49 protein-coding genes (1 of these 49 only partly in view) are annotated in these 56,426 nt (G+C 61.5%); 26 read left to right on the top strand and 23 right to left on the bottom strand.

Annotated features, from left to right (window positions below):
* Positions 1-363: 363 nt before the first annotated feature.
* From ERD78_RS09780 to ERD78_RS09755, 6 genes are read right to left on the bottom strand one after another with little or no spacing between them, the layout of a single operon-like run.
* Positions 364-1,746 (bottom strand): M20 family metallopeptidase, encoded by a 1,383-nt coding sequence (locus ERD78_RS09780; RefSeq protein WP_129969054.1) that lies wholly within the window; start codon positions 1,744-1,746, stop codon positions 364-366.
* Complete coding sequence (locus tag ERD78_RS09775; protein ID WP_129969053.1) at positions 1,743-2,720, bottom strand: ABC transporter ATP-binding protein; 978 nt, start codon at positions 2,718-2,720, stop codon at positions 1,743-1,745. The genes ERD78_RS09780 and ERD78_RS09775 overlap by 4 nt, the downstream gene beginning before the upstream one ends.
* A complete protein-coding gene (locus ERD78_RS09770) occupies positions 2,717-3,706 on the bottom strand; it encodes an ABC transporter ATP-binding protein (RefSeq protein WP_129969052.1) in 990 nt (329 codons plus the stop codon). The genes ERD78_RS09775 and ERD78_RS09770 overlap by 4 nt, the downstream gene beginning before the upstream one ends.
* 2 nt (positions 3,707-3,708) lie before the next feature.
* Positions 3,709-4,623, bottom strand: coding sequence for an ABC transporter permease (locus ERD78_RS09765; protein ID WP_129969139.1), 915 nt, complete (start codon positions 4,621-4,623; stop codon positions 3,709-3,711).
* Positions 4,624-4,628: 5 nt separating this feature from the next.
* On the bottom strand, positions 4,629-5,546 hold the full coding sequence (locus ERD78_RS09760; RefSeq protein ID WP_129969051.1) for an ABC transporter permease: 918 nt from the start codon (positions 5,544-5,546) through the stop codon (positions 4,629-4,631).
* 29 nt (positions 5,547-5,575) lie between these two features.
* The gene (locus tag ERD78_RS09755; protein WP_245152400.1) at positions 5,576-7,135 is read right to left on the bottom strand and encodes an ABC transporter substrate-binding protein; all 1,560 of its coding nucleotides are present in this window, start codon (positions 7,133-7,135) and stop codon (positions 5,576-5,578) included.
* 176 nt (positions 7,136-7,311) lie between these two features.
* Here ERD78_RS09755 and ERD78_RS09750 point away from each other — a divergent pair, with 176 nt between their 5' ends.
* The gene (locus ERD78_RS09750; RefSeq protein ID WP_129969050.1) at positions 7,312-8,358 is read left to right on the top strand and encodes a serine hydrolase domain-containing protein; all 1,047 of its coding nucleotides are present in this window, start codon (positions 7,312-7,314) and stop codon (positions 8,356-8,358) included.
* Between the two features lie 91 nt (positions 8,359-8,449).
* Here the strand turns inward: ERD78_RS09750 and ERD78_RS09745 are convergent, their stop codons facing one another.
* Positions 8,450-11,515, bottom strand: a complete 3,066-nt coding sequence (locus ERD78_RS09745) for an FAD-binding and (Fe-S)-binding domain-containing protein (protein WP_129969049.1) — start codon at positions 11,513-11,515, stop codon at positions 8,450-8,452.
* Positions 11,516-11,545: 30 nt separating this feature from the next.
* Positions 11,546-12,286 carry a GntR family transcriptional regulator gene (locus ERD78_RS09740; RefSeq protein ID WP_129969048.1) on the bottom strand — a complete coding sequence of 247 codons (741 nt, stop codon included), beginning with the start codon at positions 12,284-12,286 and terminating at the stop codon, positions 11,546-11,548.
* A 210-nt stretch (positions 12,287-12,496) separates the two neighbouring features.
* On the opposite strand from ERD78_RS09740, the gene ERD78_RS09735 reads away from it, so the two are divergent.
* From ERD78_RS09735 to sodC, 14 genes are all read left to right on the top strand, one after another.
* The gene (locus ERD78_RS09735; RefSeq protein ID WP_129969047.1) at positions 12,497-13,729 is read left to right on the top strand and encodes a pyridoxal-phosphate-dependent aminotransferase family protein; all 1,233 of its coding nucleotides are present in this window, start codon (positions 12,497-12,499) and stop codon (positions 13,727-13,729) included.
* Positions 13,730-13,843: 114 nt separating this feature from the next.
* The gene (locus ERD78_RS09730) at positions 13,844-14,860 is read left to right on the top strand and encodes a Bug family tripartite tricarboxylate transporter substrate binding protein (RefSeq protein WP_129969046.1); all 1,017 of its coding nucleotides are present in this window, start codon (positions 13,844-13,846) and stop codon (positions 14,858-14,860) included.
* An 18-nt stretch (positions 14,861-14,878) separates the two neighbouring features.
* Complete coding sequence (locus ERD78_RS09725) at positions 14,879-15,382, top strand: tripartite tricarboxylate transporter TctB family protein (protein WP_129969045.1); 504 nt, start codon at positions 14,879-14,881, stop codon at positions 15,380-15,382.
* Positions 15,383-15,403: 21 nt separating this feature from the next.
* Positions 15,404-16,954, top strand: a complete 1,551-nt coding sequence (locus ERD78_RS09720; protein ID WP_129969044.1) for a tripartite tricarboxylate transporter permease — start codon at positions 15,404-15,406, stop codon at positions 16,952-16,954.
* Complete coding sequence (locus ERD78_RS09715) at positions 16,951-17,730, top strand: enoyl-CoA hydratase/isomerase family protein (RefSeq protein ID WP_129969043.1); 780 nt, start codon at positions 16,951-16,953, stop codon at positions 17,728-17,730. The genes ERD78_RS09720 and ERD78_RS09715 overlap by 4 nt, the downstream gene beginning before the upstream one ends.
* Positions 17,731-17,858: 128 nt before the next feature.
* A complete protein-coding gene (locus ERD78_RS09710; RefSeq protein WP_129969137.1) occupies positions 17,859-19,058 on the top strand; it encodes a CaiB/BaiF CoA transferase family protein in 1,200 nt (399 codons plus the stop codon).
* 132 nt (positions 19,059-19,190) lie between these two features.
* A complete protein-coding gene (locus ERD78_RS09705) occupies positions 19,191-20,393 on the top strand; it encodes an ABC transporter substrate-binding protein (RefSeq protein WP_129969042.1) in 1,203 nt (400 codons plus the stop codon).
* 27 nt (positions 20,394-20,420) lie between these two features.
* Positions 20,421-21,281, top strand: coding sequence for a branched-chain amino acid ABC transporter permease (locus ERD78_RS09700; RefSeq protein WP_129969041.1), 861 nt, complete (start codon positions 20,421-20,423; stop codon positions 21,279-21,281).
* Positions 21,278-22,270: a branched-chain amino acid ABC transporter permease gene (locus tag ERD78_RS09695; protein WP_129969040.1), complete on the top strand. Its 993-nt coding sequence runs from the start codon at positions 21,278-21,280 to the stop codon at positions 22,268-22,270. The genes ERD78_RS09700 and ERD78_RS09695 overlap by 4 nt, the downstream gene beginning before the upstream one ends.
* Positions 22,267-23,094, top strand: a complete 828-nt coding sequence (locus tag ERD78_RS09690) for an ABC transporter ATP-binding protein (RefSeq protein WP_245152399.1) — start codon at positions 22,267-22,269, stop codon at positions 23,092-23,094. The genes ERD78_RS09695 and ERD78_RS09690 overlap by 4 nt, the downstream gene beginning before the upstream one ends.
* Positions 23,095-23,097: 3 nt before the next feature.
* The gene (locus ERD78_RS09685) at positions 23,098-23,808 is read left to right on the top strand and encodes an ABC transporter ATP-binding protein (protein WP_129969039.1); all 711 of its coding nucleotides are present in this window, start codon (positions 23,098-23,100) and stop codon (positions 23,806-23,808) included.
* Between the two features lie 19 nt (positions 23,809-23,827).
* Complete coding sequence (locus ERD78_RS09680; protein WP_129969038.1) at positions 23,828-25,102, top strand: Zn-dependent hydrolase; 1,275 nt, start codon at positions 23,828-23,830, stop codon at positions 25,100-25,102.
* Positions 25,103-25,107: 5 nt separating this feature from the next.
* Entirely contained in the window at positions 25,108-26,616 is a 1,509-nt protein-coding gene (locus tag ERD78_RS09675) for a M81 family metallopeptidase (RefSeq protein WP_129969037.1), read from the top strand.
* A 217-nt stretch (positions 26,617-26,833) separates the two neighbouring features.
* Positions 26,834-27,352: a superoxide dismutase family protein gene (gene sodC, locus ERD78_RS09670; RefSeq protein ID WP_129969135.1), complete on the top strand. Its 519-nt coding sequence runs from the start codon at positions 26,834-26,836 to the stop codon at positions 27,350-27,352.
* Between the two features lie 77 nt (positions 27,353-27,429).
* Here the strand turns inward: sodC and ERD78_RS09665 are convergent, their stop codons facing one another.
* Positions 27,430-28,788, bottom strand: a complete 1,359-nt coding sequence (locus ERD78_RS09665; protein WP_129969036.1) for an FAD-dependent oxidoreductase — start codon at positions 28,786-28,788, stop codon at positions 27,430-27,432.
* A gap of 113 nt (positions 28,789-28,901) precedes the next feature.
* Positions 28,902-29,882 carry a Bug family tripartite tricarboxylate transporter substrate binding protein gene (locus tag ERD78_RS09660; protein WP_245152398.1) on the bottom strand — a complete coding sequence of 327 codons (981 nt, stop codon included), beginning with the start codon at positions 29,880-29,882 and terminating at the stop codon, positions 28,902-28,904.
* A gap of 283 nt (positions 29,883-30,165) precedes the next feature.
* Here ERD78_RS09660 and ERD78_RS09655 point away from each other — a divergent pair, with 283 nt between their 5' ends.
* Genes ERD78_RS09655 through dapA form a run of 5 tightly spaced genes read left to right on the top strand, consistent with a single transcriptional unit; the run spans position 30,166 to position 36,560 of the window.
* Positions 30,166-31,584 (top strand): FAD-binding oxidoreductase, encoded by a 1,419-nt coding sequence (locus ERD78_RS09655; RefSeq protein ID WP_371734579.1) that lies wholly within the window; start codon positions 30,166-30,168, stop codon positions 31,582-31,584.
* 33 nt (positions 31,585-31,617) lie between these two features.
* Positions 31,618-32,703 (top strand): ABC transporter substrate-binding protein, encoded by a 1,086-nt coding sequence (locus ERD78_RS09650; RefSeq protein ID WP_129969034.1) that lies wholly within the window; start codon positions 31,618-31,620, stop codon positions 32,701-32,703.
* 41 nt (positions 32,704-32,744) lie between these two features.
* Complete coding sequence (locus ERD78_RS09645) at positions 32,745-33,845, top strand: ABC transporter ATP-binding protein (RefSeq protein ID WP_129969033.1); 1,101 nt, start codon at positions 32,745-32,747, stop codon at positions 33,843-33,845.
* 60 nt (positions 33,846-33,905) lie between these two features.
* On the top strand, positions 33,906-35,618 hold the full coding sequence (locus ERD78_RS09640) for an ABC transporter permease subunit (RefSeq protein WP_129969032.1): 1,713 nt from the start codon (positions 33,906-33,908) through the stop codon (positions 35,616-35,618).
* A 30-nt stretch (positions 35,619-35,648) separates the two neighbouring features.
* Entirely contained in the window at positions 35,649-36,560 is a 912-nt protein-coding gene (gene dapA / locus ERD78_RS09635; protein WP_129969031.1) for a 4-hydroxy-tetrahydrodipicolinate synthase, read from the top strand.
* 16 nt (positions 36,561-36,576) lie between these two features.
* On the opposite strand, the gene ERD78_RS09630 is transcribed toward dapA, so the two are convergent.
* The 9 genes from ERD78_RS09630 to ERD78_RS09590 all read right to left on the bottom strand — a co-directional run bounded on the left by ERD78_RS09630 (position 36,577) and on the right by ERD78_RS09590 (position 44,134).
* Positions 36,577-37,368, bottom strand: a complete 792-nt coding sequence (locus tag ERD78_RS09630; protein WP_218940833.1) for an IclR family transcriptional regulator — start codon at positions 37,366-37,368, stop codon at positions 36,577-36,579.
* 180 nt (positions 37,369-37,548) lie between these two features.
* Entirely contained in the window at positions 37,549-38,139 is a 591-nt protein-coding gene (locus ERD78_RS09625; protein ID WP_129969030.1) for a Maf family protein, read from the bottom strand.
* Between the two features lie 22 nt (positions 38,140-38,161).
* Complete coding sequence (gene pyk, locus ERD78_RS09620) at positions 38,162-39,601, bottom strand: pyruvate kinase (protein WP_129969029.1); 1,440 nt, start codon at positions 39,599-39,601, stop codon at positions 38,162-38,164.
* 30 nt (positions 39,602-39,631) lie between these two features.
* Positions 39,632-40,102, bottom strand: a complete 471-nt coding sequence (gene rlmH, locus ERD78_RS09615; RefSeq protein ID WP_129969028.1) for a 23S rRNA (pseudouridine(1915)-N(3))-methyltransferase RlmH — start codon at positions 40,100-40,102, stop codon at positions 39,632-39,634.
* A gap of 14 nt (positions 40,103-40,116) precedes the next feature.
* Positions 40,117-40,509, bottom strand: coding sequence for a ribosome silencing factor (gene rsfS, locus ERD78_RS09610; protein WP_129969027.1), 393 nt, complete (start codon positions 40,507-40,509; stop codon positions 40,117-40,119).
* Positions 40,510-40,537: 28 nt separating this feature from the next.
* Positions 40,538-41,134 carry a nicotinate (nicotinamide) nucleotide adenylyltransferase gene (gene nadD / locus ERD78_RS09605; protein ID WP_129969132.1) on the bottom strand — a complete coding sequence of 199 codons (597 nt, stop codon included), beginning with the start codon at positions 41,132-41,134 and terminating at the stop codon, positions 40,538-40,540.
* A complete protein-coding gene (hemF, locus tag ERD78_RS09600; protein WP_129969026.1) occupies positions 41,125-42,033 on the bottom strand; it encodes an oxygen-dependent coproporphyrinogen oxidase in 909 nt (302 codons plus the stop codon). The genes nadD and hemF overlap by 10 nt, the downstream gene beginning before the upstream one ends.
* A 34-nt stretch (positions 42,034-42,067) precedes the next feature.
* Positions 42,068-43,363 (bottom strand): phosphoribosylamine--glycine ligase, encoded by a 1,296-nt coding sequence (gene purD / locus ERD78_RS09595; protein ID WP_129969025.1) that lies wholly within the window; start codon positions 43,361-43,363, stop codon positions 42,068-42,070.
* Positions 43,364-43,402: 39 nt separating this feature from the next.
* A complete protein-coding gene (locus ERD78_RS09590) occupies positions 43,403-44,134 on the bottom strand; it encodes a YebC/PmpR family DNA-binding transcriptional regulator (protein WP_129969024.1) in 732 nt (243 codons plus the stop codon).
* A 111-nt stretch (positions 44,135-44,245) separates the two neighbouring features.
* On the opposite strand from ERD78_RS09590, the gene ERD78_RS09585 reads away from it, so the two are divergent.
* Both ERD78_RS09585 and ERD78_RS09580 read left to right on the top strand, forming a co-directional pair.
* Complete coding sequence (locus ERD78_RS09585) at positions 44,246-45,784, top strand: helicase HerA-like domain-containing protein (RefSeq protein WP_129969023.1); 1,539 nt, start codon at positions 44,246-44,248, stop codon at positions 45,782-45,784.
* A gap of 66 nt (positions 45,785-45,850) precedes the next feature.
* Positions 45,851-46,918, top strand: coding sequence for a tartrate dehydrogenase (locus tag ERD78_RS09580; protein WP_129969022.1), 1,068 nt, complete (start codon positions 45,851-45,853; stop codon positions 46,916-46,918).
* A 97-nt stretch (positions 46,919-47,015) separates the two neighbouring features.
* Here the strand turns inward: ERD78_RS09580 and ERD78_RS09575 are convergent, their stop codons facing one another.
* Entirely contained in the window at positions 47,016-47,885 is an 870-nt protein-coding gene (locus ERD78_RS09575) for a DMT family transporter (RefSeq protein ID WP_129969021.1), read from the bottom strand.
* A 127-nt stretch (positions 47,886-48,012) separates the two neighbouring features.
* Between ERD78_RS09575 and ERD78_RS09570 the strand changes: the two genes are divergently transcribed.
* Positions 48,013-48,972, top strand: a complete 960-nt coding sequence (locus tag ERD78_RS09570; protein WP_129969131.1) for a quinone oxidoreductase family protein — start codon at positions 48,013-48,015, stop codon at positions 48,970-48,972.
* A 129-nt stretch (positions 48,973-49,101) separates the two neighbouring features.
* Here ERD78_RS09570 and ERD78_RS09565 read toward each other — a convergent pair whose 3' ends face one another.
* Together ERD78_RS09565 and pepN are read right to left on the bottom strand one after the other, a co-directional pair.
* Positions 49,102-50,112: a class 1 fructose-bisphosphatase gene (locus ERD78_RS09565; protein WP_129969020.1), complete on the bottom strand. Its 1,011-nt coding sequence runs from the start codon at positions 50,110-50,112 to the stop codon at positions 49,102-49,104.
* Between the two features lie 14 nt (positions 50,113-50,126).
* Entirely contained in the window at positions 50,127-52,808 is a 2,682-nt protein-coding gene (gene pepN / locus ERD78_RS09560) for an aminopeptidase N (RefSeq protein ID WP_129969019.1), read from the bottom strand.
* Positions 52,809-52,980: 172 nt separating this feature from the next.
* Between pepN and ERD78_RS09555 the strand changes: the two genes are divergently transcribed.
* Positions 52,981-53,625 carry a DUF4136 domain-containing protein gene (locus ERD78_RS09555; protein ID WP_129969018.1) on the top strand — a complete coding sequence of 215 codons (645 nt, stop codon included), beginning with the start codon at positions 52,981-52,983 and terminating at the stop codon, positions 53,623-53,625.
* Between the two features lie 134 nt (positions 53,626-53,759).
* On the opposite strand, the gene ERD78_RS09550 is transcribed toward ERD78_RS09555, so the two are convergent.
* Positions 53,760-54,113, bottom strand: coding sequence for an H-NS histone family protein (locus tag ERD78_RS09550; RefSeq protein ID WP_129969017.1), 354 nt, complete (start codon positions 54,111-54,113; stop codon positions 53,760-53,762).
* A 172-nt stretch (positions 54,114-54,285) separates the two neighbouring features.
* Between ERD78_RS09550 and ERD78_RS09545 the strand changes: the two genes are divergently transcribed.
* Positions 54,286-55,101, top strand: coding sequence for a carbon-nitrogen hydrolase family protein (locus ERD78_RS09545; protein ID WP_129969016.1), 816 nt, complete (start codon positions 54,286-54,288; stop codon positions 55,099-55,101).
* Positions 55,102-55,265: 164 nt separating this feature from the next.
* Positions 55,266-56,426, top strand: partial view of a metalloprotease TldD gene (gene tldD, locus ERD78_RS09540; RefSeq protein ID WP_129969015.1) — the 5' portion only. 297 nt of this gene lie beyond the right edge of the window; 1,161 of the gene's 1,458 nt are visible here — the first part of the coding sequence; it begins with the start codon at positions 55,266-55,268; its stop codon lies beyond the right edge, outside the window.

Below are 56,426 nucleotides of genomic sequence, written 5' to 3'. Positions count from 1 at the left end.
CAGGACCGTGAAACGCCTTAGCGCCGATGATAGTGGACAGCTCGTCTGTGAAAGTAGGACATCGTCAGGCTCTTATTGCCAAAACCCCCGTGCCCAACCGGCTCGGGGGTTTTTTATTGCCCCCCGCCCGCTGCGGCGCCCCCGCGCCTGGCCGACTGCGACGGTGAGGTGCAGGCGCGCTCCTCCCCCAGGCGCTGGCATCCCTGATCTACGGCATTTTGGCTGAAGTGGCGTTCTAGATTGCGGGTAATGAGGATGGCGACAGCAGATTGATCCAGGCAACAGCGGCGCTGGATTTGTTCTTGCGGGGGCTGCTGGTCAAAACCCGAACCTGAGCCCGCCATAGAGCCAGGGCTTATGCGCCTAGGCAGGCCCGCCTTCGCCCAGATCCCAGTAGACGCCGGTCATGCCCAGCAACCCCTCTCGCAGTACGCCAGGCGGCAGATGCTCGTTTGGCGCATGCTGCGAGCAGCCGGGGTAGGAATGTGGCACCCAGACGGTGCGCAGGCCCAAGACATCGGTGAAGATATCATTGGGCAGCGACCCACCCAGGTTGGGCAGGATGGCGGGTTTTTTACCTGTGGTGCGCGCAAGCGATGCAACCGTCCATTGCACCCATGGATCGTCCGGGTCTATCCGGGTGGCCTGGAATCTTGTTTCGCCTGTTGATTCGATGCGCACCATGGGAAAGCCCTGCCGGTCCAGATGACGGCGCAGGGCGGGAACGATCTGATCGGGATCTATGCCGACCACGAAGCGCAACTGGCAGCGCGCCCAGGCACGCGGTGGAATCGCATTGACCGGGGTGGCCGGGTTGCCTGTCTTGAATGCCAGCACTTCAAACGAACACCAGCCGAATACGCGTTCCGCGGGCGTGAGGCCCGGTTCGCCCCATTCCGGCTCGATGACCGGGCCGCTGGTGCCGCCATCCACTTCGCAATCGGCCAGCGCCCGACGCACCGAATCGGGCAGGGAGTCAGGCACCCATTCAGGGATACGGATTTGCCCGTTGGCCGAGACGATACTGGCCAAGGCGTGGGCCAACTGTATGCCAGGGTTGGAAATCAGTCCTCCCCAGTTGCCCGAGTGGTGCCCACCTTCGCGGGCATCGATTACCAAATCGATGTTGAGACTGCCTCGCGAGCCAAGAAAAACTGTGGGTCGTTCGGCGTTCAACCGCGGGCCGTCCGATGCCAGCAGCATGTCAGCCTGCAGCATCTCGCGGTGCGCGTCACAAACGTCCCGCAGGCCCGGAGATCCGGTTTCTTCACCCATTTCAATCAGGTACTTGGCATTGAAATTCAGGCGGCCGCGCGTGTCCAGCACAGCACGCATGGCCTCCATGTTGACGGTATGCTGACCCTTGTTGTCCGCGATGCCGCGGCCATACCACATACCGTCTGATTCCGTCAGCGCCCATGGGCCGACACCTGCCTTCCACTCGGCATCCAGGCCGCGTATAACGTCGCCGTGGCCATAGCCGAGGACGGTGGGCAAGTTCTGGCCTTCCAGCCTTTCCGCGTATAAAAACGGTGCCTTGGCGTCGGGATGCGTCAGTGTCCTGCATGTAAAACCCATGGATTCGAAGGCGGGGCGCATTTCCGCGTCCAGGTACTCGGCGAGGACCTGTCCACGCTCGGGGTTCTGGCTTTCGGTGGGCATTGCAATACGGCGGGCCAGTGTTGCCTTGAATGTGCCGGAATCAAAACAGTCGGCGGTCTGCGAAAGCGCGCGTTCGCGTGTCACGATACAAGTCCTTGTTCAAGTGTTTGCGAATATAGATGGCAGGAAACCAGCGCCTCCCCATCCTGTGTGACGGCAGGGGCCTGCTGGTCGCAGCATGCCATGCGCTGGGCGCAGCGCGGATGGAAAGTACAGCCAGGCGGTGGATTGATCGGATCAGGGAAGGAGAGGCCCAGACCTATGTCGGGTATGCCCAGGCCGGTTTCAGGCGTCAGGACGGATGCCAGCAGCGCCTGTGTATAGGGATGGCGCGGCTGACCAAAAAGCGTGTGAGTGCGGTTGTATTCCACGACGCGCCCAAGATACATGACAGCCACATGGGTGGCGATATGTTCCACTACAGCCAGATTGTGGCTGATGAACACATAGGTCAGATTGAATTGCTCGCGCAGATCGAGCAAGAGGTTGAGAATCTGTGCTTGCACCGACACATCCAGGGCAGATGTGGGCTCATCGCACACGACGATGTCCGGGCGCATGACAAGGGCGCGTGCAATGGCCACGCGCTGGCGTTGTCCTCCAGACAGCTGGCCTGGTGTACTGTTGGCGTGGCGGGTACTGAGGCCGACGCGTTCCAGCATGTCCATGACCTGCCTGCGTCGTTCGGCCTGCGTGCCCAAGCCATGCACGTCCAGCGGGAACGCGACGATGTCTGCTACCATGCGGCGTGGATTGAGCGAGGAATAAGGATCCTGGAAAACAGGCTGGACGCGGCGCGACACCGATCGCCTGTCCATGGTGCGTATGTCCTGGCCGTCCAGCAGGATGGTGCCTCTGGTGGGCGGTGTGAGGCCCAGCAGCATGCGTGCGAGCGTGGACTTGCCGCATCCGGATTCACCGACGATGCCCAGCACGTCCCCGCGCTGAACGGCGAGATCGACGCCATTGACGGCATGCAGGGTCTGGCGAGGCCTGAACATCCCGGCATCCACGGAGAACTCGCGCACGAGATCCTGCGCCGCAAGCATTGCGCTCATGCTGAAACCTCCAGCGTTTCATGTATGCAGCGCCACCGCTGCCCATCCGGATTGCCTTGCACGGGGATTGCCTCGCTGCAACAGGGCTGGGCATAGGCACAGCGGTCCCGAAAGGCGCAGCCCTGCTGCGGCCCTATCAGGGAGGGCACCATCCCTGGAATCGTGCCCAGCTTGCCGCCCGGTTCGGTCCGTCCTGGTATGGGAATGCATCGCATGAGGCCAAGCGTATAGGGATGATGTGGTTCGCCGAATATGCTTGCCGCCTCGCCTTCTTCGACAATCTCTCCCGCGTACATAATGGCCACCCGGTCGGCGATGCGGGCCACGATACCCAGGTCGTGCGTGATGAGTATCATGGCGATGCCCAGTTCCGCCTGCAGATCCGCAAGCAGGCGCAGGATCTGTGCCTGAATGGTGACATCCAGCGCGGTGCTGGGCTCGTCGGCAATCAGCAGCTCAGGTCCGCACATCAAGGCCATGGCGATCATGACACGCTGGCGCAGTCCGCCTGAAAGCTGGTGGGGATACTGGCCCAGGCGGCGGCCGGCCGAGGCGATGCCGACTTTTTCCAGCAGCTCGATGGCGCGCTCGCGGGCCTGGGCCTGCGATGCCTGCCTATGCAGCATGTAATGCTCCATCAGTTGGTCGCCGATGGTGTAGGCCGGGTTGAGGGCGGTCATGGGCTCCTGGAAGATCATGGCCATCTTGTTTCCTCGCAAGGCATTGATCTGGCGCTTGCCTGCGGTTCGCATGTCCTGGCCCTGAAATGTAAAGCGGGTCACCGTGCGCTGGGCCTGACGGGGCAGCAGGCCCATCAGGGCGAGCGATGTCATCGATTTTCCGCAGCCCGATTCGCCCACCAGGCAAAGGGTCTGGCCACGCTTCACATCGAACGAGATGCCGCGCACCGCATGTAATACGCCGGCCGCGGTGTGGATATCCACCTGCAGGCCTTCTATGCTCAGAACAGTTTCTTCATCCTGCATGGTCAGGCGCGCTCCTCGGGAGTCAGGAAGTGGTGCAGGCCGTCGCCGGCAAGATTGATCGCGAAAATAAGCACGGCGAGCGCCGTACCCGGAATGGCGATCAGCCAGAAGGAAAAGAACATATAGGCCTTGGCCTCCGAGATCATCAGCCCCCACGAAGGCAGCGGCGGCTGCACGCCCAGGCCCAGAAAGGACAGGGCCGCCTCAAGCAGAATGGCGCTGGCGGCCTCCAATGTGGCGATCACAATAAGATGAGGAATGACATTGGGCAGGACTTCACTGAGTATGATGCGCAGCGTGGAGGCGCCGGCGGCCTGCGCCGCGGCCACATATTCCTGGGTGCGCACCTGTTGCGTCGCACCACGCATCACGACCGCGAAACGGTCCCATTTCAGCAGGCCCAGTACCCATATCACCACCCCCAGGGAGCCGCCCACGATGGCAACCGTGGCCAGCGCCACCAGTATCACCGGCATGGCCAGGCGTGTGGTGACCAGAAAGGAAACGAACATGTCGGTGCGGCCGCCGAAATAGCCCGCAAGCAGGCCCATGGTGGTGCCGATCGTGCCCGAAATGAGTGCCACGCTTGCCCCGATGATGAGCGATATGCGTGCGCCATACAGGAGCCGGGACAGATAGTCGCGGCCGAGCTGATCCGTGCCGAGCGGATGCAGCCAGGTGCCCTTGTCGTACCAGAAGGGCGGGGCATTGCGATAGGCAAGATCCTGAACATACGGGTCGTGGGGAGCCAGCCATGGCGCCAGCAAGGCGATCAGTACAATCAAAATGAGCAGGCCGCCGCCGACGGTGAGTGCGCGGTTGGCAAGCACCCGACGCCATAGCGGCTTGCGGCCATTGGTGGCGGGCGCGGGCGGCGAGCCTGCGGCGATGGTTGCGACGGGAGGGATGCCTGCCATATTTTTCACGATACCCGTATGCGAGGATCAAGCCAGGCATTGGCCAGATCCGCTGCCAATGTCAGCAGCACGTAGATGACGGACAGCAGCAACACGATGGACTGCATGACCGGATAGTCCTTGAAAGTAATGCTTTGGTAGGCCAGATAGCCTAGCCCGTCCAGTGCGAAAATGGTTTCTATGACAACCGAGCCGCCCAGCAGGTAGCCCAATTGCACTGCCGCCAACGCCACAACGGGAACGATGGCGTTGCGCAGCGCATGCTTGAATACCACACGCGACGCGGGCAGACCCTTGGCACGCGCCGTACGGATGTAGTCGGCGCTCAGTACCTCTATCATGCCTGCGCGTATCAAGCGCATGAAGGCGGGCGCCACGTAGTAGCCCAGCGCAATGGCGGGCATGACGAAGTGCTTCCAGGTATTGCTGCCCGACACGGGCAACACATGCCAGGTAATGGCCAACAGCATGATGAGAAGCAGAGCAAAGAAGAAGTTGGGCAGCGCCTGACCAAGCACGGCAATGGTCAGGCACAGGCGGTCTATCCACGAGTTCTTATAGATCGCCGCCAGCACGCCCAAGGGTATGGATATGAACAGGGAAAAAGCCAGGGCGCACAAGCCCAGCTTGACGGTGGTTGCCAGCTTTTCCAGGATCAGCGGCCCCACCGCCGTCTTGAAGTACACCGATGTGCCGAAGTCTCCGCGAACGATATGCCAGAGCCAGTCCGCGTACTGGACGACTACGGGCCGGTCCAGGCCGTAAGCTTTGCGTATCATCTCGATGTCGGATTGACGCGCGCCTTCGCCGGCCAGGGCAATGGCGGGATCGCCCGAAAGATGTAGCAGCAGGTAGGCAATGACGGACACCGTCAATGCCACCAGCACCGACAAGCCCAGCCGTTTCAGCATGTATATCGGCATGTGTTGGCCCTATTTTCCCGATTACCTTCTTATTTCCAGCTCATGTCCCAGAAGCGTACAAGCTCGTCGGGATAGGCCTTGAAGTTCACCTCCTTGTTGGCCACGTAATACACGGGCAAAGACCAGAGCGGAATGGCATAGGCATGGTCGGCGATCAGCGTGAGCGCCTTCTTGTACAGTCCGTTGCGCTTGTCCTCGTCTATGGTGGTATTGCCTTCGGCCAGCAGCTTCTGCACCTCCTTGTCGCCCGTGACGTCATCCGAGCCGCCGCCAAAATACACGGGGGTCGAGGCCGAAACGTCGTTCACCAGATTGGAGCCCCACGTCTGGTGCGTAAGCGATGCCTTGCCCGACCGTATCATGTCGCGCATGGCGGCATACTGAAGAAAATTGAGCTTGGCGTCGATGCCGACGGCGCGCAGATAGCTGATGATCGCTTCAGTCTGGTTGCGTTCGCGGTAGGCAACAATGCTGGTCTGGAAGCCGTTGGGATAGCCTGCCTCGGCCAGCAGTTTCTTGGACAGTTCGGGGTTGTAATCGTAGATGGGCGCCCCTTCGTGCGTGCACCCCGTCTGCGAGGGTGTGCAGATGGTTTCGAGCAGTTCGGCTCCTTCACCCACAATATTCTTGACGATGGCTTTGCGGTCGATAGCATGTGCTATCGCCTTGCGCACTCGCTCATCCTTGAGCTGCGGGGTGGGCGTATCGTCGCGGATGTTGATTTGCATGAAGACGATACGCATGGTATTGCCGCTCTTGACCTGCAGATTGGGCATGGACTTGAGCTGCTCGGCCTGGTCCTTGGGCACATGCATGATGAAGTCTTCTCCGCCCGATATGACTTCAGCCATTTGCGTCTGGCGGTCGGGAATGAAACGGATGACGACCTTGCCTATCGTGGGCTGGCGCTTCGGCGATTCCTTGAAGTAGTCGGGGTTGCGTTCCAGGGTGATGGATTTGCCGGGATCATAGTCGGTCACTTTGTAGGGCCCGGTGCCTACCGGCTTGGCGCTCATGCCCTTGGGGCCGACCTCTTTGTAATACTTGGCGGGGTGTATCGCCACTGTGGTCGAGAGAAACTCCTTGGCCGCGGGGAAGGGCTCCTTGCTAATCACGCGGACCGTGTAGTCGTCGATTTTTTCCGCATGATCGATCCAACTGACGTTCTGTTGCGTGGTGGCCTTGCTGGCGGGGTCCGATACGAAATTCAGGGTATAGACAACCGAATCGGCATTAAATGGTTCACCATTATGGAACTTGATGCCGTGGCGCAACTTGAATTCCAGCGTGCGGTCATCGATTTGCTTCCAGCTTTCCGCCAGTTGTCCCTTGTATTCGTTGGTGAGCGGATCGCGGTACAGCAGCGTATCCCAGACATTGGCCGCAATGATGACGCCGATACGCACGTTGTTGAAATAGGGGTCTATGCTTTCCGGCGCCTGGTCGTAGGCCATGCGCAGCGTATCGTCAGCCTTGTTGGCCAATGCCGGCGCACCGGCGCCCAACAGGCCGGCGGCAATGAGGCTGGCGGCCAGGCCGCGCAGGACGCAACGCCGGCTTGTTGTCATGGCATGCAGCAGTGATTTCATGTCTCTTCCTCCCTATGGCCTGACTGGCCTTGTATACAATCTGGCGCTTTATTGCGCCATGAACTAGTGAAGTATCGCAGCCCCGTCTTGCCTAATTGGACATGCTATGCATATTATGGGTACACAAAATAATTTTGTATACCACTAATCGACGACTAGGCAAGATCAGGAAAACGATGATGAAACTCGACGAAGCCATCGCCTTTGCACAGGCGCATGAGTCCACATGGGATCGCGATGCCAAAGGAAAATTCGGGGTGCACCTGAATGATCCGCCGCCATGGAACAGGCTGTACGGACCCATCCATTCGCGCGGCCCCGCGTCGGGTGTCGTGTTGCGCGAAGGCAGGGAGCTGGCCGCCTGGGGGGAGGCTGATCGGGCCGATCTGACATTCAGCGTGGCGAAGATGTACCTGGCGCTACTGGCCGGCGTGGCGCATGACCGCGGCCTGTTGCCCGATGTGGATGCGCGCATCGGCGAGCGTCTGCCGGGCATTGGCTTTGACGAAGGCAACAATGCCCACATCACATGGAAGCACATGCTGCAGCAGACCAGTGAATGGGAGGGTACGCTTTGGGATATCCCCGACCAGGCCGACCGCTATCGCGCGGTAACCTTCGGCACCCCGCCCGATGGCCGCAAGGGCGATCCGCGCCCATTGCAGGCGGCGGGTACCTACTGGGAATACAACGATGTGCGTATCAACCAGCTGGCACTGGCCCTGCTTCATCTATTCCAGCAACCGCTGCCGGAGGTGTTCCGCGAGGCGATCATGCGTCCGGTTGGCGCAACCGAGGACTGGCAATGGGTGGGGTACGACAATGCCTGGGTGCAGATCAACGGACGGCGCGTGCAATCGGTGACGGGCGGCACGCACTGGGGCGGCGGCATGTCCATCAGTGCGCGCAACCAGGCCAAGGTGGGGCAGATGCTGCTTGACGAGGGTATGTCGCAAGGCAAGCGCGTACTGTCCGCCGAATGGATACAGCAAATGCGCCAGCCCTGCGATATCGCTCCGTATTATGGCTATCTGATCTGGCTCAACCATGAGCGCAAGATTTTCCCCAGCCTGCCGGCGTCGAGCTTTTTCGGTATCGGTGCGGGCAGTTCTTTTACCTGGGTCGAGCCGGAGAGCGGGCTGGTGGTCATTGTGCGCTGGTTGGAGGCGAGCCACGCCAATGATCTATTCGCGCAAATATTGCAGGCCGTTGACAAGGCCTGAACCGAGGGGAGGCCCGCCGGCCGCAGTACGCGATACATGACGGTTGTGGCTGGCCGCCGCATCCCGTCATGCGTAGCGGATGCGGCGGGCGTCAGGGCAGTGGATCGGTGGCCAGGGCGCGCGCCAGTACGCGCGCAACGTGCAAGGCCTGCATGCCGCCGTGTTCTCCAGTGCCATCGGCTATCTGGTGTCGGCAGCTGGTGCCGTCGGCAACCAGCAAGGTGTCGGGCCCCGCTTTGCGCACGGCCGGAAGCAGCGACAGCTCGGCCATCTGCATGGACACATCGTAGTGCGATGCGTCGTAGCCAAAGCTGCCGGCCATGCCGCAACAGCTTGAGTCGATCAGCTCCACCTCCAAGCCCGGTATCAGCGCCAGGATGCGCTGGATCGGCTTGATCGCATCGAACGCCTTCTGGTGGCAGTGGCCATGCAGCAGGGCGCGCTTCTGGGGCAAGGCGGCCAATTTCAAATCCAGGCGCCCGGCGTCGAGCTCGCGGGCCAGGAATTCCTCGAACAGCAGCGCGTTTCGGGATAGTGCGTCAGCCTGCTCGCCCAGTCCCATGACCAGGAATTCGTCGCGCAGGCTGAGCAGACAGGAAGGTTCCAGACCCACCACGGGCACGCCCAGCTCCACATAGGGCTGCAATGCATCCACAACACGGCGGGCCTCCTCGCGCGCCTGATCGACCAGGCCACTGGCCAAGTAGGTGCGTCCACAACACAGCGGCCTGTTCGCATGCGCATCGCCGGATGCGGGGCGCGCCACATGAACGCGATAGCCCGCCGCCTGCAGAACATGCAGCGCCGCCAGCGCATTCTCCGATTCGAAATAGTTGTTGAAGGTGTCGGCAAACAGCACCACGTCCGCATGGCCCGGAGGCTGCGCCGCATCGCGGCTTGCACAGGCGGCGCGCGCCTGCGGCGAAGCAAGAAAAGTGTCGCGCCGCCAGGTCGGAAGGCTGCGCCGCGCGGAAAAGCCCAATAGTTTTTCCGTCAAGGATGCCGCGCCGGGCACGGTGTTGCGCAGATTGAACAGCCATGGCAGGCTGGCTGCCCAAGGCGCCCAATGCGGCAGGCTGGCGATCAGTCGGTCCTTGAGTTTCAGGCCATATTTTTTATTGCGCTGATTGAGCACTTCAATCTTCATGCGCGCCATATCCACGCCGGTGGGGCAGTCGCGCTTGCAGCCTTTGCAGCTGACGCACAAATCCAGCGCCTGATGTACCTGGGGAGATGTGAGTGCGTCCGGCCCCAAGAGCCCGGAGAGCGCCAGTCGCAACGTGTTGGCCCTGCCGCGCGTGAGATGCTGCTCGTCCCGCGTGACGCGATAGCTTGGGCACATGGTGCCCGCGTCGAACTTGCGGCAATGGCCATTGTTGTTGCACATTTCCACGGCCTTGGCGAAACCGCCGGTATTGTCACTGCCTGTACCCGGCGCGCTCACGATGTTGGCGGCCGGGTCGCTGCGCACATTCCAGGCAGACCAGTCCAGCGCGGGCTTGAATCCGATGGTGCGATAATCGGGAGGAAAGCGATAGAGCGCCGTGTCATCCATGCGCGTGCTGCGCACAATCTTGCCCGGATTCATCAAGCCATCGGGATCGAAGACATCCTTGATGTCCTCGAACGCCTGCAGCAGCCGCGGGCCGAACTGCCAGGCCACCCATTCGCTGCGTACCAGGCCATCGCCATGCTCGCCCGAGAATGCGCCCTTGTACTCGCGCACCATGGCGGCGGCTTCCTGTGCGATGGCCCGCATCTTTTGTGCGCCATCGCGGCGCATGTCCAGAATGGGCCTGACATGCAGCGTGCCCACAGAGGCATGCGCATACCATGTCCCGCGTGTGCCGTGTCGGGCGAACACCTCCGTCAGCCGGCGCGTATATTCGGCCAGGTGAGTGAGCGGCACCGCGCAGTCTTCAATGAAGGAAACCGGCTTGCCGTCCCCGCGCATGCTCATCATGATGTTCAGACCCGCCTTGCGCACCGACCACAGGGCCTGTTGGGCTGGCGCATCGGGCATTTCCACGACAGATCCGGGCAGCCCGAGGTCGGCCATGAGCGTGACCAGATCGGCGAGCTTGCGCAGATCGTGCTCGTGATCGTCGCTGGCAAACTCCACCAGGAGAATGGCCTGCGGCTCGCCGTTCAGGGCCTTGTCGATAACGGGCCGGAAAGCGGGGTTGTCCCGCGCCAGATCTATCATTGTGCGGTCCACCAGCTCGACCGCGCACGGCCCCAGTGCGACGATGTGGCGCGTCAGGTCCATGGCCTGATAGAAGGTGGGGAAGTTGACCACGCCCAGCACCTTGCTGCCGGGCAGTGGCGCAAGCTTCAGCGTGATCTGGCGCGTGTAGGCCAACGTGCCCTCGCTGCCGACCAGCAAATGGGCCAGGTTCAGTGTGCCCGGTGGGCCGTAGGGGCGCGGGCTCTGCGGATTATAGATATCCAGGTTGTAGCCGCCGACGCGCCGCAGCACGGCGGGTACCCGTTGCGCGATCTCGTCGCGCTCGCGCTCGGCAATGGCCTGCACGCGCTGCATGATTTCGCGCACCCGCCGCGGGGCGTCCGTCATGTCGTCGGCCTGCGTGAAATGCGCCGCGGTGCCGTCCATCAGTGTGACGTCCATGGCCAGCACGTTGTGCACCATATTGCCGTAGGCTATGGAGCGGGAGCCGCAGGAATTATTGCCAGCCATGCCGCCCAGCGTGCATTGGGCGGCCGTGCTCACATCCACGGGAAACCATAGTCCATGCGGTTTCAGCCAGGCATTCAAGTGGTCCAGGACGATGCCCGGCTGTACCGTCACCGTGCGTGCCTGTGCATCGAAGTCCACGATCTGATTCAGATACTTGCTGTTGTCGATGACCAGCGCGGCGCCAACAGTCTGTCCGCATTGCGATGTACCCGCCCCCCGGGCCAGCACGGGCACCTCCAGTTCACGGCACAATGCCAGCGCGGCCGCGATATCGTCAACATTGCGAGGCACCAGCACGCCGACCGGCTCGATCTGGTAGATGGATGCGTCGGTAGCATAACGGCCGCGGGATGCCGGATCGAAGAGAACCTCGCCGGCCACCGCTCGCCGCAGGCGCCCGGAGAGTTCTGCCTGGCGGCCATGTTCGGATGTGGCAAATCGGGGGTGCGGCGCGTTCATGTGATTCCTGGCGTAGCGGGAGCAGGCCGATCAGCCTGCGGGGTTTGGGGGGCGGGTCTCCTGTCTCAAGCCTTCGAGCACGGCTTCGCCCTTGCGCTTCATGTGTTCGCGCATGATCCCGGACAAGCGCGCGCCGTCGCGGGCTTCAAGCGCATCGACCATGTCCAGATGCTCACGCATGGCGCGGTCCCATTTATCGTGATTGAGGTTTGAGCGAAAACGCAGATTCTGCAGCCGCAGGTTGATGCTGCGGTAGACCTCGGACAACAAGGGGTTGTGGCTGGCGGCATTGATCCTGTCGTGAATCTCGCGATTGACGTGATAGTAGGAGGACAGGTCTCCACGCGCGTGGCAGGCCTGCATCTCGAAGGTGAGCGCGCGTATCTCGATAATTTCGCGGTCGCTGATGTGCAGGCATGCCAACTCACCCGACAGCGCCTCGAGCGCACCCATGACCTCGAAGCTCTGGCGGATATCGTCTTCGGACAGGGCAATGACCTGCGCGCCGCGGTTGGGCTGCATGCGCACCAGGCCATCCGCGCATAGCAAGCGGAACGCCTCGCGCAGCGGTGTCCGGGACACCTGCAGGCGTTCGCACAGCGCGCGCTCGTTCAGCCGCGTGCCTGCGGCCAGCTCGCCCTCGATGATCATATCGCGCAGGCGCTCGGCCACTGCGGTCGGCAGGGTGCGCCTGTCTATGGCCACGGGGGCGGTTTCGGTTTCTCCTTCTGCTGCCGATGCGAGCGTATCGTGAGCGTCATTTATTTTCATTTTGTATACCAAAATGTTGTGTGTCAAAGCGCCATGCGGGGATCAATGTCCGCCCGGTTGGGCGGAGATACCATGGCGTAGCCTGGATAAGGCTGTATTCGGAAATAAAAAGCCGGTAAGCAAAAAAATTTTACTTGCTTTCGATGGCACACGGTGATTATTATTCCTCACAGTTGGCATTTTGTATACCAAAAATATCAGGAGTGCTGCATGATTCCTCTCCAGTCGCATCCATCCGGCCGCCATTTTCTTCAGATCCCGGGGCCAAGCAATGTGCCCGACCGCATTCTGCGCGCGATCGACAATGTCACCATCGATCATCGCGGCCCCGAGTTCGGCGAACTGGGCAAGGCGGTGCTGGCTGGCATGAAGAAAATATTCAAGACGGAAAGCCACGTGGTGATCTATCCGGCTTCGGGCACGGGGGCGTGGGAGGCCGCGCTGGTGAACACATTGTCCCCGGGCGACCATGTGCTGATGGCGGAAACCGGCCATTTCGCCACGCTCTGGAAGCGCATGGCCGAGCGGCTCGGGCTGCATGTGCAATTCATGGAGGGGGACTGGCGCCACGGCGTGGATCCGGCCGCCGTCACGGCCGTCCTGCGGGCCGACACCGGGCATCGCTTCAAGGCTTTGTGTGTCGTGCACAACGAGACCGCAACCGGTGTTGTGACCGATGTGCACGCTGTGCGCAAGGCCATCGATGCCTGCGGGCATCCCGCGCTACTCATGGTCGATACGATTTCCTCGCTGGGCTCGGTCGATTACCGTCATGATGAATGGGGCGTGGACGTGACGGTATCGGGCTCCCAGAAGGGATTGATGCTGCCGCCGGGCCTGTCTTTCAATGCGATCAGCGCAAAAGCGCTTCAGGCGTCTGAAACAGCGACCCTGCGCCGCGCCTATTGGGACTGGCATGACATGCTGGCAATCAACCCGCGCGGCTATTTCCCCTATACCCCCGCCACCAATCTGCTCTACGGCCTGCATGAGGCGCTGGAGATGCTGTTCGAAGAAGGGCTGGACAATGTCTTTGCCCGCCACAAGCGTCTCGCGGCGGCCACGCGGGCTGCCGTCCAGGCATGGGGACTGGACATTCTCTGCAGTGATCCCGCGCAATACAGTCCTGTGCTGACGGCGGTGGTCATGCCGCAGGGGCACGGGGCGGATGCATTCCGCGCCACAGTGCTGCAGCACTTCAATATGTCGCTTGGTCAAGGCCTGAGCAAGCTTTCCGACCGCGTGTTCCGCATCGGCCATCTGGGCTATTTCAACGAACTGTCGCTTTGCGGGACGCTGGCCGGTATAGAGATGGGCTTGTCGCTCGCGGGCGTTCCGCATCGCCAGGGCGGCGTGCAGGCTGCGATGACAATGCTGGCCGACACGGCCCATTCATCGCAAGAGGGGCAGTCCGGCAGCGACGACGTCAAGCGGCGCGCCTGATCAGATCTGTTTTCATTTTCCTCAGGAGGCAGTACCCGCAGCATCACTTCGACTCAAACATCCACGGGTCCCGCAAGACGGGGCGCATACGCAGCACGATATGGAGGAGACACCATGAAGCACGCTACCCGCAGTACATCGAAGACATTCTGGCGCCTGGCGCCACTGGCCCTCATGCTGGGCGCGACCTGCGCTCCCGCGCACGCCTGGGAACCCACGCGCCCGGTGGAAATCATTGTGCCGGCCGGAGCCGGCGGCGCATCGGATCAGATGGCGCGCACCATCCAAAGCATCATTCTCAAGCACAAGTTCATGGATCAGTCCATTCTTGTGCTGAACAAGGGCGGGGCGAGCGGTGCGGAAGGCATCATGGATACCAAGGCATCCGCCGGCAATCCGAACAAGCTCATGGTGGCTTTCTCAGCCATCTATACCTTGCCCATCGCCGTCAAGCTGCCGTTCAATTGGCGTGACCTGAATCCGGTGGCCATGATTGCCAAGGACGAGTTCCTGCTGTGGACGAACGCTGAAGCCAACTACAAGACGGCAAAGGACTATCTGGACGCCGTCAAGGCCAAGCCTGCCGGGACATTCAAGATGGGAGGCACTGGCGCCAAGCGCGAAGACCAGATCATCACGGTGGCGCTGGAAAAGGCCGCGGGCGTCAAGTTCACCTACGTGCCCTACAAGAGCGGCGGCGAGGCGGCAACCCAGTTGGTGGGCAAGCACACCGACTCCAACGTCAATAATCCGAGCGAGAACATTGCGCAGTGGCGGGCGGGGCAGCTGGATGCGCTGTGCGTTTTTTCCGATGAACGCATGCCCTACACGGACAAGGTCACCAAGACGCAGTCGTGGTCGGACATTCCCACTTGCAAGGAAGCGGGCTATGACGTGCAGTACCAGATGCTGCGCGGCTTTTTCCTTCCACCCAAGACCACTGCCGAACAGGCGAAATACTACGCCGATGTCCTCAAGAAAGTGAGTGAAACGCCGGAATGGAAAGCCTATCTGAACAAGCAGGCGCTGAATGGCCAGTATCTGACCGGGGATGACTATGTGAAATTCCTGGAGAAGGACGAGAAATACCATCAAACATTGATGCAGGAAGCCGGCCTGGCGGCCAAGTAGGCACCCGGGAGCCGGACCATGGACAAAGAGCAGACACGAAGCCGCATCTTCACATACAGCGGCGTGGACGCCATGACCGCGGTTGTTGTGGTCATCATCGGTGCCGTGATGATGGTGGACAATCATCGCATTGGCGTGGCGTGGGGGTCAGGCGGCCCGGAACCAGGCTACTTTCCGTATCACATCGGCATGATTCTGTGCTTCGCCGGCGTGGCGGTTTTCCTGAAATCGGTATTCGGCAAGCATCGCAACAATGAAGTTTTCGTGACTTGGCCTTGCTTCCGGCTTGTGTTGATGGTGCTGCTGCCGACGGCGGTCTACGTGCTGTTCATCCAGTTTCTTGGCATCTACGTGGCCTCCACGCTTTTCATTGGCGGCTTCATGCGCGTGCTGGGCAAGACCGGATGGCTCAAGACCGTGCTGATCAGTGTCGGCGTGAGCGTGCTGCTGTTCTGGATGTTCGAGATTCAGTTCATGGTACCGCTGCCCAAGGGACCCCTGGAATTGTGGCTGGGCTACTGAGGATCGAACAGGAGATCGAACGTGGATGAACTGGGTTTTCTTTTTCACGGTTTCGCGACAGTTCTGAGTTGGTACAACCTGGGCATGATGCTGGTGGGCCTGGTACTGGGTGTCATCATCGGCGTCCTCCCAGGGTTGGGAGGACCGAACGGCGTGGCCATTCTGCTGCCGCTCACGTTCACCATGCCGCCCACGTCGGCCATCATCATGCTGTCCTGCATTTATTGGGGGTCGCTGTTTGCCGGCGCCATCACCTCCATACTCTTTAATATTCCAGGGGAAACCTCGTCGGTGGCCACCACTTTCGACGGCTATCCCCTGGCGCAGCAGGGCAAGGCCGGCAACGCGCTCACGGCATCGTTTACTGGCTCCTTCTTTGGCGCACTGTCAGGCGTGCTGCTCATCACCTTTTTGGCGCCCATGGTGTCGCGCTTCGCGCTGCGCTTCGGGCCCGCGGAATTTTTCGCGGTGTTCCTGCTTACCTTCTGCAGCTTTGTGGGCACGGATCGCAAGACGCCCTTCAAGACCATTATCTCCATGATGCTGGGTTTCGGCCTGGCCGCCATAGGCATGGACACGGTCAGCGGCGGACTGCGCATGACCTTTGGCTGGTCGGAGCTACTGCGCGGCGTGGACTTCCTGGTTGTTGTGATTGGCCTGTTCGGCATCGGCGAGATTCTGGTGAGCATGGAGGAGGGCCTGAAGTTCGAGGGCAAGAGCGGGCGCATCAACCTGAAGGTCGTGCTGCAGACATGGCGTGAGCTGCCGCGCTACTGGGTGACCCTCGTACGCAGCACTGTTGTGGGATGCTGGATGGGCGTCACGCCAGGCGGCGCCACAGCGGCATCCTTCATGGGCTATGGACTAGCGCAGCGCTTTTCGCGCAACGGTCACAAGTTCGGTACCGGCGAGCTGGAGGGTGTGGTTGCGCCCGAGACGGCCGCGCACGCCTCGGGCACCTCCGCGCTGCTTCCCATGCTGGCGCTGGGCATTCCGGGTTCGGCCACGGCGGCCGTGCTGCTTGGCGGCCTGATGATCTGGGGCCTGCAGCCGGGGCCGCTGCTGTTCACGGAGCAAAAGGATTTTGTCTGGGGCCTGATTGCCAGCATGTATCTGGGCAACTTCGTAGGACTCATCATCGTGCTCAGCACTGTGCCGCTGTTTGCGGCCATCCTGCGCATCCCTTTTGCCATCGTCGCGCCCATCATTATTGTGGTGTGTGCGATCGGCGCCTACTCGGTGAACAATGCCATGCTCGATGTGTGGTTCATGCTGCTCTTCGGTTTTATCGGCTATGTGCTCAAGAAGCTCAGCTATCCACTGGCGCCCATGATTCTGGCGCTGGTGTTGGGAGACCGCATGGAGGACGCCTTCAGGCAGGCCATGTTGGGGCCAGGCACCGGCATGCATGTTTTCTGGTCCAATTCGCTTGTGGGCACCATCACCACGCTGGCCCTTGTCATGCTGGTATGGCCGCTGCTTTCATGGGGCTGGCGCAGGATGCGGGGCAAGCCGCCGATCACTGAAGAGAGCGCTGCCGTGAATCCCGCCAATGCCCGGGGGGTGCAATGAGCGAACTGATATTGACCGGACGCGAGGGCGCAATCGTCACGGTAACGCTCAATAGGCCGAACAAGCTCAACGCTATGACGCGCGATATGTGGGCGGGCCTGGGTGATTGCATACAGGCGCTGTCGGCCGACGACACGGTGAGGTGCATCATCCTGCGGGGCGCGGGCGATAAAGCTTTCTCGCCCGGCAACGATATTTCCGAATTTGAAACCCAGCGCGCCAGCAAGGCGCAGGCTATGGCATACGGGCGCATTATGCATGCGACCGCCGCAGCACTGGCCGAATGCCCACACCCCCTGGTGGCGCAGATACATGGCATCTGTGTGGGCGGTGGGCTGGAGATTGCGGCGCTATGCGACTTGCGCATTTGCGGCGAGTCCAGCCGCTTCGGTGCGCCGATCAAGAACCTGGGGCTGGTAATGGCATACCAGGAAATGGCCCCGCTCATTCGTCTCGCGGGGCCCGATACGGCATTGGAGATACTTCTGGAGGGTCGCATCTTCGGTGCGCACGAGGCGCGGGAGAAGCGGCTGGTGACGCGTGTCGTGCCGGATGCGCAGGTGGCGCAGGAAGCATGGCGCGCCGCGGAGCGGATTGCCGACGGGGCGCCCCTGGTGGCGCGATGGCATAAACAATTTGTGCGCCGCCTGGCCGATGCATCGCCCATTACCGAAAGCGAGTATGAAACCTGTTTTGACTGTTTCGATACCGAGGATTTCCGCGAAGGCTACGCCGCCTTCCTGGCCAAGCGCAAGCCGGTGTTCTCGGGGCGCTAACCCCGTGGGCGGCGTGTTGTCCGGCAGCGGCAGGGCAGGCCGTGCCGAATGCGGGCATGGCGCAATTCACGGCAGACAAGGAACCCGACGTGAAAACTTATTCTTCCCATCCAGGCCCCTTGGCCGGCATGAAAGTGCTCGAACTGGCTCAGATCATGGCCGGCCCCACTTGCGGCATGATGCTGGCCGACATGGGAGCCGATGTCGTCAAGGTGGAGAAGCTGCCGGGCGGCGATGATTCGCGGGGCTATCAGGAGCCGCGTGTCAACGGCGTATCCGCGCCGTTCATGATTCTGAATCGCAACAAGCGCGGCATTGCGCTCAATCTGAAGAAAGAAGCGGGGCGCGAGATACTGTTGCGGATGGTGCGCGATGCCGATGTGTTGACCGAGAATTATCGCCGCGGCACCATGGAGAAACTTGGCCTGGGCTACGATGTGCTCTCGCATGTCAATCCAGGGCTGATCTACTGCGCCATTTCAGGATATGGCCGCGACGGGCCCTACGAGAACAAGGCGGGCTTCGATCTGATCGCGCAGGGGTTTACCGGCCTGATGTCCATAACGGGAGAACCCGACCGGCCACCCGTCAAGACCGGCAATTCCATTGCGGACATCAATGCCGGCATTCTGGCCGCCGTCGGCATCACGGCGGCCTATGCGCACAAGCTGAAGACCGGTCAGGGACAGGTGGTTGACACCTCGTTGATGGAAGCAGGCCTGCAGCAGACCTACTGGCACGCCGCCATGTATTTCGCCACGGGCGAATCGCCCGGGCCCACGGGCTCGGCCCACCTGCTTGCCGCGCCTTATCAGGCCTTCCGTGTGCGGGACGGGTGGATCAACATAGGCGGCGCCAATCAGGCGAACTGGGAGCGCATTGCCAATGTGCTGGGCCATCCCGAGTGGCGTGAGGATCCCCGCTACGCCACCAACACGGCGCGCATGGCGCACCTTCCGGCGTTGACCGCAGACATGGAGACCGTGTTGCGCGAGCGCGACCAGGCCGACTGGCTGGCCGCATTCGATCAGGCGGGCGTACCCGCGGGGCCGGTGGCATCCATAGGCCAGGCCCTGTCGCACCCGCAGGCCAAGGCACGCGGCATGGTGGTGGATCTGACGCATCCGCAGGCGGGTCCCACACGCGCCCTGGGCTGCCCGATCCATTTTTCGGCCACGCCCACGCGCATAGACCGGCATGCCCCGGTGCTCGGGGAGCATACGCGGGAGTTGCTCGCTGAATACGGCTATGACGACGCGGACATCGATGCCTTTTGCAAGGAGGGCGTTGTACAGGATGCGGCCCTTGCAGGCTTTACAGCATCCTGAAAACACCCGATACTCATTTTTAACCATCCGCAATGCAGCGCTGTGGCGCGCGGCCCGCAAGGCGGCGTCATGCCTGCATGATGCGGAACGGTCGAGCTGTCACAACGCGCAACCGCCTCGGGAGATGAGCAGATGAACAGAAGAAATCTATTGAAGCTGGGTGGCCTGGCCGCGCTGGCCACGCCCTTGCCTTTCAAAGCCGTCTTTGCCGCTGAACCCGCCATTTTGCTTGGCGCACCCAACCCCATGTCGGGGCCGTTTGCCGCGAATGGCAAGTTTGCCGAAATGGGCATGAAGCTTTTCGTGGAGGAAACCAAGGCGGTGCTGGGGCGCCCCCTGGCGTACCGGGTGCTGGACACGCAGGGCAAGCCGGCCATTGCCGTGCGCCAGGTGCAAGACTTGTTCGAGCAGCAGCATGCCCGCTTTTTTGCCGGCGGCATACTCTCGTCCGGGGCGCTGGCCATGGGCAAGAGCCTGGCCAAGCAGGGCGGTATCTTCGTCACCACCGCCGGCGCGGATGAAATCACCGGATCAGACTGCAACAAGGCCACGTTCCGCTGGTCGGTACCCACCTACGGTGCCATACGGCAGACGATAGGCCCGCTGATCGAGCGGCTGCCGGATGCCAAGCGCTGGTACACCATCACGCCGCAGTATGTGTTCGGCGAGGGCCTGCTTTCCGCCACCAAGGATATCCTGAAGGAGCATGGGCTCGAGCATGTGGGCAACAGCTATCACTCTCTGGACGAGAGAGAATTCAGCGGCTATCTGACCAACGCGATGGCGGCCAAGCCCGACGTGCTGGTTCTGCTCAACTTCGGTTCCCAGAGTTCGGAAACCCTGCGCCAGGCTGTCAGCTTTGGCATCAAGAACCAGGCCACTATTTTGCTGGCATGGGCGTCGGGCCTGGAACAATTCGAATCGCTGGGCGCCGACCTTTGCCAGGATGTTTATTTCGGCGTCCAGTATTGGCACACCATCGACAGCCCGCTCAATCACAATCTAGTAGAGCAGACCCAGGCCATGTACAATCGCATGCCCAACTACAGTCTGGCTGGCAGCTACATCATTGCCAAGATGATTGTGGACGGCATCGCCAAGGCTGCCGATGCCGATCCGGCAAAAGTCATTGCGGCGATGGAAGGCACGGTTTACGACGGCCTCACAGGCTCTGAAACCATACGCAAGCAGGACCACCAGGTCATCAAGAACTACTACTTGCTCAAGGGAAAACCCAAGGATCAGATGAAAGACAAGGATGACTATTGCGAGATCATCCAGGGCGGGCAGTCGTTCCTGGATCCCGAGCAGGCCGGCTGCAAAATGCCTGCCTGATCACCGAGCCGGCACGCGACGCTCCGCATGAACGTCTACGTACTGCAGGTCATCAATGGCGTGGGAATAGGCATGATCTATTTCCTGCTCGCTGTCGGGCTGTCCATCGTTTTTGGGCTTCTGCGCTTCGTGAATTTTGCACATGGGGCCTTCTATCTGTTGGGCGCCTATGCCTGTTACGCGCTCATGCAGCAGGGGCTGGGGTTCTGGGGCACGCTCGTGCTTGCGCCCATTCTGGTTGGGGCAGCGGCCTGGTTGGCCGAGCGTCTGCTGCTGCGGCGCATGTACGACCTGCCGCATGAGTTCCACATTCTGTTCACCCTGGGCCTGGCATGGGCTATACAGGAGCTGGTGATTCTGTACTGGGGACCGGTGGGTGTGAATGTGCCGCCGCCCGACCTGCTCAAGGGCGTGGTCATGTGGGGCAGCTTCATCTATCCCAAGTACAGGCTGTTTCTCATTGCCTTCTCGGCACTGCTTGCGTTGGCGATATGGCTGCTGCTCGAACGCACGCGCCTGGGCAGCATCGTGCGGGCCGGCAGTGAGCAGGCCGACATGGTCATGCTGCTGCGCATCAATGTCTATCGCGTCTTCGGTCTGGTCTTCGCGCTGGGTGCCGCCACGGCGGGGTTGGCTGGCGCGCTTGCCGCGCCGCTGCGCGGGGTTGAGCCCTTCATGGGTGTCGAGGCGCTCGCCGTGGCCTTCGTGGTCGTGGTGGTGGGCGGAATGGGCAGTTTCAGCGGCGCCCTCATCGGCGGCCTGCTGGTCGGTATAGTTCAAAGCATCATGAGTACGCTCTGGCCTCAGGGTGCCAGCCTCATGATCTACATCGCCATGGCGCTGGTGCTGCTGCTGCGGCCCGACGGTCTCATGGGGAGGAGCCAATGACTGCCATTGTGCGCCGCTATCTGTCGCTTGCCGCAGCCGTGGCCGGCGTGCTTCTGCTGCCGCTGTTCCTGCAGTCCGGTTCGCTGGCCAGCGAGGTTCTCATCTTCGCGATGGCGGGGCTGGGCTGCAATCTTCTGCTCGGCTATACGGGGTTGCTGTCCTTCGGGCAGGGCATATTCTTCGGGGTGGGCAGCTATGCGGTGGGCATACTCCTGACACGCACGGGCCTGCCTATGCCGGCCGCGCTCCTGGCGGCATGCGTGGCAGGCATGGTGGTGGCCGCTGTGGTGGGATGGCTCGCCATCCGCCAGAAAGGCGTGTATTTCGTCATGTTGACGCTGGCCCTGGCGCAGATGTTCTATTTCATCGCTTATTCCGTGCCTGAATGGACGGGCGGCGATAATGGATTGATGGATATTCCCACGCCGCCGCTTTCCGTTGGTGGCATGGTGCTGCTGCCCAATGATTCCGCCTGGGCCTACTACACCTTTGTGGCTATTTTGTTCATATTGGTTTTCTGGGGCATGCAGCGTATCGTGGCATCCATTTTCGGCCGCACATTGCTGGCCATCCGCGACAATACGGCACGGGCGTCGGCCCTGGGCTACGATGTCGTGCATTTCAAGCTCGCCGCCTTCATCATCTCGGGCGCCGTCACCGCGCTGGCCGGCGCGCTCTACGCGATGATGACCAATATCGCGCCGCTCAGCAGCATCAGCTACCACATGAGCGAGGTTATCTTGCTGATCACCGTGTTGGGCGGCACCGGCAGCCTGATCGCATCCATGCTGGGTGCGGCTTTCTATGTGCTGGTGTCCGACTGGTTGTCGGGCCTGTGGCCGCGCTGGCTGCTGCTCTTCGGTCTTTTGCTCATGGCGGTGAGCCTGTATATGCAGGGCGGCCTGTGGGGCGCATGCCGGCTGGCCGCCATGAGGCTGCGGCCCCGCTCCGATTCCGGCGCGCAGGCCGCCGGCAAGGAGGCGCCATGATGGATGCGCGCGAGGCATTCGAAAACCGCCAGCCGGACGGGCCGCGCAATGCGGTGCACGCGGGCCGCCCCCTACTGTTGGCAGACAATGTGGTCAAGCGCTACGGGAAATTCCAGGCGCTGTCCGGCGTCAGCCTGTCCGTGCAGCCCAATACCGTACATTCGGTCATCGGGCCCAATGGCGCGGGGAAAACCACGCTGTTTCACACGCTCACAGGCACCGTTCCGCTGACCTCGGGCGCCATTCACCTCGATGGCCGCAACATCAGCCACCTGCCGGATCATGCGCGCGTTCAACTGGGCGTGGCGCGCTCTTTCCAGGTCACATCGCTGTTTCCCAGCCTGACGGTGCGCGAGAACCTGCGCCTGGCGGCGCAGGGCGTGGCGCCGCGCCAGGCAATGCGGTTCTGGTCCGGCCCCCTGGGGCGTGACGCACATGGCGATCTCATTGGCGCCATTGCCGAGCGCCTCGGCCTGCTGCGGGTGCTGGATCGAACCAGCAGCCAGTTGTCGCATGGCCAGCAGCGCCGCCTTGAAGTCGGGCTGGCACTTGCGGCGCGGCCCAAGGTTATTTTTCTCGATGAACCCACGTCGGGCATGGGCATCGATGATATCGATTCCATGAAGGCCATTATTGCGGGGTTGCGCAGCGACCTGACCGTGGTGCTGATCGAGCACAATATGGGTATCGTCATGGATATTTCCGATACGATTACCGTCATGCATTTGGGCAAAGTGCTGGTGGAAGGGACGCCCAGGGCAGTGAGACAGGACGAGGCCGTGCGCCGCGCCTACCTGGGCAATATGATGACCGGAGGGCGCTGATCCATGCTTGATGTTCAGGACATTCATGTCTTCTATGGACAAAGCCATGTCATCCAGGGCGTGTCGCTGACTGTGCGGCAAGGCGAGGTGGTATGCCTGCTGGGGCGCAACGGGGCGGGAAAATCCACCACCATGAAAAGTATCATGGGGCTGGTACCGGCGCGCGGCGGCCGGATTGTATTCAAAGGCCAGGATATCACCGCGCTGCCCACTCACCGCATCGCCGATCGCAATATCTGTTTCGTGCCCGAGGATCGGGGTATCTTCCGGCTGCTGACCGTGGAGGAAAACCTCAAGCTTGCCGCGCATGCGGGCTCGGACTGGTCATTGGATGATATCTATCGGGTATTTCCCCGGCTGCACGAGCGGCGGCGCAATGGCGGCGGCCAATTGTCCGGCGGAGAGCAGCAGATGCTGGCAATCGGCCGCGCGTTGATGAACGCTCCCGAGCTACTCATCCTGGACGAACCTGTCGAGGGCCTGGCGCCGGTCATTGTCGACGAGATCGTCGAGCGTCTTAAACTCATACGCGAGCGTGGCATCGCCATTCTCCTTATCGAGCAGAATCTCGAGGTCTGTACGCAACTGGCTGATCGGCATTACATTCTGGAGAGCGGGCGCATCGTCTACGAGAACGACAACGCAGGCTTTACGGCCGACAACGGCATCAAGGACAAATACTTGAGCGTGGGCGCCGAGACGCCGCCGCGCTAATTTTGAACGGAGTTTCCGCATGGATACTGTGGCAAGCAAGACGCACATGCTGCGCATCGATTCGGCGCGCCTATGGGATTCACTGATGGCGCTGGCGCGCATTGGCGCCACGCCTAAAGGTGGTGTATGCCGCCTTGCGTTGACCGACCTGGATCGGCAGGGCCGTGATCTGTTTGTCCAATGGGCGCGCGAGGCGGGCTGCGAGGTCCGAGTGGACCAGATCGGCAATATTTTCGCGCGGCGCGCGGGTGTCGAGAACAGCTTGCCGCCAGTAATGATGGGCAGCCACATCGACACGCAGCCCACAGGTGGCAAGTTCGACGGCAATTTCGGTGTGCTGGGCGGCCTGGAAGTGGTTCGCAGGCTCAACGACGCGGGCATCCGGACCTTGGCGCCCATCGAGGTGGTGGCCTGGACCAACGAGGAGGGTTCGCGCTTCGTGCCGGTGATGATGGGCTCGGGCGTGTTCGCAGGCGCCTTTGGCCTGGAGGATGTCCTGCCGCAGCAGGACACCGAAGGCAAGCGCGTTGGGGACGAGTTGCGGCGGATCGGCTATGCGGGGTCAGTGCCCGCGAAACATTTTCCCATCAAGGCCTATTTCGAGGCGCATATAGAACAAGGTCCGATACTGGAAGCCACCGACACTGTCATCGGTGTCGTGAAGGGCGCGCTGGGCCAGCGCTGGTACGATGTGACGGTGACAGGCATGGAGGCGCACGCAGGGCCGACGCCCATGGACTTGCGCAAGGATGCCTTGCTCGCTTCCGCTCGACTGATCACGGCGATCAACCAGATTGCACTGGATCATGCGCCGGATGCGCGGTCGACGGTGGGGTGGATCGATGCCTACCCCAATTCGCGTAATGTCATTCCGGGCACCGTGAAGTTCAGCGTGGATCTGCGGGCTGCCGATGATGACGTACTCGACGCCATGGATGCCGCGCTTGCCGCCGCGTGCCGGGCGCTGGCGGAGGAAGGTCGGGTGGATGTGCAGGTAAAGCAGGTGGTGTATTTTCCACCGCAACCGTTCGACGAGACGCAGGTGCAAGCTGTGCGATGCGCCAGCGAGCGGCTGTCGCTGCCGCATCGCGACATTGTCAGCGGCGCGGGCCATGATGCGGTATATCTGGCGCGTGTCACGCCTACGGCAATGATCTTCATTCCCTGCAAGGACGGCATCAGCCACAATGAGATCGAAGAAGCCAGCCAGGCGCATGTTGAGGCGGGCTGCAACGTCCTGCTGCATGCAGTGCTTGAACAGGCCGGCGTCGCGCCAGGCCACGCGGAGACTTGACATCAATGAAGATATTGATTGCACGCCTGAATCACGAGACGAATACATTTTCTCCTGTTCCTACGCGGCTGGAGGACTTTGGCCTGAACGGCCCCGACTACGATGCAGACGCCTACGCCGCCAACAAGGGGGCGCGCACGGCCATGGGCGCCTATATAGATCTGGCCGAAGCATTCGGCGCCCAGATTGTCACGCCTCTGTCGGCCACCGCCAATCCCAGCGGCCCCGTCGATGGGGATGCGTATCGGATCATGACGCATCACATTGTCGATGCGGCGGCAGGGTGTGATGCTGTCATGCTGGATCTGCATGGCGCCATGGTGGCCGAGAGCACGGATGACGGTGAGGGTGATCTTCTGGAGCGGCTCAGGATGGTCTGTCCGGATGCGCCCGTGGCCGTGGCGTTGGATCTGCACGGCAACGTTACACAGAAAATGATAGACAACGCCGATGTCATCGCGGGCTTCAAGACCTATCCACACGTGGACATGTATGAGGCTGGACATTTGGCGGGCAGCGTGCTCATTACGAAGCTAAAAGGGGAAGCCTCACCGGCACTTGCCTGGCGCCAGCTGCCGCTCATGACGCACACGCTCATGAGTGCCACACAGTCGCCCGCCATGCATGCCGCGGTCGAGAAGGCGAGAGCGCTGGAGCAGCGCGGCGAAATTCTCGCGGGCACGGTCATGGCCGGTTTTGCGCTGGCTGATATTCCTGCGCCTTGCCTCAGCGTGATCATCGTCGGAAAGGATAAGGCCAGTGCCCAGGCGCACGCCGACGCCCTGGCCGATGACATCTGGGCGCAGCGCGAAGGCTATGTGTATCACAGTCCCCCATTATCGGAATCGATCGCCCGGGCTCGCCATGCCCATGATGTGCCAGGCCTTGCCCATCCCGATTGCGGGGCCGCCAATGGCCCGGTATTGCTGCTGGATCACAGCGACAACTGTATGTCGGGCGGCACCTGCGATACCATGGATGTGTTGCAGGAGGCGCTGGCGCAAGGCTTGAGTAATATTGCCGTGGGACCCGTCTGCGATCCGGAAACGGTGGCTGCGCTGTTCGAGGCGGGCGAGGGTGCGCGGGTGACCGTGGACCTGGGCAACAAGCGCCCGCTGGAGAGTCTGGGTATTGTCAAGGCGCCGCTGCGTGTTGAAGGCACAGTAAGGCGTCTGGGCAGCGGCGAGTACGTGATCAGCGGCCCCACCTATACCGGCATGAAATGCGGCATGGGACGCACGGCGCTGTTCGAGTTCGATGGCGTGCAAGTCGTGGTGACCGAGAAAACACAGGAACCATGGGATTTGGGCGTGTTCACATGCGTGGGTGTCGATCCATCCACCAAGGATTATCTCCTGCTCAAGTCGCGCATGTACTGCCGGCCGGTGTTCTTTCCCATTGCCAAGGGCTATGTCGAGTGCGACAGCGCGGGTGTCACTAGCTCGAACTATGACTTGTTTCCATTTCGCAAGATAAGGCGGCCGGTTTATCCACTGGACGAAGTCAGTCGCTGACCTGGCTCGCGGCCGATCGGGTCCGTCCACACGCCCGGCCGCCGTGTTCGCTGCGCCGTCGGGCATGGCTATTGCTGGCCTTTCGGACCCGTTCCATCGATTGGGGGCGCATGCCGGCGCATCCGGCCAGGAAGCAAGGGGTCAGATCATGACGATTCAGAACGGATTCGGTTTGCTTGTACAGCTGAAACATTTTCCGCACCTTCGCAGCGGCTTCATGGCGATAGTGGCGATTGGCGTGCTGTGTGGCGCAAGTGCGGCGCAGGCGGACCTTACCGTACCCATCGCACAAGCGACTGAGCATGGTCCGGGGAAAGCGCTGGGCCAGATCACCATTTCAGAAAGCGAATACGGATTGGTTTTCACACCCGATATCAAGGGACTGAAGCCAGGCCTGCATGGTTTCCATGTGCACGAGAAGCCGAGCTGCGATCCCGCCGAGAAGGATGGCAAGATGACGCCGGCTGGCGGGGCGGGCCCGCACCTCGATCCCGATGGCGCGGGAAAGCACGGCGCGCCATGGGGAGATGGGCATCTTGGAGACCTGCCGGCACTGTATGTTGCCGAGGATGGCACTGCCACGCACCCCGTGCTCGCACCGCGCCTGAACAAGCTGAGCCAGGTCGAAGGGCACGCATTGATGTTGCACGAGGGGGGCGATAACTACTCCGACCATCCCATGAAGCTGGGCGGCGGCGGCGGACGATTCGCCTGCGGTGTTGTCAAGCAGCCATAGGCGGCCACGGGCGATGACCATTGACCGCAGGCCTTGCGGTGCGGGCGAGCGTGGCGACGCCGTAGTGCCTGTTCCGGTCAGCCCAGAAACACGCCATGTTCCGCCAGCGTCCGCTGCAGGCCGCGTATATCAATGGCGGCCACGCTGGTGCCGGTCTTCAGTGCCTGCGCAGCTGCCGTGCCAGCCGCTTCGCCCATGACGAAGCAGGCGCCGGACACGCGGGCGGCCGATTGGCCTTCGTGCGTCATGGATGCGCAGCGCCCGGCCACCAGGAGGTTGCCCGGCGCGCCGCTTGAGCGCCTGGGCAGCAGCATGCGGTAGGGCAACTGGTTGTAGCCACGGGATTCCGGTATAGGGGGCCATTCCCAGTGCACATCGCCGGCCACGTGTTTTTCCAGTGGCCAGCCATTCACGCCTATGGCATCATCGAAATCGGCGCAGCCCAATACGTCTTCCCGCGTGAGTTGATATTCGCCCACCACACGGCGGGTTTCCCGCACACCTATCTGGGGCGCGATTTCGAGTGCATAGGCTTGATCGAACCCTGGAATCTGCTCGCGCAGGAAACGCAGGAATTCCATGGCCTGTTGCCTGCCTTCGAGTTCGCCGCGGCTGAACGCGCGCGCGTCCGTGGCATCGATGGCCGTGCCGTCCTGGTTGGACAACTGTGTGACGTTCACTCGCCACTCGTAGGGATTCTTCATGGGGCGCACGATGGCGCCGTGGCGGGGAAACCGATACGCGCCGCTGTCCCTGAGCTGGTCCATGCGCTGGGGAATGTCGCGCCAGGCCTCGCCGGCGCGCGCATTGTCCACATTGCCCACCTTGAACATGAGGGTGGGATACAGCATTTGTCCAGGGCCGGTGCCTTTTTCGTAGGCCGCGCCCGCCCAATTTGCCAGGTCGCCGTCGCCCGAGCAGTCAATGAATACCTGTGCACGCACGGCCACCCGGCCGGACTTGGTTTCCAGAAAGAGACAGTCTATCTCGCCGTCTTCCTTTAGCGATACACCCACGCCCAGCGCATGGAACAGGATCTGTACGCCAGAGTCGACCAGGATGCCATCGGACGCGTACTTGAGCGCCGACATATCGTAGGCCTGCGCATGGACTTTGCCGAAGATGAGGTGGGGCACGCTTAGGCCGTCAAGTGCGCGCATGCGATCAAGAAGCTCGTCCGCCAACCCATGCACAACCTGCTTGCTTTCACCATGAACGTTGGCGTACAGGCCACAGAAGTTGGTGACGCCAGCCGCTGTTCCCATGCCGCCAAGAAAGCCGTACCGCTCCACCAGCAGCACCGACATATCCTGGCGCGCAGCCCGCGTCGCCGCCATCAGACCGGCAGGTCCGCCACCCAGCACGACCACGTCATATTCACCGAACAGCGGGATATCGCGAGCCGGCTCGTGAACAGAAGATGAAAGGGAGGCCATAAGCTTGATACCTTGTGTTGTGCTGCGACTTGTCGTGCTGCGATTGTGAAAATGCGGCGCGCCGGACGTCGCAGTGAACGCCGGCGCGCGAGGCGAGACTGCCGTCAGACGATCTATTGGCTCATCTGAATGTGATTGGCTTCGATGACCGGTTTCCAGCGGTCGAGGTCGGCCTGTACCGTGGCGCGCATTTCCTCGGGCGTATTGGCAACAGGCTCCATGTACATGCTGGCCAGTTTTTTCTTGACGGCATCCTGGTTCATGATCTTCACGATTTCATCATGCAGACGCGTTATGACCGGCTCGGGTGTGCCGGCAGGCGCGACAAAGCCCATCCATGCATCGCCTTCGATATTTTCCAGCCCAGATTCGGAAAGGGTGGGAAGGTCGGGCAGCACAGCCGAGCGCTTGGCTGTTGCCACAGCCAGCGCCTTGAGCTTGCCGGCGTCGACCTGGGCCATGACGGCCGCCGCGGGCAATACCGCCATTTGGGTTTCGCCTGCCAGAATAGCGGCCATGGCTTTCGATGAACCGGCATAGGGAACGTGAACGATCTGCGTGCCGCTGCGCGCAGCCAGGGCTTCCATGGCCAGATGGGAAATGCCGCCGGTGCCCATGGAGGAGAAGTTATATTTGCCGGGGTTCTCCTTTAATTTCTTGATGAGCGACGGCACGTCGTTCACGCCAAGGCTGGGCGCAACCACGAGCACGCTGGGCTGTGTCGCGGCGATAGTGATGTAGGCCAGATCTTTTTGCGGATCGTAGGGCAGGTCCTTGAAAAGTATGGTGTTGACCGCCAGAGGCCCTGAAATGGTGACGCCGAAGGTATAGCCGTCTGGCTCGGCCTTTGCCACTGTGTTGGTGCCGATGTTGCCGCCCGCACCGGGCTTGTTCTCGACCACCACAGATTGCCCCAGCACCGGCGTAAGTCCTTCTGCCACGATGCGTGCCAGCGTGTCCGGCGTGGAACCAGGGCCAAAAGGCACGATGAGGCGCAACGGCTTGCTGGGCCAGGCGTCCTGGGCGCTGGCCAGCGGGGCGCAGAACATCAGAGTGGCGGCGGCAAGCGCCGCGGCAAGGCGTGGGAATTTCATTCTTGTTTGTCTCCGGAACAGGGTTAGTCTCTCATCATACTAAGCGCGCTCGCTCACCGGCAAGCCGCAGCACGCCTCCGGCGATTATTGTGGCGTGCAGGCCTGTCGGGCGAAGCGAGCCTGGGTATGGCCAGGCGGATGCCAATAGATTAATCGGGTCGGTGTATACCCGTAAATCAATTGCAATGCGATTATTAAGTGTGTATTGCAATATAAATAGATTTATTCTCCTCGCATACGGCAACGGTGGAAAATTGCCCGGTCTGCAGGATATCCCATGAACATGCACCCTGTTGTTGAACGACTGATTGATGTGCTTGGCTCCTCCGCTGTGGTGTGGCGAAGCCGTGAAATGGCAGCCTATGTCGAAGACTGGCGGGGTCGCCATGCGGGGAAGGCCATGTGCGTGGCGCTGCCGTCCTCGACGGAGGAAGTGAGCGCCATAGTCAAACTGTGCGCAAGGGAACAAATACCCATTCTTCCGCAGGGGGGCAATACCAGCTTGTGTGGCGGCGCGGTGCCGTCCGGCGGCGAGCCGGCTCCCGTTGTTGTCAACCTGGCGCGCATGCGTCATGTGCGCAGTGTGGATGTTGACAACCACACAATGGAAGTCGAGGCTGGCTGCGTGCTGGCCGACATCCAGGCGCTTGCGGCGCAGCATGGCCTGCTTTATCCGATCAGCCTGGGATCTGAGGGCTCATGTCAGATTGGGGGCAATATCTCCACGAATGCGGGCGGCACGGGCGTGCTGCGCTACGGCAATACTCGGGAGAATATTCTGGGCCTGGAAGTGGTTCTGGCGGACGGCACGATTTGGGATGGATTGCGCGGTCTTCGCAAGGACAATACCGGTCTGGATCTGAAGCATCTGTTCATTGCCGCGGAAGGGACCATGGGCATTGTCACTGCAGCGATCCTGAAGCTGCATCCCCTGCCGCGCGCCTACGCCTTTGCCTGGGTTGCCGTGCGCAGCCCGCATGACGCGTTGCAACTGCTGACTCAATGCAGGGCGGCATTCGGCCCGCGCCTGACGGCATTTGAAATGATGAATGCGGCTCAACTGAACCTGGTGCTGGAGCATGTGCCTGGCCGGCGCAACCCGCTTGCGGGCAATCACAACTGGCATGTCCTGGTGGAGCTTGCGGACGACCAGGAAGGCGCCGAGGGCAGCCAGGACATGCAGCGCCTGCTTGAAAAGGCATATGCCCAAGGCCTGTTGCTGGACGCCGCCATCGCTGTCAGCGAGGCGCATCGCCATGAGATGTGGCAGGTGCGGCACAGCGTGTCGGAGGCCAACAAAAAAGCGGGCGTGGGGTTGACGTCGGACACGGCTGTGCCGGTTTCACGGGTGCCTGACTTTATCGACAAGGCCACCGCCGCGGTGCGCGAGATCGTCCCTGAAATTGGCGTTGTGGTGGTAGCCCACTTGGGAGACGGCAACGTGCATTTCATTCCCTTCTTTTCATTTAAGCAATGGGCGTCGCTTGACGCACCCGAAGCGACGGCCGAGTCGATACGCCGCGCCGTCAATGATGCAGCTTACGCTCTGGATGGCACATTCAGCGCCGAGCATGGCGTTGGCCAGGTATATGTGTCGCAGAGGGCCAGATATAAATTACCCGTGGAGCTTGCCATGATGCGGGCGGTGAAGCAGGCGTTTGATCCACATGACCTTTTGAACCCGGGGCGGCTCTTGCCCTGACGAGGCCTTTAATAGCCAGTACAAGGAGACATCATGAAACAGAACAGCAGATTCAGCCCTTCGCGCCGCAGCGCAATCAAGGCCGCCGCCGCGGGCATGGCCAGCCTGGCCATGCCCTTGATTTGGACGCCCGCGCGCGCCGCGGGAAAGCGCATCGTGGTGCGTGACGACGGCGGCATATACACCAAGGCTTATGGCGCTGTGTATTACCGTCCTTTCATGGAGAAGACGGGGATTGAAGTGGTTGGCGTGGCAGCGAATGCCGAGCCGACCGCGCAGATCAAGAGCATGGTTGAGACGGGGAGCTATACGTGGGACATGGCGAAAATCAGCAATCCCGCCATTCTCATCCTGACCAGCGGCAAGAAGAAGTATCTCCAGAAGCATGGTCTTGAATCCGATCCCGTTGTCGCGGAGATTCCCGCGCAATACAAGAACGACTATGGCGTGGGAACGAATGTGTATAGCACGGTGCTGGCGTACCGCAAGGATGCGTTCAAGGGCCGGGCGGCTCCCGAGTCCTGGGCGGATCTCTGGAATGTGAAGGATTTTCCAGGCCGCAGGGCGATGCGCAAGCATCCCTTCGATACGGTGGAGGAAGCCTTGATGGCCGATGGCGTTCCAGGAGACAAGGTCTATCCCTGCGACATGGACAGGGCTTTCAAGAAACTGGACGACATCAAGCAGGAGGTTGCAGTCTGGTGGACCAGCGGCGCACAGGTGGAGCAGATGCTGGGGTCGGGAGAGGTGGATATGGTGCCCACCTGGGTATCGCGCGCGCAGTCCGCCATTGCCAATGGCGCGCCCGTGGGCATTATCTGGAACCAGAATATCTGGGGCTGCGACAACTGGGCCATTCTCGAGGGTACGCCCAATGCCGACGCATGCAGGGAATTCATCAAATTTGCATCGGATCCGAAACGTATGGCTTCCTTGGTCGAGTATTTTGCGGCGGGCGTCACCCAGCCACGGGCGTTTGATTACATAAAACCCGAGATCGCAAAGAACTGCCCCACCAGCCCTGAAAACATCAAGACCGGTGTACCCATCAATGCGCAGTTCTGGCTTGACCATCAGCGCGAAGCGATAGAGCGTTTCAATGCATGGATTCTGGTCTAGCCGCCCGCCTGGCGTTTCGTTCTCCAACCACACATAGATCAATGGCTGCCTCGAATCTGCAAATACAAGGCCTGGCCAAGCGTTACGGCAATTTCGTTGCGCTCGCGCCGACGCATCTGGAAGTCGCCAGCGGCGAGTTCCTCACCCTGCTTGGCCCATCGGGCTCGGGCAAGACAACCTTGCTCAGCCTGATTGCCGGCTTGTCCAGGCCGGATGAAGGACGGCTGATTGTGAATGGCCGGGACATCACTGATGGCGCGCCCTATGAGCGCGACATCGGCATGGTGTTTCAGAACTACGCCTTGTTTCCTCACATGACGATAGAGGAAAACATTGCCTTCCCCCTGAAAATGCGCAACATGGACGGCGCGCAGATGCGGCGCAGAACGGCCGATGTCCTGGACCTCGTCCGCCTTCCGCACGTTGCGCAGCGCTATCCCAAGGCATTGTCGGGCGGACAGCAGCAGCGCATCGCACTGGCGCGTTGCATGGTCTATAACCCGTCCATCATTCTGATGGACGAGCCGCTGGGCGCGCTGGATAAGAAGCTGCGCGACCAGATGCAGTTGGAGATCAAGCGCATACACAGGCAATCGGGCACGACCATTATCTACGTCACGCATGATCAGGAGGAAGCGATGACGATGTCTGACCGCATTTGCCTAATGAATGCGGGTGCCATCGCGCAGTTGGGATCGCCCGCCGATCTCTACTTCCGCCCATGTTCGGTTTTCGTGGCGGACTTCCTGGGCGAGTCGAATATGTTCGATGCCGTCCTGACCGATGTGCAGCGTGGCAGCGCCGGCATACGGCTCGCCATGGGAGCAATGGGTCGTGCGACGCTGCACAATGACGACTTGAAGCCGGGTGACAGCGTCAAGGTGATGATACGTCCCCAGAATGTGCATCCAATGATGCCCGGGGAGCATGCGCCCGACGCCATGCACGGAGGGCCGGGCTTGTCGGGTAAGGTGCTTGACGTGATGGTGACTGGCAGTCTCACCAAGCTGTATGTGCAGGGAAAGGGCGAGAATGCCCTTATCGCGGCCTTCCCCACGCGTGCCGGCGCGCCAGGATTCACCGTCGGCCAGGAAGTGATGCTGGGCTGGCACGAAAGCGATGCTGTGGCATTGCCGGCATAGGGGGCGCGCATGCTGACGCCGATTCGCCGAATAAACACTCCGAGACTCAAGCACATCTTCATGAGCGCGCCGCTGTGCGTGGTGCTGCTGGTGCTGCTGGTATACCCGGTGGGGCAATTGTTGCTGCAGAGCGTGCTGGACGAGAACGGTGGATTTTCCCTTGAAAACTACACCCGGCTTTTTCATACGACAGTGTATCTGGACGTACTGTTGATCACGCTGAAGATTTCATTGTGGACCACGCTGTTTGCGGTATTGGCAGGATTCCCCGTTGCCTATCTGATTTCTTCGCTGCCCCGGCAGCGCAAGGGGCAGTGGCTGTTCTGGGTTGTGCTGTCCTTCTGGACGAGCTTTCTTGTGAGAACGTTCGCCTGGGTGGTGATACTGGGACGCAATGGCCCATTGAACCAGCTTCTTCAGGCCGTGGGCCTGATTGATACGCCGGCCAATCTGCTGTACCAGCTGGGCAGTGTCATTGTGGGCATGGTGCACGCCTTGATGCCACTGGCTGTGCTGACCATGCTGTCGGTCATGGAGAATATAGACCGGAACCTCCCCAGGGCAGCGGCTACCCTGGGTGCGCGGCCCGGCACCGCGTTCTGGAAGGTTTACTTCCCGCTGGCGCTTCCCGGCGTTGCCGCGGCGGGCATCATGGTTTTCGTGACGGCGATAGGGTTCTTCATTACACCGGCCCTGCTGGGCGGCCGCCATGAAACCATGATTACGCAATTGATCATCGTCCAGATCCAGCAAACGCTGAACTGGGGTTTTGCGGGCGCCATATCCGTGCTGCTTCTCCTGGTGGTGCTGATTGTTTTTGGCATATACGACAAGCTTCTGGGCCTGTCCACCATGACCGGGGCAGCGGTGGACAGGAATGCAGGCGGCGGACAGGGATATCTGCACCGTGCCGGTCAGGCGCTTCTTGACGCGCTGGCCCGCATTTCGGACCGTATTCTGGCCATGTGCCCGCGAGGACTGCGCCGCAACGCCGATGCGGGGCAGTCGCGGTTCATGTGGTGGTTGGTCGTGCTGGTGCTGATCTTCCTGAGTCTTCCCGCTTTTCTGATGGTGCCGCTTTCGTTCGGCGCGGATTCCGGGTTGAGCTGGCCGCCGCGCGGCTTTTCCTTGCAGTGGTATGAGCAAATGCTGGCCTCGCCCATGTGGATGAATGCCATTGTCCGCTCGCTGATCGTGGGCGTGGGGACGGCCGTGTTGTCCATGCTGATCGGAACGCCCGTGGCATTCATGTTGGTGCGTGGCAATGTACGCAGGCCGGGAATCTGGATGGCCTTCGTGCTTTCGCCCATTGTCGTGCCGCGCATGATTATTGCGGTCGGGCTGTTCTACTTCTTTGCGCGCGTCGGCCTGGTGGGAACCTCGATTGGGCTTGTATTGGGCCATACGGTCGTGGCGGTGCCCTATGTCGTCATTACCATGATGGCGGTGCTGCGCAACTATGATACGCGGCTGGATATGGCCGCGCAGAGCCTGGGCGCCCGGCCATGGCAAACGCTGCGCCACGTCACTTTTCCCATTCTGGGCGCCGGCATGCTGTCGTCCTTCCTGTTCGCCTTTGCCACGTCTTTCGACGAACTGACCATCGCGCTCTTTTCATCCGGTGGCATCAGCGCGACGTTGCCCAAGCAGTTCTGGGACGAGGTCACATTGCAGATTTCGCCTGTGATTGCCGCGGTGTCCACCTGCCTTTTCGCATTCATCGCCATTCTGATCTGGATTGCGGACCGGATGCGGCGACGCAGCCTGGCATAGCGGCTGTTTTGTATTTTCTGGATTAGGACAATGATAGATTCATGCAATTTACACGGAGTGCTTCCGGCCATTCCCACACCGGTTACCGGCGATGACCGCATCGATGTTCAGGCTACCCGTTGCCTGGTCGATGGCTTGATCGCACGGGGGGTTAATGGCATTGTGCCGCTTGGCGGAACGGGAGAGTACGGTTCGCTTTCGCGCCCCGAGCGTGTCCGCATGGCGCAGGCGTGCGTGCAGGCCGCCGGGGGCAGAGTGCCGGTTATCCCCGGCGTGCTGGATCCGGGATACTACGACGCAATGCAGGCGGCGCAGGAGTTTGCCGCAACGGGTGCCGACGCAGTCATGCTGTTGACCCCGTATTACACGCGCCCGACGCAGGCGGGCATACGCGACTACTTTTTGCGCTTTGCGGACGAGTCGCCGCTGCCCGTCCTGATCTACGAAATCCCTTACCGTACTCAGGTTTCCATCAGCCCGGATATACTGCATGTGCTGTCGGCCCATGAGCGCATCATCGGCATGAAGGCCTGCAATACCGATATGTATCACTTCCTGCGCACTATCGCCGGCGTCGATGCCGATTTTGCCGTGCTCAGCGGCGAGGATACGCTATTCCCCATGCATATCGCGGCGGGCGCGCGCGGCGGCATCGTGGTCACGGCCAGCGTACTGCCTCGCCCATGGCTGGACATGTATGCCCTGCTGAAGGAGGGCAGGATCGCCGATGCGCTTGCCCTTCACCGGCGTCTTATTCCTCTCCTGAATCTGGCATTCTCCGAAACGAATCCAGGGCCGCTCAAGTCGGTCATGGATCTGATCGGCATCGATGCTCCGCATGTGCTGCGCCCCTTGGTTCGGCCTGCGGCACCCTTGGAAAGCCAGTTGAGGGCGGAGCTGCGCAAACAGATCGAGGCGTTTGGCGAAGCGCCTGCTGCCTGAGGGCGGAGCCAGACTTTCAGGGGGCGTAGCGGTTGAACTGGGACTTGGAGATGGACGCCGCGGCGACCTGCACATGTTGTGCCAACTCGGCCTCGGCGCGCTCCAGTGTCCAGCGTGTCGTGGGCACGGCGATATTGATGGCGCTGACTGTGTTGCCGCGCAGATCCATGACGGGCGCCGCCACGGAAATGTCGCCGAGGACGGTTTCATTCTTGACGATGGCATAGCCGCGCTCTGCGGCCCGCTGCACTCTGCGCAGTAGCTTGTCCGGATCGGTTTCTGTATAAGGCGTAAGCGGCCGTAGATCGGTTTGCGCGAGTATTTCACGCCGGCGCGCCAGGGGCTGTCGGGATAGAATTGCCGTGCCGGAGGCGGTGAAAAAGGCTGGCAGCCGGCTGCCTACCGTAATGTCGACGTTGACCAGATGCTGTCCGGGAAAGCGAGCCAGGAAGACAATGTCCGTGCCGTCGAGCTCATGCAGATTGGCTGTTTCCCCAACGGTTCGGCTGATATCGAGCAAATACGGGGAGGCCTTGTCGATAAGCTCGTTGGCGCGTATGTAGTTGTAGGACAGCTGAAGCAGCTTGGGCGCAAGCCCGTAGTTGCGGGAATCGGGGATACGCCGGATATATCCGAGTTCCGCCAGGGTATGAACCAGCCGCTGCGTGGCGCTCCGGTCCAGGCCGGTAACGCGCGAAATATCGGCGAGCGTCATGTGGCGGCGGGGGCCGTCGAAAGCATGCAGCACTTTGAAGGCTTTCTCGATCGATCCGATGAACAGGGTCGAGCGCCCGCCGGCATAGGACAATGCCGGGGAGGGCGCATGCTGTTCCGTCCGTGCTGCATGCTTGATGTCCGGCTGCTTGTTTCTCGGCACGCGTATTCCGTTTGGTCTTTGTCAGAGAAAAAGATCGCAAGCCGATTTTCTATCGCATTGCGATTATATGAATTGTACTCCGATGAAATAGCAGGCGGCGCTGCCTGGCACTCACGGCAGCGATTGCAGCAGCCTTGCTGTTTCAAACATGGGAAGGCCCATGACACCGGTATAGCTGCCCGACAGATGCTGGACAAACATGCCTGCCCGCCCCTGGATGCCGTAGGCGCCAGCCTTGCCCATGGGCTCCCCGCTGGCGCAGTAGCTGTCGATATCCTGGGGCGTGAGCGCACGGAACCGCACCTGGGTTATTGACACGTCTTCCAGCAGGCTGTCCTGGTATGCCACGGCAATTGCGGTATGAACGCTATGGATGCTGCCCGAGAGGCGTGCCAGCATGGTGCGGGCGTCGTCCAGATCGGCAGGCTTGCCGAGCAGGTCGTGCTCGAGAATGACTGTTGTATCGGCGGCGAGGATGGGGCGGCTGGTGTCGAGCGGCGTGCGCACCCAGTCCGCCGCGCGCTGCGCCTTCTCCCTCGCTGTGCGCCGCACGTAGTCCTCTGGCGGCTCGCCGGGCAAGCGGGGTTCGTCCTCGCCCTCGGGGGCGGGCACATGCAGGACTTCGTGCTCGACGCCCATGCGGACCAGGATTTCATGGCGGCGCGGGCTGGCCGAGGCGAGATAGATGGCGGGCAGGTTCATGGACGCGCTTCCTTGCTTGCCATCAGCGCACCTTCAGTATCTTCATGCCGTTGGTGCCGCCGCTGTTGCTGTAAAAGTCGCCTTTGGTCAGGATGATCCAGTCACCTTTCTTGAGCAGCGCGCGTTCCTTGAGCCTGTCTATGGCCCTGTCGCTGACTTCAGCCGGATCCAGCTTGGCGGCATCGAAAGGCACGGTGTAGACGCCGCGAAAGAGCGCCGCGCGACGCTGCGTGATCGGATGACGTGTGTAGCAGTAGATGGGTACCGCCGAGCGGATGCGGGACATGATGAGCGGCGTGTGGCCGCTTTCGGTCAATGCGATGATGGCTTTAACGCCGGGAAAGTGATTGGCGGCATACATGGTGGCCAGCGCAATGGTTTCATCGCAACGCGTGAACGTCTCGCCCAGGCGATGCTGCGACTGCATGCTGGTGGGCTCCTGTTCCGCGCCCACGCAAATGCGGGCCATGGCCGCCACCGCTGCCACCGGGTGCTTGCCCGACGCGCTTTCGGCCGACAGCATGACTGCGTCAGTGTAGTCGAGCACAGCGTTCGCCACGTCCGATACTTCGGCCCGCGTGGGCAGCGGGCTGCTGATCATGGATTCCATCATCTGCGTGGCGGTGATCACTAGCTTGTTGTGTGTGCGCGCATGCTGGATGATGCGTTTCTGTATGCCCGCCAGACGGGCATCGCCCACCTCCACACCCAGATCTCCGCGAGCAACCATCACGCCGTCGCTGACTTTGATAATGGCGTCAAGCGCGCGATCATCGGCCACGGCTTCCGCGCGTTCTATCTTCGCGATGATCCAGGCCTTGCTGCCCGTTTCCTGTACAAGCTTGCGCGCCTGCTGTATATCGCTGCCATAGCGCGGAAATGACACGGCGACATAATCCATGTCGAGTTCCGCGGCAAGCCGGATATCTTCCTTGTCCTTGTCGGTAAGGCTGGGCGCGGAGATGCCGCCGCCACGGCGGTTGATGCCTTTGTTGTTGGACAGGGGGCCGCCTACGCTCACGATGGTGTGTACGGCGTTTTCATCAACACTGTCCACTGTCAGCACGACACGGCCATCGTCCAGCAGCAGCTCATCGCCGGGATGGCAGTCCTGTACCAGACTGGGATAGTCGATGCCGACAATATGTTCGTCTCCGCCCTCCGGATCGTGTAGGTTCGATAACGTGAACGGCTGGCCGGCTTCGAGTTCGACGCGGCCTTTCAGAAAGCGGGCTATGCGGATCTTGGGACCTTGCAGATCGCCCATCACCGCCACGAAGCGGCCGTGCTTCTCGGCGATCTCGCGCACCAGACGGGCACGTTCACGGTGATCGTTGGCTTCGCCGTGGGAAAAGTTCAGTCGGGCCACATCCATGCCGGCGAGGATGAGCTGTTCTATCTGTTCCGCACTGGATGTGGCTGGCCCCAGTGTGGCCACGATTTTGGTGCGCCGCATGGTCATTGTGTCTGTCCTTGCCATTGATGTATGCGCTCAGGCGCGGTGGTAGGGATGTCCGGTCATGATAGCCCACGCGCGATATAGCTGTTCCGCCAGCAGCACACGCACCATGGGGTGTGGAAGGGTGAGGGACGAAAGACGCAGACGCGACTGACAGGCTTGCTTGAGTCCGCTATCCAGGCCGTCTGGCCCGCCCACGAGAAAGGCGACATCCTGGCCGCCGCCGCGCCAGCGCTCCAGCTCGCGCGCAAGCGTCATCGTATCAACGTCCCGTCCGTGCTCATCCAGCGCAATGCGCAAGGCATTGGCGGGCACGGCGGATTCGATGCGCCTGGCCTCGGCCTGCATCATCTGGGGTGCTGTCTTTCCGGATGTGCGCGGTTCGGGTTTGACTTCGCGCAACTCGAGCATGCAATCGTGCGGAAGTCGACGCGCATAGTCTTTCCAGGCGGCTTCCACCCATGCGGGCATGCGGATGCCGACAGCCACGACGATGAGCTTCACGATGGACCCTGCGCTCAGGAGGCGTCGTCGTAGGTTTCGGCGATGACAGGCTGCGTGGACTGCGGCAGGAGCTTGACGCGAACAGGCTTGCCGCCCCAGATCTCTTCCAGATTGTAGTAATGCCGGATGCTGGGCTGCATGCAGTGGACCACAATGTCGCCCAGATCGACCAGCACCCATTCGCCGGTGTCCTCGCCTTCATAGGCGACGATGGGAACCTTGCTTTCACGGGCCTTATCGACCACGTTGGATGCGATGGCCCGGGTCTGCCGGTTGGATGAACCGCTTGCGATGACCACGCGGTCGAACAGGCCGGTGATATGGGTCGTGTTGAATACTTTGATGTCCTGGGCCTTGACGTCTTCCAGTGCATCTATGACAAGTCGTTGCAGTTTTTGTATATCCATGTAGCCACTATACCGCGAGACCCAGTGATCAAGGGCCTTGGTAGAGGTGATTTTCCTTGATGTATTGCGCGACAGCAACATCGAGCATGCCGTCTGTGGGCAAGCCCAGCGCCAGCCGGCGACGTATGGCGGTGGCGGAGATATCCATGGGCTCGAAAGGCAGCTCGACCAGCCTGCGATTCAGGGCTTCCAGGCGCTGGCGCAGCGCAGCGGGAACGGCCAGTTCGGTGCCGGGCCGGCGCGCAACCGCCAGCGTCACCGTGGCGGCAATCGCTTCCCATCGATGCCAGCTGCAGAAGTTGCCCAGCTGATCGGCCCCGAGTATCCATGTATAGTCAGGCCCCGGCGGCAGTTGCGAGAGTGTGTCGGCTGTGTAGGTCTTGCCGCCGCGGGTTATTTCCAGCGGATTGATTTCCAGGCCCTCGTGGCCGCGTACGGCGATGTTCAGCATGGCAAGCCGGTGGTGGGCGCTGGTGGCCAGCGGCTCTCGCTGCCATGGGTTTGCGGCAGGAATCAACTGCACGCGGTCCATGCCAAGCGACCGGCGGGCTGCCAGCGCCAGCGCTATATGCGCGCAATGCACGGGGTCGAAGCTGCCACCCAGCAGTCCGATTTTCACAGCCAGTCCCGGGGTCTGAGATAGCTTGCCAGCTCGGCCTCGGGCGAGCCGGCCTCGGGCGTGTAGCAGTAGCGCCACGCTGCCGAAGGGGGCATGGAAAGCAATATGGACTCGGTGCGCCCGCCCGATTGCAGGCCGAACAGCGTGCCGCGGTCGTAGACCAGATTGAACTCCACATAGCGGCCTCGCCGATATGCCTGGAAGGCCCGCTCGCGTTCACCGTAGGCCTGTGTGCGTCGTTTTTCGACGATGGGCATGTAGGCGGGCAGCAGGGCGTTGCCGACCGACTGCGTAAGCGCGAAGCTCTGCGCGAAGCCGTCCTGGTTCAGGTCGTCGAAGAAGAGGCCGCCGATGCCGCGTGTTTCTCCGCGATGTTTCAGGTAGAAGTATTCATCGCACCAGCGCTTGTAGGCCGCATACCTGTCCGCGCCGAAAGGCGCGACGGCGTCGTGACAGATCTGGTGAAAATGCCTGGCGTCGTCCTCGAAGGGGTAGTAGGGCGTGAGGTCCAGTCCGCCTCCGAACCAGAAGACATCTTCTTCACGCGTATCGGCCGGCGCATGCGCCACGAACAGGCGGACATTCATGTGCGTGGTGGGGATGTATGGATTGCGTGGGTGGAGCACCATGGATACGCCCATGGCTTCCCAACTGCGGCCAGCCAGTTCCTTGCGGTGCGCACTGGCGGAAGGGGGGAGAGTCTTGCCCTTTACGTGGCTAAACAGAACGCCGGCGCGCTCGAACAGCTGGCCTCCTTCCAGGTAGCGCGACAGGCCGCCGCCGCCTTCCTCCCGGGTCCAGGATTCACGCTCGAAGGGGGCGTTGCCGGCATCTTCCAGGGCCTGGACTATACGGGATTGCAGGTTCAGAAAGTAATCGTGGGCGTCTGGGATGGGTGCGGTCATGATGCGGGTTCCGGCCGCGAAAGCCGGGGTGGGGTCAAGGTGTGGATGTGGCGGCCGGCAATGCGCGCCAGCCGATATCGCCACGAAACTGCTGGCCGTCGAAATGCGTTTGCGCAACGGCATCATAGGCGGCCGCCTGCGCGCGCCGCAGCGAGTCGCCAAGGGCCGTCACGCACAGAACCCGGCCGCCGCTGGTGCGCAGCGCGCCGTCCCGCAGGGCCGTGCCCGCGTGAAACACGGTGACATCGTCGGTGTCGGGGGCCACGCGATCGATAAGATCGCCAGTGCGCGGCGTGGCGGGGTAGTCTTTCGCGGCCATGACCACGCCCAGGGCGCAGCGGCGGTCCCACTCGATGTCGGCTTCGTCCAGCCGGCCTTCCAGCGCCAGTTCGAAGACGCGGGCGAAGTCGCTCTTGATGCGCATCATGATGGGCTGGGTTTCAGGGTCGCCCATGCGGCAGTTGAATTCCAGTACCTTCAGCGGGCGCGATGCGTCGGCTCCGCCGCCTATCATGAGCCCGGCATACAGGAAGCCGGTGTACGGCAGGCCATCGCGCGCCATGCCGGCCACGGTGGGCTGGATGACCTCGCGCATGATGCGGTTGTGCAGCGCGGGACTTACGACTGGAGCGGGCGAGTAGGCGCCCATGCCGCCAGTGTTGGGGCCTTGGTCGCCATCCAGCAGCCGCTTGTGGTCCTGGCTGGTGGCCAGAGCCAGTACGTTCTTGCCGTCGCACATGACAATGAAGCTGGCTTCCTCGCCCTGCAGGCATTCCTCGATGACGACGCGCGCGCCGGCACTGCCGAAGGCGCCGTCGCCCAGCATATGGTCCACGGCCTGTTCCGCCTCTTGGATGGTTGCAGCCACCACGACGCCCTTGCCGGCGGCCAGGCCGTCGGCCTTGATGACGATGGGGGCGCCCTGTTCGGCGATATAGGCTTTGGCCTCGGCGGGGTCGGTGAATGTCCGGTAGGCGGCGGTCGGAATGCTGTGGCGCATCATGAACGCCTTGGCATAATCCTTGGAGCTTTCCAGCTGAGCGGCCGCTTGAGTGGGTCCGAAGATGCGCAGGCCCGCCGCCCGAAAGGCATCCACCACACCGGCCGCCAGCGGCGCCTCGGGCCCCACGACCGTAAAGGCCACTTTTTCCGCCAGAGCGAAGGCCACGAGTTCGCCGATGTCCGTCAGGGCGACGTTCTTCAGCGATTCATCACGGGCCGTGCCGCCATTGCCGGGGGCAACATAGACCGTCTGCACCCTCGGGGAACGGGAAAGGCGCCAGGCCATGGCGTGCTCGCGGCCACCGCCGCCAATTACGAGTATCTTCATGAATATTGACCGCTGCGCGGCGTGAGAGTGTGCTTGACCTTACTCGGCCTCGTCGAAAACAGCGGTCGTGTAGACCTCCTGTATGTCGTCCAGCCCTTCGAGCATGTCCAGCATTTTCTGCATGGTCGCCGCGTCGTCGCCGGTCAGTTCGGTTTCATTGAGGGGCTTCATGATGACGTTCTGTACCTCGGGAACCAGGCTGGCGGCCTCGAAAGCCCGCTTTACCGCCGCGTAATCGGCGGGAGGCGTGATGACTTCTATCATGCCTTCTTCGTCCGTCTGTACATCTTCGGCGCCTGCATCCAGGGCCACTTCCATGACCTGCTCCTCGGACGTGCCCGGGGCAAACAGGAATTGGCCGCAATGCTTGAACATGAACGCCACGGAGCCTTCCTGCCCCAGGTTGCCGCCGTTTTTGGTGAACGCATGCCGGACCTCGGCCACGGTTCGGGTACGGTTGTCAGTCATGCAGTCGACGATGACGGCCGCGCCGCCCACGCCATAGCCTTCGTAGCGCACTTCCTCGTAATTGGCGCCGTCGGCGCCGCCAGCGCCGCGCTGGATGGCGCGCTGGATATTGTCTTTGGGCATATTGGCCGCCGTGGCCTTGTCCCAGGCCATGCGCAGGCGCGGATTGGCATCGGGATCCGCGCCGCCGGCGCGCGCCGCCACGGTGATCTCACGTATGATTTTGGTCCAGAGCTTGCCGCGCTTGGCGTCCTGACGTCCCTTGCGGTGCTGGATGTTCGCCCATTTACTGTGTCCGGCCATAGAAATGCGATGTGTCCATAGAACGTTAAAGAGCCATTCTACCAAGTACACGGACTTGGGAATCGAATTACACTTGGGCTTCCCAGATTTCCAGTGGAAGGCGGAAAAAATATGGCTGATCCCGTGTTTATTGCCAAGAACGCGCGCGCCGAGGCGCGCCTGCTTCCCCAACTGGCCAACCGGCATGGCTGCATAACGGGCGCCACCGGCACCGGCAAGACGGTGAGCCTGCAGGTGCTGGCCGAAGCCTTTTCGCGCATGGGTACGGCGGTGTTCCTGGCCGATGTCAAGGGCGACCTCACGGGTATTTCCCAGGTCGGAGACATCAGCGCCAAGCTGAAGGACCGACTGACCCGCCTTGCGCTGCCCGAACCTGCTGTCGGCGCCTGCCCCACCGTTTTGTGGGATGTCTTCGGGGAGCAGGGACATCCGGTGCGGGCCACGGTGTCCGATATGGGGCCGCTTCTGCTTGGTCGCATGCTCGAGCTCAACGACACACAGGAAGGGGTGCTCAGCCTGGTATTCCGGGTGGCTGACGACGAAGGCCAACTATTGCTCGATCTGAAGGACTTGCGCGCCATGCTGCAGAATGTCGGCGACCGTGCCGCGGAACTGCGCACACGGTATGGCAATGTCTCATCGTCCTCCATCGGCGCCATCCAGCGTAGTCTGCTGCGCCTGGAGTCCCAGGGCGCTGACCGGTTTTTTGGCGAACCCATGCTCGATGTCGCCGACCTGATGCGCGTCGATGCGAACGGCCAGGGCGTGGTCAACATACTGGCCGCTGACAAGCTTATGCAAGCGCCGCGCCTGTATGCGGTCTTTCTTCTCTGGCTGCTGGCGGACATCTACGAGAATCTGCCGGAAATCGGAGATCCCGAGAAACCCAAGCTGGTGTTCTTTTTCGATGAGGCCCACCTGCTGTTCAATGATGCGCCCAAGGCGCTGCTGGAAAAAATCGAGCAGGTCGTGCGGCTCATCCGATCCAAGGGTGTGGGGGTTTTCTTCATTACGCAGAATCCGCTGGATATTCCCGACACCGTGCTCGGTCAACTCGGCAACCGCATCCAGCATGCGCTGCGTGCTTTCACGCCGCGCGACCAGAAGGCGGTGCGCACGGCGGCGGAAACCATGCGGCCCAACGAAGGGCTGGACATCGAGGCGGCCATCACCGAACTGGCCGTGGGTGAAGCGCTTGTATCGCTGCTCGACGCCAAGGGCAGCCCCTGCCCGACGGAAAGGGTATGGATGATGGCGCCGGGCAGCCGCATCGGGCCGGCGACGCAGGACGAGCGACGGCAACTGCGCACGGCGTCCCCCTTTGGCGCCAAGTATGACAAGGCTGTGGATCGGGAGTCCGCCTACGAGAATCTGGCTGCCCGGGCGGGCGCCAATGGCCAGGCCGCGCCCGGCGGCGCTTCAGGCCAGGAGGCCCAGACGGCGCCTGGCGCCGCCAGGCAGAAGGCGCAGGAAGACGACGGGCTGATGGGTGCGGTCAGCGATTTTCTGTTCGGCTCGGTCGGGCCGCGCGGTGGACGGCGCGAGGGGGTAGTGCAGTCTGCCGTCCGCAGCGCCATTCGCAGCACGGCAACACAGCTGGTGCGCGGCGTGCTGGGCTCGCTGGTCAGCGGCCGGCGACGCAGCCGATAGGGCAATCACACTCGTTTTTTGCCGTGCAGCAAGACACGGCGCTTACACATGCAAAGAGAGGAACACGTGTCTACAACTCATAAAATCGCAGTCATGGCCGGTGATGGCATCGGCAAGGAAGTCATGCCCGAAGGACTGCGGGTGCTGGATGCCGTGGCGACGCGGCACGGTATTCGATTCGACTGGGACGAGCTGGACTGGAGTTGCGACTATTACGTAAAGCACGGCCGCATGATGCCCGAGGACTGGAAGGAGCGGATCGGCAGCCACGAGGCCATCTTTTTCGGCGCCATCGGTTGGCCCGATATTGCACCTGATCACGTGGCCCTGTGGGAGTCGCTATTCAAATTCCGGCGCGAGTTCGATCAATACATCAATTTGCGACCGGTGCGGCTGATGCCGGGCATCCCCTCGCCCTTGGCCAACCGCAAGCCTGGGGACATCGATTTCTTCATTGTCCGCGAGAACACGGAAGGCGAATACTCCAATAGCGGCGGGCGCCTGTTTGCGGGCACCGAGCGCGAGGTCGTCATCCAGGAAAGCGTCTTTACCCGCATCGGCGCCGACCGGGTGCTTAAATTCGCTTTCGATCTGGCGCGCAAGCGCGGCAAGCATCTGACTGCCGCCACCAAGTCCAATGGCATCTCTATTTCCATGCCCTGGTGGGATGAGCGGGTGGCGGACATCGGGAATCAGTATCCCGACGTCCGCTGGGACAAATACCACATCGATATTCTCTGTGCACATTTCGTGCAGCATCCCGACTGGTTCGATGTCGTGGTGGCCTCCAATCTGTTCGGCGACATCCTGTCCGATCTGGGTCCGGCCTGCACCGGCACGATCGGCATCGCACCTTCCGCCAACCTCAACCCTGAGCGGACCTTTCCCTCGTTGTTCGAGCCGGTGCATGGTTCGGCCCCCGATATTTACGGTCAGGGCATCGCCAATCCGATCGGCCAGATATGGAGCGGTGCGCTCATGCTCGATTTCCTGGGCTACCCCGAAGCCAGCGCGCAGGTGGTGCATGCCATCGAAGTTGTGCTGGCTGAAGGGCCGCGGACTCCCGACATGGGCGGCAAGGCCAGCACGCGGGACGTCGGCAAGGCGATTGCGGATATCATCGCCGGGCGTTAGGAAAGCACCGTTGCGCCGCTTGGCGCGGCGTGTCCGGCAACCCTGGAAGGCATGCAGGCATGGCGGGCTGAAGGCCCGTCATGCCGTTTGCCCCGGCCTAGGCTGTTTTCCTTGCGGATGCCTGCCGCAGGCCCGCCCAGATTATGGCGCCCACCATCAGCACGCCGCCCAGGACCATGCGTAGGGAGGGGTATTGACCGAACAGCAGCGCGGCGAACACAATCGCGTAGACGGGTTCCAGGGCTATGACAATGCCGGCACTGCGCGCATTGAGCGCCATCAGGCTGCTGACCATCAGGTAGTGGGACAGCGCCGTGCAGGCGATGCCCAGTATCGCGAGCCATAGCCAATCCAGCGCGCCCAGTGTGCCCAGCGATGCCCATCCAAAGGGCAGCGTCAATATGAATACAAAGAGATTCTCCCAGCATGCAACCTGCTGCGCGGGAATGCTGGAGGCCGCGCGGCGGTTGATGACCGTGAAGAGCGCGAAGGTAAGCCCAGACAGGATGGCCCATGCCAAGCCTATTGTGGCGTGGTTGCGAAAGTCGAAGGAGGGGGTGACCAGCACAAGGCCTGTGGTGACCAGCGCCAGGATAAGCCATTCCGTGCGGCTGGCCCGCTCCTTGAATACGATGCGTTCGATCAGGGTGATGAAGGCCGGGAAGCTGGCAAAGCCCAGGGTCGCTACCGCCACGCCTGCTATCTTCACAGAAACAAAAAACGTTGCCCAGTGTATGGCCAGCATGATGCTGGCGAGTGCCAGAACAGCCAGGTGGCGGCGGCCCATGTTGTGTCGGAGCGGCACGCCACCCCAGCGCATGGCCGCATAGAGCACGGCGGAGGCGAAGCCCGCGCGGCCGGCCGTGATGGCCAGGGCGTCGCCTTCGATGAGTTTGCCGAAGATGCCGGTCAGCCCAAACAGGACGGCGGCGATGTGAATCGCGAAAAGAGCGCGCTGGCGATGCATTTTTTGCTGAATGGCGGAGAGGAAGGATTTAAACTAGCGTGTTGTTGAAGTGCGGGATTTTATCGGCAGCAAGTCGCGTTATTAATGGAAGGAGTGTGTCTTGGAAAACCAGGTCAAAGCAATACGAATGGAGCAGCATGGCGGCCCCGAGGTTCTGAAGGTAGTCGTGGTGAACGTGCCCGCGCCGCAGGAAAACGAGGTAACTATACGACAAAAGGCCATAGGCCTTAATTTCATCGATATTTATTACCGCACGGGGCTGTATGCCAGCCCGCTGCCACACGGCCTGGGTTTTGAGGCCGCCGGCGTGGTCGAGGCGGTGGGCAGCAAGGTCAGGCATCTCAAGGTGGGTGATCGCGTTGCATATGGGCAAAGTCCGATCGGCGCCTATGCCGAGGCGCGCAACGTGCCAGCCGACCGCGTGGTAAAAATTCCGCGCGGCGTCGGTTTCGACGAGGCGGCAGCCCTTATGCTCAAGGGGCTTACGGTCCAGTATCTGTTCCGTCAAACCTATCGCCTGCAAGGCAATGAAACCATCCTCTTTCATGCGGCTGCGGGCGGCGTGGGGCTAATTGCCTGCCAGTGGGCCAAGGCCCTGGGCGTCAAGCTTATCGGCACCGCATCGTCGCCCGAGAAGGCCAGGCTGGCGAAGGAAAACGGCGCATGGGAGGTCATTGACTATTCACGCGAGAACGTGGTCGAGCGCGTACTGGCGCTCACCGGTGGCAACAAGCTGCCCGTGGTTTACGATGGGGTGGGCAAGGACACCTGGACGACCTCGCTCGACCTGGTTCAGCCGCGAGGGCTGCTGGTCAGCTTCGGCAATGCTTCCGGCCCCGTCGAGGGTGTCAACCTGGGCGTTCTATCGGCCAAGGGCTCCCTGTACGTCACGCGCCCCAAGCTGGGCGACCATGTGGCCACGCTGGAGAAGCTGCAGGCAGCCGCCGACGAAATGTTCAGCCTGGTCGTCAAGAAGAAGATACGCGTGGCGATCGGCCAGCGCTACGCGCTCGAGGATGCCGGCAAGGCGCATGAAGACCTGGCTGGCCGCAAGACCACCGGTGCCACCATCCTGACGCTGGACTGACGCAGTGCAGCCCGCCGGATGAACAGCAGGGCAGACGAGCCAGGCGCCCCGAATCCGTCATGATTCGATTCGGGGCGCTTGCGTTCCGGTTCGCCTGGGGCCGCTGTCCGTGGGCAGCGCGGGTTTGGCTCAAGCTGTTTCGTGATACTGCTGGACACGCTCGACTTCTTCCCGTGAACCCAGCACCACGCCAGTGCGCTGGTGCAGGGCGTCGGGCTGGATATCCAGGATCCGGCAGTTGCCGTCGATGGCCGCGCCGCCAGCCTGCTCGACGATGAAGCTCATGGGATTGGCCTCGTACATGAGGCGCAGCTTGCCCTTCTTGCCCGATGGGCGCTCGTCGCGGGGGTACATGAAGATACCGCCTCGGGTCAGGATGCGATGCACGTCGGCCACCATGGAGGCAATCCACCGCATGTTGTAGTCTTTGCCCAGCGGGCCGGTCTTGCCCGCGAGGCAATCGTCGATATAGCGCTTTACGGGCGCCTCCCAGTGCCGCATGTTGGACATATTGATGGCGAATTCCGCCGTTTGCTCGGGAATGCGGATGTCTTCATCCGTGAGCACCCAGGACCCCATTTCCCGGTCGAGCGTAAAGCCCACCACGCCTGTGCCGACAGTAAGGACCAGCATGGTCTGGGGGCCGTATACGGCATAGCCCGCGGCAACTTGCTGCGAACCCGGCTGCAGGAAATCCGCCTCGCCAACTTCCTGGCCGGAGGTATGGTGCGGCGCGTGCAGTACGGAGAAAATCGTGCCGATGGAGACATTGACGTCGATATTCGATGAGCCGTCCAGCGGATCAAACAGCAGCAGATATTCGCCCTTGGGGTAGCGGTTGGGAATCAGATGGATGGTTTCCATTTCCTCCGACGCCATGGCGGCAAGGTGACCGCCCCATTCATTGGCTTCGAGCAGAATTTCATTGGACAGGACGTCCAGCTTCTTCTGTACTTCGCCTTGAACATTTTCAGTATCGAGACTGCCCAGCACGCCGCCCAGCGCACCCTTGCTGACAGCATGTCCAATGGCCTTGCAGGCCCGGGCCACGGTTTCTATAAGGAGCCTGACCTCGGCCGATACAGCCTGCTCCTTGCGTTGTTGTTCGACCAGATACTGAGTCAGGGTTTTACGTGACATGTGTGCTCCAGGAATTATATTTTCAGGGCTTTATTGACGATTTCGGACACATTGCGCGACAGGCCCGCGTGACCGCGCACATGCTCGAGCGCCGCACGCATGCCCTCACGCGGCGCGTCGGCATAGCGGCTCCAGCTGTCGAAGGCCCGTGCCAGACGCGCGGCGATCTCGGGATTCAGGCTGTCCAGGGCCAGAACCTGTTCAGCCCAGTAATCGTAGCCGCCGGGGCCATGTATGCCCTGAAGATTGTTCATGCAGAACTGGAACACGACCGAGCGGGCCCGATTCGGGTTGCGCAACGAGAAGGCCGGGTGCAGCATCAGTGAGCGCACTGTCTCGACCGTGGCGTCGGGTGCCGTTGCCTGTAATGCAAACCACTTGTCCATGACCAGGGGGTCATGTTGCCATTGTTGGTAGAAATGATCGAGCACCTGAATGGCCACGCCGGAGGCGCCGTAGCGCAGCATGCAGGACAGAGCGCCCATGCGGTCCGTCATGTTGCTGGCGACGTCGTACTGCATGCGGGCCAGCTCGGCCGCATCCGGGTGGCCTGCGGCCATCAAGTAGGAGAGCGCCAGATTCTTGAGGGCGCGCCGGCCGGCGCTGGCGGGATCGGGGCTGTAGTCGGCCTGTGCGTCCGCGGCGGTCTTGCGATAGACATCCATCCAGTACGGCGTCAGCCTGTTGCCCAAAGCCGATTGCAGGTGGCGGCATGCGCGCACGGCAGCCAACGGATCCATCGGCGTGGTCTTTTCCAGGAGCTCCCGGTCGCTGGGCAGGGCTAGCACACGGGCGCGATAGGCGTCGGTGATGTCAGCGTCCAGCAGCAGGGCTTGCCAGGTATCGATGAACAGAGCGCTGGGCGCTTCGCCGGTTTTCATCATGGCCAGCAATTGGCGGCTGGCAAGCGCCTGCCCAGCCTCCCAGCGCGCGAAGGGATCGGCATCATGCCTGGCGAGCAGTGCCAGGTCGGTGTCCGGACGTTCATACTCTACGATGACGGGCGCTGAGAAATTGCGCAGCAGCGACACAACGGGGCTTTCCGGAATTCCCGTGAAGGTCCACGTGTGCGAAGCCTCTGTCAGTTCAAGCAGGGCGGTATCGCTTTGGCGTCCTTCGTGATGCAGTGTGATGGGCTTGCCTTCGCGGGTCAGCAGGCCGATGGCAAAGGGGATGTGCAGTGGCGGCTTGGCTGTGGGCGGGTCCTGCAGCTTCTCTATGCCCGCCGGCGCATTGCGCTGGGTCAGCGTAATGTTGCAGGCCTGCTGCGCCGGATCCCAGGAAACCTCGACCGTGACACGCGGAGTGCCGGCCTGACTGTACCAGCGGCGAAAAACCGCCAGCGTCTTGCCCGGATGCAGCCGCGTATAGACCGACTCCATGGCGCTGACGAAGTCGTCGCATGTGACTGCCTGCCCGTCGTGGCGGCGGAAATATTCAGCCATGCCGGCCTGGAATCCGGCTTCGCCCAGCAGTGTATGCTGCATGCGTATGACTTCCGCGCCTTTCTCATACACGGTGGCCGTATAGAAGTTTCCGATTTCCTGGTAGCTTTCAGGGCGGATGGGGTGGGCCATGGGACCGGCATCCTCGGGAAACTGCGCAATGCGCAGGGTGCTGACGTCATCGATGCGCTTGACTGCGCGGGCGCTGCGGGCCTCGGTGCCGGTCAGACCCTGCGCCAGCATGTCGGCGGAAAACTCCTGGTCGCGGAATACAGTCAGCCCTTCCTTCAACGAAAGCTGGAACCAGTCGCGGCAAGTGACACGGTTGCCCGTCCAGTTGTGGAAATACTCATGGCCGATGACAGCCTCGATGGCCCGATAGGCGGCATCGGTGGCGGTGTCCTTGTCGGCCAGGACGTATGCCGAGTTGAAGATGTTCAAGCCCTTGTTTTCCATGGCGCCCATGTTGAAGTCGCGGGCCGCAACGATCATGAAGCGGTCGAGATCCAGCTTCAGTCCGAATCGCCTTTCGTCCCACCGTACGGCGTGTTCGAGGCAGGCAAGTGCCCAGGCGGTTTTGCTGTTCGAGCCCCGGTCGCTATAGACCTGAAGCAGGGCTTGGCCCCCGCCGTCCTTGTCCAGGGACTGCTCGCGGCAGTCGAAGCTGCCGGCCACCAGCGCGAAGAGATAACACGGTTTTGGATGGGGGTCTTCCCAGACGGCCTCGTGGCGGCCGTCCGGCAGTTCGTCGTTAGAGGCAAGATTGCCATTGGACAAAAGAAGCGGGTAGCGCGCGCGGTCGGCGCGCAGGCGCACCGTATAGCGCGCCATGACGTCGGGCCGGTCGGGAAACCAGGTAATTCGTCGGAAGCCTTCCGCTTCGCATTGCGTGAACAGGTGGTCGCCGGAGACATACAGGCCCATGAGGGTAGAGTTTTCCTGCGGCCGGCAGGTGCTCACCAACTCGATAACAAAGCGGGCCGCTTCGGGAAACAGTGTCAGGCGTCCATCCTCAAGCCGATAGTCGGATACGGCAAGGCGCCGGCCATCCAGCGAGACGGACTCCAATGCCAGCTCCTCGCCGTTCAGCACCAGGGGCTCGGGGCTTTCGGACTGGCGTTCAAGATGCAGCCGACTGTACACCCGCGTGCAGGCGGGATCGAGGTCGAATGTCAGCTCGACCCTGGGCAAGGCGTAAGGGTAGGGCTGATAATCGTTGCGTGATATTGTCGGCGAGGATTCTGTGCGCATGGTAGCTGTTTCAACGGGTTCCAATGTGCCTTATTGTAGTGTTTGCCGCGTGTTGCCGTTTTTATAATAAAGATGCAACCTTGCGGCCGCATTGGTGGTCTCATGGCAACAACGGGCGAGTCATTGTCGCGCCTGGCGCATGGGCGCCGGGCGACCGCCCGCGGGGAACATTATGCCGATATCCAAAGGGCGTTTTGCCACATTCATGCGATTCTGGTTTGCCTTGGCCGCGATCACGCTCGTCACGGGCTGCGCCTCGACCTTGTCCGCCCGGGTCACAAGTTTTCAGAAATGGCCTGCGGACAGCCAGGGCGCCACATATGCCATCGTGACCGCGGCGGGACAGGAAAACAACCTGGAATTCCAGAGCATCGCCGACATGGTGCGTGCCAACATCGGGCCCATAGGCCTTGTCGAGGCGCCTTCCGCTTCCGCGTCCCGCTTCGCCGTCCATATACAGTACGACAACCCCACGTCGCGCACCTATGTGCAGCGCTATGCCGACCCATATCTTTATGACGGATGGGGATTTGGCCCTGCGTTTGGGTGGTATGGGGGCTATCGCAGCTGGGGCGGCGCGATTTACTTTCCGCCGCCGGTGGCAACGGTGCCAGTGGTTGTGTACAAAAACACCCTTACCGTCGTCATTGATGACAAATCCCAGGGCGGCAAAGAGGTATACCGCTCCAGCGCCATCAATGTCAGCACGGACGACAACCTGCTTCAGGCCATGCCCTACCTTGCCCGCGCCGTATTTGACGGCTTCCCGGGCAACAACGGACAGGTGAGGGAAGTGGAGTACGAGCGCGGCCGATAAGGCGGCGGTGCCACCGGCAGGCAGGCGCGCGCAGGTCTGGAGCGCCTGCCGTGATGATTTTCAATCGCACCCGGGATCGCTCGCCGGGCGCTCGAATCCGGCTCCGGACAGACGCCGGGCCGGGTTCGGGCCGGTCAGTTGTTGATGAGAAACTCGTCGCGGCTTTTGCCTTGGGCTTCGGCTTCGGTTATCCAACGTGGCGCCTTGCCGCGGCCGGTCCAGGTATCGCCGCTGTCGGGGTGCCGGTATTTCGGCGGCACCACGCGCTTGGGGGCGCTGCCCGCCGCCTTTTTGGCGGTCTTGCGGCCGCTGTTACGGGTGTAGGCCGCGGCGATATCCGTAGGCGTGATATCGTACTCACGCATTGAGCGGATAATGGATGCTATGACGGGCGTGCGTTGCTTGGCCTGCAATGCCTTGGCCTGTTTTTGCAACTTTTGTATTTCTTTTTCGATTTTCTGAATGGCCGAATTTGTTTCGCGGGTCATTTAATATTCCTGTAAATGGAAATGCGTCCGTAAAAAGGTAGGATATTCTATCGCAGTTTTTATTGTCAAAGCCTTTGATAACAGCTGTAAACGTTGACAGCTTGACTGTTCGGATTAATTTGAATGGATTATCGAGGCGTTTATTTATATTACCAACAGCTAATATTGCATTATGACCGCAGATACTGATTTCAAGGTTGCCGCAATACAGACGGTTTCTTCCACCAATGTCCACGATAATCTCGAGCAGGCGGCGGTGCTTATTGGCCAGGCGGTGTCCCAGGGTGCAAAGCTCGTTTTGCTTCCGGAATATTTCTGCCTTATGGGCCGCAAGGACGAGGACAAGCTGGCCATCATGGAGGAGCCCGGCGGCGGCCTCATACAGGATTTCCTGGCCGTGCAGGCCCAGCGGCACGGCATATGGCTGACGGGCGGGACGCTGCCCTTGAAAAGCCCCGACTCGAACCGCATCTACAATTCATGCCTGGTCTACAGCCCCGACGGGCAGCGGGTTGCCCGTTACGACAAGATCCATCTGTTTGGGTTTCGCAAGGGCGAGGAGTCCTATGACGAGTCCGTGGCAATACGGCCAGGAGAGAACGGGCCCCAGTGCTTCGAGGCGCCTTGCGGAACAGTGGGGCTGTCCATTTGCTACGACTTGCGTTTTCCCGAATATTATCGCGCCTTGGCCACGCCGACGCTAATTCTTGTACCCGCGGCCTTCACCTATACGACTGGATCGGCCCATTGGGAGCTGTTGCTGCGCGCGCGCGCCATCGAGAATCAATGCTATGTGCTCGCGGCGGCGCAGGGCGGCAAGCATGAAAACGGACGCCGCACCTGGGGGCATTCCATGCTGGTGGACCCATGGGGCGATATTGTGGACGTATTGCCGGAAGGCCCCGGCATTGTTGCTGGAAGTGTAAATGAGCAGCGCCTGGAGGAGGTGCGCACGGCATTGCCGGCACTCAGGCATAGAACGATGTAAAGGTGTAAAGGCCACGCATATGCGGGCGCATGGGCATCCCGACTGATCTGGCGATTATCTGGATGATATTAATTGTTATTTGATGAATTTTTCTGAATATATTTGTTTATATTTATTTATAAATCCAGATTATCGCGAATTAATCGCACTTGATTCCCTTATTTATGAAAATAGTTGATTCTTCCATCGCATCTCTGGCTACTGCCAAAACGCTTTTGCTTGATCCCTGGGGCTTGAGCGAATCCGATATGGCGCGGGCGCTGGGCACCATTTTCACTCACAGAATCGATTATGCCGATCTGTATTTTCAGTACACGCGCAGCGAGAGCTGGAGCCTGGAAGAAGGCATCGTCAAGACGGGGAGCTTTTCCATAGAGCAGGGCGTGGGCGTGCGGGCTGTCAGTGGAGAGAAAACCGCATTTGCCTATTCGGATAGCCTGTCGCCCGATGCGCTGTTGTCGTCCGCGCGTGCGGTGCGCACGATTGCGCGGCGCGGTGCTGGGCGCCAGAAGGTACTGGCGGAGCCTGCCCACGCGCGATCCAGCCTGTATGCGCCGCTGGATCCGGTGGCCACGCTCAGCGCGCCTGAGAAGGTCGCGCTGCTCGAGCGTTTCGAAGCCATGGCGCGCGCGGCAGATCCTCATATCATCCAGGTCATGGCCAGCCTTGGCGCCGAGTACGACGTGGTGCTGGTCGCAGGCAGCGACGGGCGCCTGGCTGCCGACGTGCGTCCGCTGGTGAGGCTGTCGCTGACTGTGATCGCCGAACGCAATGGCCGCCGCGAAGTCGGCGTGGGCGGAGGCGGCGGCCGCACCGGGCTGGCCTATTTTACCGACGACATTCTGCGCGGCTATGTGCACAGAGCCGTGCACGAAGCGCTGACGAATCTGGAGTCCCGCCCAGCGCCGGCGGGTGAAATGACCGTGGTGCTCGGCTCAGGCTGGCCAGGCATATTGCTGCATGAAGCCGTGGGGCATGGCCTGGAGGGAGACTTCAATCGCAAGGGGGCCAGCGTGTTCTCGGGCCGGATAGGGGAGCGGGTGGCGTCGCCGGGTGTTACGGTGGTGGATGACGGCACGCTGGCCGACCGCCGCGGCTCACTCAATATCGATGACGAGGGCAACCCCAGCCAGCGCAATGTGCTCATCGAGGATGGCATTCTCAAGGGCTATATGCAGGATACGCTGAATGCACGCTTGATGAACATGCCCGTAACGGGCAATGGACGGCGCGAGTCCTATGCCTGCCTGCCCATGCCGCGCATGACCAACACCTATATGCTGGCTGGCGAAGTGCCGCCCGAGGAGATCATTGCCTCGGTAGGC

The organism is Allopusillimonas soli (genome assembly GCF_004153445.1).
In the GTDB taxonomy this organism is placed as follows: domain Bacteria; phylum Pseudomonadota; class Gammaproteobacteria; order Burkholderiales; family Burkholderiaceae_B; genus Allopusillimonas; species Allopusillimonas soli.
This window is presented reverse-complemented; position numbering and strand designations above follow the sequence as displayed.

What these genes read in the sequence shown, in the direction of transcription:
- ERD78_RS09775 (WP_129969053.1), bottom strand. Translation starts at nt 2,720, where the DNA reads ATGAGCGCAATGCTTGCGGCGCAGGATCTCGTGCGCGAGTTCTCCGTG.
- ERD78_RS09770 (WP_129969052.1), bottom strand. Translation starts at nt 3,706, where the DNA reads ATGCAGGATGAAGAAACTGTTCTGAGCATAGAAGGCCTGCAGGTGGAT.
- ERD78_RS09765 (WP_129969139.1), bottom strand. Translation starts at nt 4,623, where the DNA reads ATGGCAGGCATCCCTCCCGTCGCAACCATCGCCGCAGGCTCGCCGCCC.
- ERD78_RS09760 (WP_129969051.1), bottom strand. Translation starts at nt 5,546, where the DNA reads ATGCCGATATACATGCTGAAACGGCTGGGCTTGTCGGTGCTGGTGGCA.
- ERD78_RS09755 (WP_245152400.1), bottom strand. Translation starts at nt 7,135, where the DNA reads ATGAAATCACTGCTGCATGCCATGACAACAAGCCGGCGTTGCGTCCTG.
- ERD78_RS09750 (WP_129969050.1), top strand. Translation starts at nt 7,312, where the DNA reads ATGATGAAACTCGACGAAGCCATCGCCTTTGCACAGGCGCATGAGTCC.
- ERD78_RS09745 (WP_129969049.1), bottom strand. Translation starts at nt 11,515, where the DNA reads ATGAACGCGCCGCACCCCCGATTTGCCACATCCGAACATGGCCGCCAG.
- ERD78_RS09740 (WP_129969048.1), bottom strand. Translation starts at nt 12,286, where the DNA reads ATGAAAATAAATGACGCTCACGATACGCTCGCATCGGCAGCAGAAGGA.
- ERD78_RS09735 (WP_129969047.1), top strand. Translation starts at nt 12,497, where the DNA reads ATGATTCCTCTCCAGTCGCATCCATCCGGCCGCCATTTTCTTCAGATC.
- ERD78_RS09730 (WP_129969046.1), top strand. Translation starts at nt 13,844, where the DNA reads ATGAAGCACGCTACCCGCAGTACATCGAAGACATTCTGGCGCCTGGCG.
- ERD78_RS09725 (WP_129969045.1), top strand. Translation starts at nt 14,879, where the DNA reads ATGGACAAAGAGCAGACACGAAGCCGCATCTTCACATACAGCGGCGTG.
- ERD78_RS09715 (WP_129969043.1), top strand. Translation starts at nt 16,951, where the DNA reads ATGAGCGAACTGATATTGACCGGACGCGAGGGCGCAATCGTCACGGTA.
- ERD78_RS09710 (WP_129969137.1), top strand. Translation starts at nt 17,859, where the DNA reads ATGAAAGTGCTCGAACTGGCTCAGATCATGGCCGGCCCCACTTGCGGC.
- ERD78_RS09705 (WP_129969042.1), top strand. Translation starts at nt 19,191, where the DNA reads ATGAACAGAAGAAATCTATTGAAGCTGGGTGGCCTGGCCGCGCTGGCC.
- ERD78_RS09700 (WP_129969041.1), top strand. Translation starts at nt 20,421, where the DNA reads ATGAACGTCTACGTACTGCAGGTCATCAATGGCGTGGGAATAGGCATG.
- ERD78_RS09695 (WP_129969040.1), top strand. Translation starts at nt 21,278, where the DNA reads ATGACTGCCATTGTGCGCCGCTATCTGTCGCTTGCCGCAGCCGTGGCC.
- ERD78_RS09690 (WP_245152399.1), top strand. Translation starts at nt 22,267, where the DNA reads ATGATGGATGCGCGCGAGGCATTCGAAAACCGCCAGCCGGACGGGCCG.
- ERD78_RS09685 (WP_129969039.1), top strand. Translation starts at nt 23,098, where the DNA reads ATGCTTGATGTTCAGGACATTCATGTCTTCTATGGACAAAGCCATGTC.
- ERD78_RS09680 (WP_129969038.1), top strand. Translation starts at nt 23,828, where the DNA reads ATGGATACTGTGGCAAGCAAGACGCACATGCTGCGCATCGATTCGGCG.
- ERD78_RS09675 (WP_129969037.1), top strand. Translation starts at nt 25,108, where the DNA reads ATGAAGATATTGATTGCACGCCTGAATCACGAGACGAATACATTTTCT.
- sodC (WP_129969135.1), top strand. Translation starts at nt 26,834, where the DNA reads ATGGCGATAGTGGCGATTGGCGTGCTGTGTGGCGCAAGTGCGGCGCAG.
- ERD78_RS09665 (WP_129969036.1), bottom strand. Translation starts at nt 28,788, where the DNA reads ATGGCCTCCCTTTCATCTTCTGTTCACGAGCCGGCTCGCGATATCCCG.
- ERD78_RS09660 (WP_245152398.1), bottom strand. Translation starts at nt 29,882, where the DNA reads ATGAAATTCCCACGCCTTGCCGCGGCGCTTGCCGCCGCCACTCTGATG.
- ERD78_RS09655 (WP_371734579.1), top strand. Translation starts at nt 30,166, where the DNA reads ATGCACCCTGTTGTTGAACGACTGATTGATGTGCTTGGCTCCTCCGCT.
- ERD78_RS09650 (WP_129969034.1), top strand. Translation starts at nt 31,618, where the DNA reads ATGAAACAGAACAGCAGATTCAGCCCTTCGCGCCGCAGCGCAATCAAG.
- ERD78_RS09645 (WP_129969033.1), top strand. Translation starts at nt 32,745, where the DNA reads ATGGCTGCCTCGAATCTGCAAATACAAGGCCTGGCCAAGCGTTACGGC.
- ERD78_RS09640 (WP_129969032.1), top strand. Translation starts at nt 33,906, where the DNA reads ATGAGCGCGCCGCTGTGCGTGGTGCTGCTGGTGCTGCTGGTATACCCG.
- dapA (WP_129969031.1), top strand. Translation starts at nt 35,649, where the DNA reads ATGATAGATTCATGCAATTTACACGGAGTGCTTCCGGCCATTCCCACA.
- ERD78_RS09625 (WP_129969030.1), bottom strand. Translation starts at nt 38,139, where the DNA reads ATGAACCTGCCCGCCATCTATCTCGCCTCGGCCAGCCCGCGCCGCCAT.
- pyk (WP_129969029.1), bottom strand. Translation starts at nt 39,601, where the DNA reads ATGACCATGCGGCGCACCAAAATCGTGGCCACACTGGGGCCAGCCACA.
- rsfS (WP_129969027.1), bottom strand. Translation starts at nt 40,509, where the DNA reads ATGGATATACAAAAACTGCAACGACTTGTCATAGATGCACTGGAAGAC.
- hemF (WP_129969026.1), bottom strand. Translation starts at nt 42,033, where the DNA reads ATGACCGCACCCATCCCAGACGCCCACGATTACTTTCTGAACCTGCAA.
- purD (WP_129969025.1), bottom strand. Translation starts at nt 43,363, where the DNA reads ATGAAGATACTCGTAATTGGCGGCGGTGGCCGCGAGCACGCCATGGCC.
- ERD78_RS09590 (WP_129969024.1), bottom strand. Translation starts at nt 44,134, where the DNA reads ATGGCCGGACACAGTAAATGGGCGAACATCCAGCACCGCAAGGGACGT.
- ERD78_RS09585 (WP_129969023.1), top strand. Translation starts at nt 44,246, where the DNA reads ATGGCTGATCCCGTGTTTATTGCCAAGAACGCGCGCGCCGAGGCGCGC.
- ERD78_RS09575 (WP_129969021.1), bottom strand. Translation starts at nt 47,885, where the DNA reads ATGCATCGCCAGCGCGCTCTTTTCGCGATTCACATCGCCGCCGTCCTG.
- ERD78_RS09570 (WP_129969131.1), top strand. Translation starts at nt 48,013, where the DNA reads ATGGAGCAGCATGGCGGCCCCGAGGTTCTGAAGGTAGTCGTGGTGAAC.
- ERD78_RS09565 (WP_129969020.1), bottom strand. Translation starts at nt 50,112, where the DNA reads ATGTCACGTAAAACCCTGACTCAGTATCTGGTCGAACAACAACGCAAG.
- pepN (WP_129969019.1), bottom strand. Translation starts at nt 52,808, where the DNA reads ATGCGCACAGAATCCTCGCCGACAATATCACGCAACGATTATCAGCCC.
- ERD78_RS09555 (WP_129969018.1), top strand. Translation starts at nt 52,981, where the DNA reads ATGCCGATATCCAAAGGGCGTTTTGCCACATTCATGCGATTCTGGTTT.
- ERD78_RS09550 (WP_129969017.1), bottom strand. Translation starts at nt 54,113, where the DNA reads ATGACCCGCGAAACAAATTCGGCCATTCAGAAAATCGAAAAAGAAATA.
- ERD78_RS09545 (WP_129969016.1), top strand. Translation starts at nt 54,286, where the DNA reads ATGACCGCAGATACTGATTTCAAGGTTGCCGCAATACAGACGGTTTCT.